The sequence below is a fragment of the Cupriavidus sp. CER-90 genome, assembly GCF_057652055.1.
Genome location: NZ_JBYGYM010000002.1, coordinates 228237 through 284768 on the forward strand (window position 1 = coordinate 228237; position 56532 = coordinate 284768).

Here is a 56532-nt window from a genome sequence, read left to right on the forward strand (position 1 = left end):
GGGCGATGTACTGCTCGGGCCGCGCCTTGACCACCTCGCGGAACTGGTCGATCTCGGCCTTCGTCGCGGCCGGGCCCACCAGCATGCCGTACCCCCCGGCGCCGTGGGTTTCCTTCACGACCAGCTCGGCCATGTGGTCGAGCACGTATTGCAGGTCATCGGGCCGGCGGCACATGTAGGTAGGCACGTTCGACAGGATGGCCTCTTCGCCCAGGTAGAAGCGGATCATGTCCGGCACATACGGATAGATCGACTTGTCGTCGGCCACGCCGGTGCCGATCGCGTTCGAGATCGTCACGTTGCCGGCGCGATAGACCGACAGCAGCCCGGCCGCGCCCAGCGCCGAATCGGGCCGGAACACCAGCGGGTCCAGGAAGTCGTCGTCCACGCGGCGGTAGATCACGTCGATCCGTTGCGGCCCCTGCGTGGTGCGCATGTAGAGGTGGTCGTCCTCGACGAACAGGTCGCTGCCCTCCACCAGTTCCACGCCCATCTGCTGGGCCAGGAACGCGTGCTCGAAATACGCGGAGTTGTACATGCCCGGCGTGAGCACGACCACGGTAGGGTCGGCGATATTCTGCGGCGACACGCTGCGCAGCATGTCCAGCAGCAGGTCGGGATAGTGGGCCACCGGCGCCACGCGGTTGCGGGCGAACAGGTCGGGGAACAACCGCATCATCATCTTGCGGTTTTCCAGCATGTACGACACGCCCGACGGCACGCGCAGGTTGTCTTCCAGCACGTAGAACTCGCCCTGGCCCGCGCGCACCACGTCGATGCCGGCCACATGGGCATAGATGTCGCGCGGCACGTCGATGCCGAGCATCTCGGGCCGGTACTGGGCGTTGTTATAGATCTGGTCGGGCGGAATCACGCCGGCACGGATGATGTCCTGGCCGTGATAGATGTCATGGATGAAGCGGTTCAGCGCCGCCACCCGCTGGCGCAGGCCGCGTTCCAGCGTGGCCCATTCGCTGGCCGGGAACACGCGCGGGATCACGTCAAACGGAATGGTCCGCTCGGTGCCGCTGTTGGACTCGTCCTTGTCGCCATAGACGGCGAAGGTAATGCCCACGCGCCGGAAGATCAGATCCGCCTCCGCGCGCTTGTTGTCCATGGTGGACACGGACTGCCGGCCGAGCCAGTCCGCAAAACTTCGGTAGTGAGTCCGGACCGCCCCTGGCGGCAAAACCTGTCCGGCCTCGACGGCCGTCACCGTGCCGTCCTCTCGCCCTTCCAGCATCTCGTCGAAAAACCGCGCCGCCATGATGGCCGCTCCTTCGTGGAAATGGGCGCCTGCCGCGGTCCGTGCCGCCTGACTGCTCTTCGGCCCTGCTGCACGGCAATACCGCCGGCCACCCGTTTATCGATGCCTCGTCGAGTCGACGCTTCCAGCATATCCGCACCGGTAAATCCCGCAAGGGGTTGCATGCACAAGACATGCGCCGGTACGCAAAACGGTTTAGCAAGATGCTTGCCAGCCACGTCTGGCCGGCCTTGGTGCAGGGATCAGTGCGCGGTCTTTGCCTGGCCAGCGCAGGAGACCGACTCCGGCGGGCATTTGGCCAGGATGTCCTCCACCAGGACTTCGGGCGCCCGGCGGATATCGAGCACCAGCGCGTCCCGGGGCTCTTCCAGGGTGTCGAACTGGCTTTGCAGCAGTGCCGGGTTGAAGAAGTGGTCGGCGCGGGCCGACAGGCGGCCGCCGATCGTCGAGGCGTCGCCTTTCATGAACACGAAGGTCACGCCGCCGTCGGGCGGGGTCAGGCGGTCGCGGTAGGTCTGGCGCAGCGCCGAGCAGGTGAAGACATGGGTGCGGCCCTCGGCGCGGGCGGCGTCGATGGCCGCGCGCATGGCAGCCAGCCAGGGCCAGCGGTCTTCGTCGGTGAGCGGCACGCCGGCGTGCATCTTGGCCTTGTTGGCCTCGCTGTGAAAGGTGTCGGCATCATGGAAGCCACAGTGCAGCCGCTCTGCAAGCAACTGGCCCACGGTGGTCTTGCCGCTGCCGGAAACGCCCATCAGGATATAGATCATGTCTGCTCCATCGAACATGGTGTCGGGTGGTATTGCCACCCTTGTCGGTAGCCGCCGGGCACGCGTCGGCGTGGCCCGGCAGTGCCCCGGGGCGCCAGCGCCGCGGGGATAACGGAATGTCTGAAAGATTGGCTGTAGATTGGCTGTAGCGGGTCGGTGCCTGGCCGGACGTCCGCCTATTGTGCGACGGCGGACGCGGTTTTGACAGCCGCACCGGCCGTGGCCGACGACGGGGCATCGGCCTCGGACAGGTCGAGCGCGCTGCCGCCCTCCTCGGCAATGCGCGCATGGCGCCGGAACAGCCCGAACAGGCCACGGCCCATGCTGAAATTCGCGAAATCGTCGGCCGGCGCCGGCACCGGCGTGCGCGCGGCGAATTCCGCCTGCACGCGGGCGTCGCCCACCAGTTCGAGCGTACCGGCCACGGCGTCCACACGAATGACGTCGCCGTCACGCACACGCGCCAGCGGGCCGCCCACAAGTGCCTCGGGGCCGACATGGATCACGGCCGGCACCTTGCCCGACGCTCCCGACATGCGGCCATCGGTGACCAGCGCCACCTTGTGGCCGGCGTCCTGCAGCGCGCCCAGCGCCGGGGTCAGCCGGTGCAGTTCGGGCATGCCGTTGGCATTCGGGCCCTGGAAGCGCACCACCGCCACCACATCGCGATTGAGTTCGTCGGCCTCGAACGCCGCCTGCAGCGCCTCCTGCGAATCGAACACGCGCGCCGGGGCCTGCACGATGCGATGCGCGTCGGCCACGGCCGAGACCTTGATCACGCCACGCCCCAGGTTGCCCGCCATCAGCCGCAGGCCGCCTTCGGCCGAGAACGGCGCCGATGCCGGCGCCAGCACGGCGGTATCGCCGCTGGTGGCCGGGCCGTCGCGCCAGCGCAGCGCGCCGTCGGTCATGACCGGCTCTTCGGTGTAGCGGGCCAGGCCACGGCCCACCACGGTATTCACATCTTCGTGCAGCAGCCCGGCTTCCAGCAGTTGGCCGATCACGTAGGCCACGCCGCCCGCCGCGTGGAAGTGGTTCACATCGGCCGAGCCGTTCGGATAGACGCGCGCCAGCAGCGGCGTAACGGCCGACAGGCGGTCGAAGTCGTTCCAGTCGATCACGATGCCGGCTGCGCGCGCCATGGCCACCAGGTGGATCGTGTGGTTGGTCGAACCCCCGGTGGCCAGCAGGCCAACCATGGCGTTGACTACGGCCCGCTCGTCGACGATCTGCGCCAGCGGCGTATATTCACGGCCCCGCGCGATCAGCGCCAGCGCACGCTGGGCGGCCGCCGTGGTCAGCGCATCGCGCAGGCCGCTGTCCGGATGCACGAACGCCGCGCCCGGCATGTGCAGGCCCATGATCTCCATCAGGAACTGGTTGCTGTTGGCGGTGCCGTAGAACGTGCAGGTGCCGGCGCCATGGTAGGCCGCACATTCGGCTTCCAGCAGCGCGTCGCGCCCGACCTGTCCGGTGGCATAGAGCTGACGCACGCGCGCCTTTTCCTTGTTCGACAGCCCGGAGGCCATCGGGCCGGCCGGCACGAACACCACCGGCAAATGGCCGAACTGCAGCGCGCCCATCAGCAGGCCGGGCACGATCTTGTCGCAGACGCCCAGCATCAGCGCGGCGTCGAACGTATTGTGCGACAGCGCCACGGCAGTGCTCATGGCGATGGCATCGCGCGAGAACAGCGACAGCTCCATGCCTGCATTGCCCTGCGTGATGCCGTCGCACATGGCCGGCACGCCGCCCGCCACCTGCGCCACGGCGCCCACGGCCCGCGCGGCTTCGCGAATGACGGCCGGATAGCGTTCGTAGGGCTGGTGGGCCGACAGCATGTCGTTGTAAGCGGTGACAATGCCCAGATTCGGCGCATGTTCGACGCGCAGCTTGAGCTTGTCGTCGGCCGGCAGTGCCGCGTAACCATGGGCCAGGTTGGCGCATGACATGCCGCGCAGCGGCCCCAGGTCTCGCTGGGCGCGCTCGCAACGCGCCAGGTAGGCGGCGCGGCTGGCGCGGCTGCGTTCGACGATGCGGTCGGTGACGGCCGAAACTTCGGCGCGGACGTGGCCCTTGGCGGCTTGGGTCATGGCGGAATGGATCCTCGTGGGGCGATCCGGACAACCGCGCGACAGGTCTGACATATCGCCACAGGCCACCGAATCTGTAGATTTTCTACATTATAGCCACGGCCGACACCTCGCCGGAAGCCTTGCCACCGCGTGAAAATGACGTTACGCGCGCAAATCCGGGTAAATCCTAGGATGAAAACCGGGCGCCGGAGCTGCGAATCCGACAGTCGAATGTGTAGAATCTCTACATATCCAAAGACGCGGCCACCGAGGCCCGCCGTCACGACTCCCACGCACCGTTTCCCGCACGACCTTCACCATGCGCGACAGAATCCTTGCCGTCTACGACACGCTACGCCCGTCCGAACGCCGGCTGGCCGACTATGTGGCCCGCCACGGCGCCAGCGTCATCCGGCTGACCATGCCGGAACTGGCCGAACGTGCCGGCGTATCGCAGCCGACCATCGCGCGCTTTTGCGCCGCGCTCGGCTACGACGGCTTCAAGGAGTTCAAGCTCCAGTTCGCCCAGAACGTGGGCGGCGGCACGCCGTTCGTGCATCAGGACGTGGAGGCCAACGACCGGCCCGCCGACATCGCCGGCAAGGTGTTCGACCGCACCATCGCCACGCTGATGTCCGTGCGCAATGCACTGTCCGCCGACCAGATCGAGCACGCCATCCGCCTGCTGGCCAGCGCGCGGCGCATCGAGTTCTACGGCTGCGGCAATTCGGGCATCGTCGCGCTCGACATCCAGCACAAGTTCTTCCGCCTGGGCATCCCCACCACGGCCTATTCCGATTCGCACGTGTTCAGCATGTCCGCCGCGCTGCTGCGGCCGGGCGACGTGGCCGTCCTGGTGTCGAACAGCGGCCGCACCTGGGACATGCTGGCCGCCGCCACGCTGGCACGGGGCAGCGGCGCCGGCGTCCTGGCGCTGACCCACAGCGGGTCTCCGCTGGCCAAGCTGGCCGACGTCTGCGTGTTCTCCGACGTCGAAGAAGACAGCGAGGTCTACACGCCGATGACGTCGCGCATCTGCCATCTGGTGCTGGGCGATGTGCTGGCCGCCGGCGTGGCACTGGAGCGCGCGGAGTCGGTGGCGGGCGGCCTGCAGCGCGCCAAGGCCCACCTTCGCGAGCGCCGCATTGCCGGCGCGGAGCCGGCCGCAGCCAAGCCCGGTGCAAGCGCCAGCGCAAGTGCGAGCGCGGGTGCTAGCGGTAGCGCGAAGGCCGGCACCCAGCCTCGCCGCGCTTCCACGGCCAGATCCGCCAAGGCGCCCGCGCGGGCCAACTGACACGGATCAACGCGGCGCGGGCGGCCCATCGCGCCAGTAGCGGCGGTATCGCTGCCGATACGGCACGACCGCAAGCGCGTCGCCCGACGTCAAGATCGCTACGGCACCAGTCTCGTCCGTGCGATAGCGGGCGACACCGGCCCGCTCGTAGCGCCGCCAGACATCTTCGCGCGGATGGCGGTAGCGGTTTGCAAACCCAAGCTGGAAAATCGCCAATTCCGGCTGGACGGCGCGCAGGAACGCCATATGCGATGACGTGCCACTGCCGTGATGCGGCACCAGCAGCACGTCGGCACGCAAATGGTCCGGCGGCAGGCGCTCGACCAATCCCAGTTCCTCTCGCACACCGATGTCGCCGGTCAGCAGCAGGCTGCGCCGCGCCGTGGCCACACGCAGCACACAACTGCGCGCATTGCTCTGGAGCCTGCCGGCGGCCAGATCCTCCGTCGTGGGATGGACGATGTCGAACCGCACTCCGTCCCATTGCCAGCCGTCGCCGCTCACGCAAGGCTGCCAGTCGGCACCTTCCGCTCCCGCCATCAGCCGGTGCCCGGGCGGTGCCGCGGTCAGGCGAGATCGGACAGGCACCGCCTGCATGACATCGTGCACACCCCCGGCGTGGTCGGCGTCTTCGTGGCTGACCATCAGCGCATCCAGCCGGCGCACCCCCGATGCGCGCAGGAACGGCACGACGACCTGTCCTCCGGCACTGGTGCCCGACACGTAGGCCGGCCCGGCGTCATACAGCAGCGCATGCCGGCGCGTTTCCACCAGCACCGCCGTGCCCTGCCCGACATCGAGCGCCGTCACGCGCATCTCGCCTTCGGCCACGGCCGCGCGCCCGGTCATCAGCATCGGCACCATCAGGCCCGCGCCAGCCCAGCGTGGAATCGGCCGCGCGATCTGCGCGCAGCCCTTGCCAGACCGGACCAGTTGCGGCCACACGGGCCGTCGCGGCACCAGCAACAGCCAGACCCCGCCGACGGCCAGCGCCGTGCGCCACCAGCCCGGATGCGCGGCCTCCCAGACCGCCCATGCCGGCGCGGCCAGCCACCCCAGACCGCTCACCAGCCACGCCAGCGCAGTGTGCGCCACGGCCAGCAACGGCGCGGCGATGGCGCCCGGCAGCACGGCCCCGGCCAGCGCCAGCGGGGTCACGAGCAGGCTTACCACCGGAATCGCCACCGCATTGGCCACACAGGACACCAGAGACACCTGACCAAACAGCAACAGCGTCAGCGGCACGAGCCCGATGGTCACGGCCCACTGCGTACGCGCGGCATTGACGATGCCGGCCCGCAGCCGGGCCATGCGCCCACCGGCGTCCTTCCCCGCCGCCGTGGGCCGGCTGTCTTCCGGACCGTCGCGCGCATGGAGAAAGATCACCGCCACCGCACCGAAGGACAGCCAGAATCCCGGCGACATGACCGCCCAGGGATCCATCGCCACCGCCATGCCGGCGGCCCACGCCAGCACCACCGACAGCGGCGTCGCCCGGCCGCTCCACAAGGCCAGGGCCGCCACGACGAGCATCGCCACGGTGCGCAACGCCGGAATCTGCATGCCGGCAATCAGGCCGTAACCGAGCGCGGCCAGCACGGTCACGGCCAGCGCGGCCTGCTGCGCCGGCCACACCAGCGGCAACGGACGGCGCAGCCGCCGCCCCAGCCCGAACGAATGCCGCCACAGCATGCGCGCCAGGGCGCCCGCCGCGCCAGCAATCATGGTGATATGCAGGCCCGAGATACTGACCAGGTGCGAAATGCCGGTGCGCCGGAAGATGTCCCAGTCCGCCCGCGCAATACCGCGCTGGTCGCCGATCACCAGCGCGATCAGCACGGCACCGTAGCGGGCGTCGGGGGGCAAGGCGGCACGCAGGCGATCGCGCAGGCCGGCGCGCCACATCGCGACGCGCACGGGCCACGGCACCGGGCCGGCGGCGGCCAGCGCGGCGGCGCCGCGCACGTAGCCCGTGGCATGCACGCCTTCCCCCAGCAACCAGTACGCATAATCGAAGCCGTGCGGATTCGCCAGCCCGCGCGGACGGCGCAGGCGTACGGTCAGGCGGTACCGCCGTCCCGGCCGTAGCGCATCGATCGCAGGCGATGCGTCGCGCGCTGCGGCGTCGCCGGACGCCTCGTCGCGCCACGTCAGCAGCAGCCGCGCCGGCAGCGACTGCCGCGCCGGGCCATCGGGCCAGTGCTCGGCGCGGAACAGGAAACGTGTGCCGTGCGGTACGGCATCGGGCAGCCCCGCAACGATGCCTTCCACCACCAGATCCTTGCCCGCCATATCCGATGGCAGCCAGCGTGCGATGCGCACGTCCGCGCGCCACGCGGACCAGCCCACGCCGATCAGCAGCGCCAGCGCGGCGCCCAGTGCCAGACGCCCATGCGGCGCCCATCGGCCCCGCCAGCGCGCCGAGGCCCATGCCGCACCGGCCAGTCCGATGGCAATCCCACCACCGGCCAGCCATTCGGCGCGGCCCGGCAGCATGCCCTGCTGTTGCAGCAGCCAGCACCCCAACACGAACGCCAGCAGCAGCAAGCGCATGAAGCCCCCGGATCGATGTCACGAAGGGGGCTTTGTACCGCGCAAAGGCAGGGAAAAACGTGTCCGAATGATGCGCCGGTGTGTCAAAACGTTAAATCTGCATCGCACCGGGCGGTGTGGCGCCAGAAATGGCGAAACAGCGATGACTATCGCGGCGCCATGAGGTCCGCGAACGCGCCCAGGCGGGGCAATGCGGCGACCGCATTGCGCCACATGATGTGCGCCAGTTCGCGCTCCGGCACACCTCGTAATTCGGCCATGACACGTGCCACGCCGGCCACCTCGCCAGGCGTGTTGCGTGCCTTGTGCTGTTCGCCGAACTGGTCGTCAGACAGCCATGCCGGGGCGATATCGGGCGCATCGGTTTCCAGCACGATGGCCTCGATGGGCAGCTCCGTGGCCAGGCGCCGGATCTGCCTGGCGCGCGAGAACGTCACGTTGCCGCCGAATCCAAGTTTCATGCCGTGCTCGACATAGCGGCGCGCCTGCTCGTGGCTGCCGTTGAAGGCATGCGCGATGCCCTGCCGCACGCCCGCGCGGCGCAGGCCGGCATAGACCTGATCCTGCGACTTGCGCACGTGCAGCAGCACCGGCAAGTCGAACTCGCGGGCAATCTTGAGCTGTTCGGTGTAAAGCCAGGTCTGGTGCCGGGCGTCCAGACCCGGCACGAAGAAATCGAGCCCGATCTCGCCGATGGCAACCAGGCGTGGATCGTCGATCGATGCCGCCACCTGTTGGCGCAGCGCGTCGAGGTCGGCCTGCCCGGCGCCCGGCGTGCACAGCGGATGGATGCCCAGCGCGTAGACGCAGCGCGATCCCTCGCCGGCCAGCGCGCGCACGGCGTCGAAGTTCGACACCGCCACGGCCGGCAGCACGATGCCCGAGATGCCGGCCGCCAGCGCGGCTTCGATCACGTGCTCGCGGTCGGCGTCGAACTCGCGGGCGTCCAGATGACAATGGGTGTCGATCCACATAAGGCGGCGCGGGTCAGCGTTCCTGATGCAGGTGCCCGTCGCGCAGCCTGAACACGCGGTCGCAACGGCCGGCCAGGTCCATGTCGTGCGTCACGATCACGAAGCTCGTGCCCAGCGTGCGCGACAGGTCGAGCATCAGGTCATAGACGCCCCCGGCGGTGTGATCGTCCAGGTTGCCGGTGGGCTCGTCGGCCAGCACGCAGGCCGGCTGCCCCACCAGCGCCCGCGCAATGGCCACGCGCTGGCGCTCGCCGCCCGACAGCTCGCCGGGACGGTGTTTCGAGCGGCCGCCCAGGCCCACGCGCTCCAGCACGGCCTGGGCCGCCTCGCGCGCCAGGCGCTCGGTCTGGCCGCGGATGCGCATCGGCATCGCCACGTTATCCAGTGCCGTGAACTCGGGCAGCAGGTGGTGGAACTGGTAGACAAAGCCCAGCGAGCGGTTGCGCACGATGTTGCGTTCCTTCTCGCGCAGCGACGTGAACGGCTTGCCCAGCAGCGCCACGCGGCCGGCGTCGGGGTTGTCCAGCCCGCCCAGCACATGCAGCAGCGTCGATTTGCCCGACCCCGATGCGCCCACGATGGCCACTTTCTCGCCGGCATTGACGCGCACGTCCACGCCGCGCAGCACCTCCACATCGAGCCCGCCCTGCTGGAACCGCTTCGTCAGCCCCTCGGCCACCAGCACCGGCGAGCCGCCGGTCTGGATCGACGCGGCAGGCACGGCCGCCACGTCCGGAATCAGCGTCGTGTCACTCATAGCGCAGTGCCTCCGCGGGATTCACGCGGGCGGCGCGCCAGCTGGGGTAGAGCGTGGCCAGCGTGGCCAGCACGAAGGAAATGATGCCGATGGTGGCGATGTCGTTCACGCGGGGGTCCGAAGGCAATTCGCTGATGAAATAGATGTCCTTGGGCAGGAACTGCACGTGCAGCACGCGTTCGATGAACGGCACGATCACGTCGATATTGGTCGCGATCAGCGTGCCGCCCAGCACGCCGAGCACCGTGCCGATGAAGCCGATGGCCACGCCCTGCACGATGAAGATCTTCATGATCGAGCGCGGCTGGGCCCCCATCGTTCGCAGGATGGCGATGTCGGCCTGCTTGTCGGTCACGGTCATGACCAGCGTCGACACCAGGTTGAAGGCGGCCACGGCGATGATCAGCGTCAGGATGATGAACATCATGCGCTTTTCGGTCTGCACGGCGGCAAACCAGTTGCGGTTCTGGCGCGACCAGTCGCGCAGATACAGATCGCCGGACATGGTGGTGGACAACGCCTGCGCCACCTGCGGGGCGCGCTGCATGTCCTGCAGCTTGAGCCGCACGCCGGTCGGCCCGTTCTGGCGGAACAGCAGTTCGGCGTCTTCCATGTTGACCAGCGCCAGCGCGCTGTCGAATTCATAGTGACCCGACGAGAACACGCCCACCACGGTGAACTGCTTCAGGCGCGGCAGGATGCCCGCCGGCGTGATGGTGCCCTGCGGCGCCACCAGCGTGACCTTGTCGCCCACGCGCACGCCCAGGGCGTTGGCCAGTTCGCTGCCCAGCGCGATATCGAAGCCGCCCGGCACCAGCGCGTTCATGCTGCCGGCCCGGAACTGGCTGCCGATGTCGGATACCTTCGGTTCCTGGCTCGGGTCCACGCCGCGCAGCAGCACGCCGCGCACGGCGTCGTCGCGCGTGAGCATGGCCTGCGCCGCCACATAGGGCGCGGCGCCGATCACTTCCTGGTTGCGCTCGGCCTCGGCGGCGGTCTTCTGCCAGTCCTGCAGCGGCCCTGCCCCGATCACCTCGATGTGTGACAGCACCGACAGCATGCGGTCGCGCACCTCCTTCTGGAAACCGTTCATGACCGACAGCACGACGATCAGGGCGGCCACGCCCAGCGCGATGCCCAGCATCGAGATCATCGAGATGAACGAAATGAACGTGTTGCGGCTGGCGCGCTTGCTTGCGCGGGTGTACCGCCAGCCGATCTGCCACTCGTAAGGAAAGTTCAAGAGGAATCCTGTTGTTCTGGAAACGCGTCGGCGCCAATTTTGCCACCCCGGGGTGACGGAAGACTCGCGCCGGCCAGCCGGAAGTTTACAATCTCGGCAACCATGATGACGCACCTGACCCTGATTGTGCCTTTTTCCGTCCCGCCTGGCGCCGGCGACGACGCCACGGACGATGTCGTCCCCGGCGCGCTGCTGCGCCAGTTGGAGTTGCCCGCGCTCGGAAAGTTGCTGACGCGCGCCACCCCGGGACCCCGGGAAACCCACGACGACCCCTACCTGCGCACCTTGCCCCAGGAACGCTGGCTGGCCGGGCGCGCCGGCCTGGATACCGTCCAGGTGCCGACTGCGCCCTTTATGCGCCTGGCCGACCGCGCCGCCGCCGGCCTGCCCGCCGATGCCAGCCCTGACGCCGACACGGGCTGGGCCTGCCTGCAGCCGGTGCATATCCATGCCGCGCGCGATCATCTGGTGCTGATGCACCCCGACCAGCTCGACATCCGCCCCGACGAGGCCGACGCGCTGCGCGCCGCCATCGCCGAACTGCTCGATGACACCGGCATCCGGCTGGAGGCGCCGCAGCCTGCCCGCTGGTACGTGCCGGACGGCATCTTCGGCGAACTGACGGCGACCACGCCGGTACGCGCCACCGGCCGCAATATCGATATCTGGATGCAGGCCGGCCCGCGGGCGCGCGAATGGCGCCGGCTGCAGAACGAGATCCAGATGACGTGGCACGGCCATCCGGTCAACGATGCCCGCGAGACCACGGGCCGCCTGCCGGTCAATTCGGTCTGGCTGCATGGCGGCGGCAAGGCGGGCACCGCCCGCAAGCTGGCCGACACGGTACTGACCGGCGACCCGTTCATGGCCGGCCTGGCGCTGGCCGCCGGCAGCCGGGTTGGCCCGCCGCCGGCCCGTTTTGCCGACGTGGCGCACGCGGAAGGCAGCGTCATGTGCCTGCTGGACAGCGCCACCGAAGCCCATATTGCATCCGACTGGGGCCTGTGGCTCGAACGGATGCATGCGCTGGACGCCGAGTGGTTCCAGCCCGTGCTCGATGCGCTGACCGCCGGCCAGATCCAGGCCGTCACGATGGTGCTGGGCGGCGAGAACCACTTTGCCGAATTCACGGTCACGCGGGCCGACCTGCGCAAGTTCTGGCGCGGCCTGGGCGCGCGCGGCGACTGGCGCGCACTGCTGTCGAACCTGGCCATGGCCGCCTAGCCGCCTGGCCGCCCGAACGCCACCGGAACGAAGATCATGACCCGGATTGCCATCCGCTCCTATTCCGACGACCACGCCAGCGTCCTGGCCGCCGCCGGCCTGCACCCCACGCTGGCGCGCATCCTGTCCGCGCGCGGCGTGCTGCACCCGGCCGAACTGGCCACCGAACTGCCCGGCCTGGTGCCCCCTTCCGCCATGAAGGGGATCGACCACGCCGCCGCTTACCTGGCGGACGCCATCGCCGCCCAGCGCAAGCTGCTGATCGTGGCCGACTACGACTGCGACGGCGCGACGGCCTGCGCCGTGGGCGTACGCGGGCTGCGCATGCTGGGCGCGCGCGTGGACTACATCGTGCCGAACCGTTTCGAGTACGGCTATGGCCTGACGCCCGAGATCGTCGAACTGGCCGCGCAGCAGCGGCCAGACGTGATCGTGACGGTCGACAACGGCATCGCCAGCGTCGATGGCGTGGCGGCCGCCAACGCGCGCGGCATCGACGTGGTGGTGACCGATCACCACCTGCCCGGTGCCGTGCTGCCCGACGCCGCCGTGATCGTGAATCCGAACCAGCCCGGCTGCGAATTCCCGAGCAAGAACCTGGCAGGCGTGGGGGTGATGTTCTACGTGCTGCTGGCGCTGCGCGCCGAACTGCGCCAGCGCGGGGTCTATACCAAGGACACCCAGCCGCCGCTGCAGACGCTGCTGGACCTCGTGGCGCTGGGCACCGTGGCCGACGTGGTGAAGCTCGACGCCAACAACCGCATCCTGGTGGCGCAGGGCCTGAAGCGCATGCGCATGGGCCGGATGCATGCCGGCGTGGCCGCCCTGTTCCGCGCCGCCGGCCGCGAAGCCCAGCGCGCCAATACATTCGACCTGGGCTTCGGGCTGGGACCGCGCCTCAATGCGGCGGGCCGCCTGGCCGACATGTCGCTGGGCATCGAGTGCCTGCTGACCGACGACGCCAATCGCGCGTGGGAAATCGCCCAGGAACTGGACGGCATGAACCGCGAGCGCCGCGATATCGAGGCCGGCATGCAGCAGGAGGCGCTGCAGATCCTGGAGCAGCCGCTGGCCGGGCTCGATCCGGCGTCACGCTACACGGTGAGCGTGTTCCACGAGACCTGGCACCAGGGCGTGATCGGCATCGTCGCGTCGCGGCTCAAGGAGAAATTCCATCGTCCGACCATCACCTTCGCGCCGGGCGACGAAGAGCACATCAAGGGGTCTGGCCGGTCGATCCCGGGCTTTCACCTGCGCGATGCGCTGGATCTGGTGTCCAAGCGCCATCCTGGCCTGCTGGTGAAATTCGGCGGCCACGCCATGGCGGCCGGCCTGACCGTGCGCGCGAAGGATTTCGACACCTTCGTGGCGGCCTTCGAGGACGTCGGCCGCGAATGGCTCAACGAAGAGCAGCTGGCCCGGGTGATCGAGACCGACGGCGATATCGACGACGGCTGCTTCAGCCCCGAATTCGTGACCCTGCTCGAAGGCCAGGTGTGGGGCCAGGGCTTTCCGCCGCCCACGTTCTCGGGCGAATTCGAGGTACTGCGCCAGACCGTGCTGAAGGGCAAGCACCTCAAGCTGCAACTGGGGCGCGGCAGCCAGCGTTTCGACGCGATCTGGTTCAACCACGCCGACGCGCTGGACGGCGCCAGCGCACTGGTGGCCTACCGGCTCGACAACAACACCTTCAATGGCGTGACCCGCGTGCAGCTGGTGGTGGAGCACGCCCAGTAGGCCGGGGCGGCAGTCATCCGGCCCGTCCGGGCGCGGCGGGCCCGGGCCGTTATCCGCGCGGCGGCAGGTAGAGGGCCGGATTCACCGGCTTGCCGTTGCCGCGCACCTCGAAGTGCAGTTCGTTGTCGCGGCTCATGCTGCCGATCTCCTGCCCGGCCGAAATCCGGTCGTTTTCCTTGACCAGGGGGCGGTCGAGGTTGCCGTACACGGTCAGCCAGTCGTCGTTGTGCTTGATGATGACCAACTGGCCGTAACCGCGCAGCGTACCCACGTGGATGGCCCAGCCCGGCGCCGCGGCGCGCACCTTGCCGCCAGCTGGCACTTCGATACGCAACCCTTTTTCCGCCGGCGGCGCGAAGCTGCCGGCCACGCGCCCATCGGCCGGCCATTGCAGGCGGATGGCGCTGGCGGGCGGCTTCGACGGCGTGGTGTCGGGGGCGGCGGCGCGCTGGCCGGAAGTGGCGGCGGGCTTGTCGGTGGCCTTGGCGGCCGAGATGCCGGCGCCGGCCGGCGGCTTGACGCGAATCAGCTGGCCCACTTCGATCTGGCTCGAATCGGAAATGTTGCTCCAGCGCGCCAGGTCGGCCACCGAGCGGTTGTGGCGCCGGGCGATCGAGTACAGCGTGTCGCCGCGCTCGACGCGGTAATAGCCCTCGGGCGCGGGCTCGCTGGGCGTGGTGCCGCAGGCGGCAAGCATGGCGGCCAGCGAGATCGCGGCCAGGCGCCCAAGTGTGCGCCGGCGCGCACCCTGCGGGCGCGGCACGTCGTGATGGACTGCGTGGATTCCTGTCATGCGTACGGGGAAACTCCTGATCGTGGCCGCTATTGTCGCCGAAGTTGGAACGGAACCTTGCAGCGATAAGCGGGGAAAGTCACGCAATAGACCGTTCGCCATGCGAACGGTTCAGCCGGGCGCGGGGCAGGCACGCAGCCCGGGCTGCAAATCCGGCTCGCACGCCGGCCGGTTTCGCGGCGCCGATCCGCTATAATTCCACGTTTTGCACGCGCAGAATTACCAGGAATATCAATGGAAGCAGAACGCCTCAACGCCATCTCCGGTGCCATCTCCGATCTCCGTTCGCGAACGGAAGATCTACGGGGGTATCTTTGACTACGATGTCAAGGAAAACCGCCTAGACGAAGTCAACGGACTGCTGGAAGACCCGGACGTCTGGAACAACCCCAAGCGTGCCCAGGACCTGGGCAAGGAAAAGAAGGCGCTCGAAGCCGTCGTGCAGACGCTGGGCAAGCTCACCGCCGACCTTGCCGGCGCGGAGGAGCTGTTCGAGCTCGCGCGCGAGGAAGGTGACGACGAGACGCTGGAATCGATCGACGCCGACGTGCAGGGATTCGAGGCGATCGTCGCCGACATGGAATTCCGCCGCATGTTCTCGGGCGAGATGGACCAGGCCAACGCCTTCATCGACATCCAGGCCGGCGCCGGCGGTACCGAGGCGTGCGACTGGGCATCGATGCTGCTGCGCCAGTACCTGAAGTACTGCGAGCGCAAGGGTTTCAAGGCCGAAGTGCTGGAAGAGTCCGAGGGCGACGTGGCCGGCATCAAGAGCGCCACGATCAAGATCGAGGGCGAATACGCGTTCGGCTACCTGCGCACCGAGACCGGCGTGCACCGCCTGGTGCGCAAGTCGCCGTTCGATTCGTCGGGCGGCCGCCACACGTCGTTCTCGTCGGTGTTCGTCTACCCCGAGGTGGACGATTCGTTCGAGGTGGAAGTCAACCCGGCCGACCTGCGCGTGGATACCTATCGCGCATCGGGCGCCGGCGGCCAGCACATCAACAAGACAGATTCGGCCGTGCGGATCACGCACATCCCGACCGGCATCGTCGTGCAGTGCCAGAACGACCGTTCGCAGCACCGCAACCGCGCCGAAGCCATGTCGATGCTCAAGTCGCGCCTGTACGAGCATGAAATGCGCAAGCGCCAGGCCGAGGCCGACAAGCTCGAAGCCGGCAAGACCGATGTGGGCTGGGGCCACCAGATCCGCTCGTACGTGCTGGACCAGAGCCGCATCAAGGACCTGCGCACCAACGTGGAAATGTCCAACACGCAGAAGGTGCTCGACGGCGACCTCGACCCGTTCATCGAGGCCAGCCTGAAACAGGGCCTGTAACACCGGCAAGATCTGTTGCCCGCAGCCGTGCCGCCATGCCCGCCCCGTGCCGGCATGGCGGCACGGCAAATACCAAGAGTCTCCATCCCGAAGTCGCCGTTTCATCGAACAAGGTCCACGTCATGACCACCGGAACGCCCCGCTCCACCCATCTCTACATCGTCACCGGCGCCTCGCGCGGCCTGGGCGCATCGCTCGTGCGTGCGCTGCTCAAGCCGGGCAACCGCATCATCGGCGTGGCGCGCAGCCGCAACACCGACCTCGAACGCGAAGCCTCGGCCAGCGGCGTGCCGGTGGCATGGCACCTGCAGGACCTGTCGCAGCCCGGCCCGTCGGCTGGCTGGCTGTCCAGCGTGCTGGAAGCGGTGGACGATGCCCCGGCCAGCGTGACGCTGATCCTGAACGCGGGGGTGGTGGCGCCCATCGGCCCGATCACCGAACTGCACGAAAACTCGCTGGTGCCGCATCTGCAGACCAACCTGGTCACGCCGATGACGATGACCGGCGCGTTCATCGATGCCACCGCGCGCTTCGACTGCCCGCGCAAGGTGCTGGCCATCTCGTCGGGCGCCGCGCGCAACCCGGTGCCGGGCTGGAGCGCCTACTGCGCCGGCAAGGCGGGCCTGGACATGTTCATCCGCTCGGTCAATGCCGAGTACGCGGGCCTGGCCGACGATCGCGCGGTACGCGCCGTGGCGCTGGCGCCGGGCGTGGTGGACACGGGCATGCAGGAGACCATCCGCGGCGCCGATTTTGCCCAGGTGCAGCGTTTCCGCGACCTGAAGGCGAATGACCAGCTGGCGTCGCCCGACGATGTCGCGCAACGCATCGCCGCCTATCTGGAGCGCGCCGACTTCGGCAAGACCGAACTCGACGACATCCGCAACTATTGAACTGAACCATCGCGCAAGGCCCCGTGCCCTGCGCGACCGAAGCTGACACCATGACCGAACCGACCCGCACGCCTGCCGCCGCACCCGCCGACGCGCCTGCCGTAGACGAGAACAAGATCATTGCCGAACGGCGCGAGAAGCTGCAGGCCCTGCGCGAGCAAGGCGTGGCCTTCCCGAACGATTTCCGCCCGACGCACCAGGCCGGCGCGCTGCACGCGCAGTATGGCGAGACCGACCAGGCCGCGCTGGAAGCCAGCCCCGTGGAAGTGTCGATCGCCGGCCGCATGATGCTCAAGCGCGTGATGGGCAAGGCCAGCTTTGCCACCGTGCAGGACGGCAGCGGCCAGATCCAGTTCTACATCACGCGCGACAAGGTGGGCGAGGACGTCTATGCGGCGTTCAAGCACTGGGACCTGGGCGACATCATCAGCGCGCGCGGCGAGCTGTTCCGCACCAACAAGGGCGAGCTGTCGGTGCAGGTGCGCGAACTGCGCCTGCTGTCGAAGAGCCTGCGCCCGCTGCCGGACAAGTTCCACGGCCTGGCCGACCAGGAAATGAAGTACCGCCAGCGATATGTGGACCTGATCGTCTCGCCGGAAACGCGCGACACGTTCCGCGCCCGCACCAAGGCGATGTCGTCGCTGCGTCGCCATATGTCCGACGCCGGCTTCATGGAAGTCGAAACGCCGATGCTGCACCCGATTCCGGGCGGCGCGGCAGCCAAGCCGTTCATCACGCACCACAACGCGCTGGACATGCAGATGTTCATGCGCATCGCCCCCGAGCTGTACCTGAAGCGCCTGATCGTGGGCGGCTTCGAGCGCGTGTTCGAGATCAACCGCAACTTCCGTAACGAAGGGGTGAGCCCGCGCCACAACCCCGAGTTCACGATGATGGAGTTCTACGCGGCCTACACGGACTACCGCTGGCTGATGGACTTCACCGAGAACCTGATCCGCCAGGCCGCCATCGACGCCAGCGGCAGCGCCGTGCTGAACTACCAGGGCCGCGAGCTGGACCTGTCGAAGCCGTTCCATCGCCTGACGATCTGCCAGGCGATCCAGAAGTACGCCCCAGAATATACCGATGCGCAACTGGCCGACGCCGACTTCCTGCGTGCCGAGCTGAAGGGCAAATTCAAGATCAACACCAGCGCGCCGCAGTTCCTGAACGCCGGCGTGGGCACGCTGCAACTGGTGCTGTTCGAGGAAACGGCGGAGTCGCAGCTGTGGGAGCCGACCTACATCGTCGACTACCCGGTGGAAGTGTCGCCGCTGGCGCGCGCCTCGGACACGCAGCCGGGCATCACCGAGCGGTTCGAGCTGTTCATCACGGGGCGCGAGATCGCCAACGGCTTCTCGGAACTGAACGATCCGGAAGACCAGGCCGACCGCTTCCGCAAGCAGGTCGAGCAGAAGGACGCCGGCGACGAGGAAGCCATGTACTTCGACGCCGACTACATCCGCGCGCTCGAATACGGCATGCCCCCGACCGGCGGCTGCGGCATCGGCATCGACCGCCTCGTCATGCTGCTGACCGACAGCCCGAACATCCGCGACGTGATCCTGTTCCCGCACCTGCGTCGCGAAGACTGATCGGCAGGCGCAGCCAGCCTGCGCCATGTCTGGTTCCCCCACGCCTGCCAGGGCGTGGGGCGCTCCCACCACCTCCCGACTTGCCGGCTGTTACAGACGCCCGCGCACCTCCGCCCTTCCCTCGCCGTAACCTCCTGATTTCCCTGCAGTTTTTTGGCTACAGATCCTTACAAAATCAAACGGAAACCGAATCGTAATTCGGCCAGACTCTAGGTATCCACCCCTTCAGGGTGACTTGGAGAACAAGAAATGTCTGGTCAGGAAACACTCCCCGCCCTGCCGTCGCAACGCCGCCTGAACCCGCTCGTGGGCGCGGCCGCCGTCGCACTTGTGGTGGCCAGCCTCACGGTGGTCGCAGCCGTAACGGGCGTGCTGCCGATTACCAAGGCCACACAGGCGCCGGCCGAGGCTTCGTACAGTTCGTACAGCAGCGCATCCGGGGGCTCGTACAGCGGCAATCAAACCGGTACCCAGCCTGTCATGAACGAGCCGCCGCCGCTCAGGAGCCAGCCGGCACCGGGATCGACCACGCGGCCGCCCGCCTATGACGCTCGCCAGGCTCAGAACAACATGGCGCCGCCGGCCCAGCCGGTGCAGCAGGCCCAGGCTGAAGAAAAACCGGCCGCCCGGCCCAGCCATACGGCCGGTCATGTGACGGGTGTGCAGGTAGTGGAAGCCGAAAAGCCGACCAGCGGCCTGGGCGCCGTTGGCGGTGCCGTCGTGGGCGGCTTGCTGGGTAACCAGATCGGCTCGGGCAATGGCCGGATTCTGGGCACCGTGGCCGGCGCGGCTGCGGGCGGCTTCGGCGGCAACTACGCCGAGAAGAAGCTGAACACCAACAAGTCGTACCGCGTCAGCGTGAAGATGGACGACGGCTCGCGCCGTACGTTCACGTATCAGAATCCTCCGGGCGTCGAAGTGGGCCAGCGCGTGCATCTGGAGCGCGGCGTGCTCGTGACTGGCTGACGGCCGTCGAATTCGGTCCCGCCCCAGCGAGCCCGATCCCGACACAAACAAAAAAGCACGGCGTGACAGCCGTGCTTTTTTGCTTCATTTGCCTTGGATCAACCGAACTTATTCCGCTTCCTCGATCCACGCTTGCTGGATGGCCTCCAGGATCTTCTCGCCCGAGCGTTCCGGCAGATCGCTGAAACCGTCCAGTTCCAGCACCCACTGGCGCAATTGGGTAAAGCGCACCGTTACCGGGTCGACGTCAGGAAACTTGTCGTACAGCGCGGCGGCGATATCGTAGGTATCTGTCCATTTCATGGGAAAACTCCTCGCGCGGGCCTTAGTGGCCTTCCTTGGCGTGATTGATCGTGTACTTCGGGATTTCGACGGTCAGATCCGTGTCCGCGACGATGGCCTGGCACGACAGGCGCGAATTGGGCTCCAGGCCCCACGCCTTGTCCAGCAGGTCTTCCTCTTTTTCCTCGGCATCTTCGAGCGAGTTGAACCCTTCGCGCACCACCACGTGGCACGTGGTGCAGGCGCACGACTTCTCGCAGGCGTGCTCGATGTTGATACCGTTGTTCAGCAGCGCGTCGCAGATGCTGGTGCCGGTGCCGGCCTCGAAGACGGCGCCTTCCGGACACAATTCGACGTGGGGCAAAACGATGATCTGTGGCATGTGATTCCTGTTTTCTCTCTCTAGGCAGGTGAGCTGCGTGTAACTCAGCCGAGCTCCTGCACCTTCTTTCCGGCCAGCGCGCTCTTGATCGAGCGGTCCATGCGGCGGGCGGCAAATTCGTCGGTGCCGTGCGACAGCTGCTCGACGGCCGCCTTGATCGCGTGGTGGTCGTCACCGCGCGCGATCTCGGTCACGCGGGCCATCAGCGCATCCACGGCCGCGCGTTCGTCGGCCGACAGCAGGTCGCCATCGACTTCCAGCGCACGCGCGGTGGCCTCCACCAGCCTCGCGGCCTCGACGCGTTCCTCGGCCAGCGCGCGGCTCTTCATGTCGTGCTCGGCCTCGCGGAAGCTTTCCTGCAGCATGCGCGCGATATCGTCGTCGGCCAGCCCGTACGACGGCTTGACCGATACCGACGCTTCCACGCCCGAATTGGTCTCGCGTGCCGACACCGACAGCAGCCCGTCCGCATCGACCTGATAGGTCACGCGGATGCGCGCCGCGCCCGCCACCATCGGCGGAATGCCGCGCAGCTCGAAACGCGCCAGCGACCGGCAGTCGCTGGCCAGCTCGCGCTCGCCCTGCAGCACGTGAATGGCCATGGCGGTCTGGCCATCCTTGAAGGTGGTGAATTCCTGCGCACGCGCGACCGGAATCGTGCTGTTGCGCGGGATGATCTTCTCGACCAGGCCGCCCATCGTCTCCACGCCCAGCGACAGCGGGATCACGTCGAGCAGCAGCCAGTCCTCGCCCGGCGCATGGTTGCCGGCCAGCAGGTTGGCCTGCATGGCGGCGCCCAGCGCCACCACCTTGTCCGGGTCCAGGTTGGTCAGCGGCTGCTGGCCAAAATAATCGCCCACGGCCTTGCGGATGGCCGGCATGCGCGTGGCACCGCCCACCAGCACCACGCCCTTGACATCCTCGGGCGTCACACCGGCATCGCGCAACGCCTTGCGCACCGGGGCCAGCGTCTTCTGCACCAGGTTGGCGGTGATGGCGATGAACGTTTGCGCGTCCAGCGGCAGATGCACGATCTCGCCGGTGGTCAGCACGGCATCGATCACGGTGCTGTCGCTGGCGGACAGGGCTTCCTTGGCGGCACGGGCGCGCATCATCAGCAGGCGCGTGTCCTCGGCCGACAGCGGCTGCAGGCCGGCCTGCTCGACCACCCAGCACAGCAGGCGCTGGTCGAAGTCGTCGCCGCCCAGCGCCGAATCGCCGCCGGTGGACATCACCTCGAATACGCCCTTGGTCAGCTTGAGCACCGAGATATCGAACGTGCCGCCGCCCAGGTCATACACGGCGTAGATGCCTTCGGCGGCGTTATCCAGGCCGTAGGCAATGGCGGCAGCGGTCGGCTCGTTGAGCAGGCGCATCACCTCCAGGCCCGCCAGTTGCGCGGCATCCTTGGTGGCCTGGCGTTGCGCGTCGTCAAAGTATGCGGGCACAGTGATCACGGCACCCACCAGTTCGTCGCCCAGCGAATCCTCGGCGCGCTGGCGCAGCGTGGCCAGGATCTCGGCCGACACTTCCACCGGGCTCTTGATGCCGGCCGCGGTCTTCAGCTGCACCATGCCCGGCGCATCGACAAAGTCGTACGGGCTGTGCTCGATATTGGCCACGTCACGCAGGCCACGGCCCATGAACCGCTTCACGGAAACGATCGTGTTCTTGGGGTCGCGCACGGCCTCGTCCTGGGCCTTGAAGCCGATATGCGCGTTGCCGTTGGGCAGGTAGCGCACCACCGACGGCAGCAGCGAGCGGCCATCGTCGTCGGGCAGGACTTCGGGAATGCTGTTGCGCACGGCGGCCACCAGCGAATTGGTGGTGCCAAGGTCGATGCCAACGGCCAGCCGGCGCTGGTGAGGCGCGGGCGACATGCCGGGTTCGGAAATCTGGAGCAGTGCCATGAGAATCTTCTAATCTTCGAGCCGATCGATCGCCTCGCTGGCGTCGTGTTCGATCTTTTCGATAAACATCAGCTGGCGCGCGGCGGCGCCGGCGGCTTCGTTGTCACCGGCATCGAGCAGCGCGCCGAGTGCCGCGTGGCGCTCGCGCTTTTCCTGGCGCAGGTCGCGCAACAGGCTGTCGAGCTGGTCTACGTCGCGCGCCTGCGTCGCGTCCTGCAGCGCCTCGCGCCATTCCATCTGCTGCATCAGGAATGCCGGCGCCATCGCCGTATTGCTTTCGGCCTGAATGTCCACGCCGCGCAGTTGCAGCAGGTAGATGGCCCGCTTGAGCGGCTGGCGCAGCGTGCGGTATGCCTCGTTGGCATGCGCGGCCCACTGCATGGCCACGCGCCGCTCGGCATCGCCGGCATTGGCAAAGCGGTCAGGGTGCGCCTGCGACTGGACGGTGCGATAGGCCGCATCCAGTGCAGCTTCGTCCACTTCGTATTGGGCAGGCAGCCCGAACAGCGAGAAAAAATCGTCTTTCAAAGCGCGTCTTTCCAAAACATTCACAACAAAAAGGAGCGGTCATGCCGCCCCTTGTCGTGTCGCCGCCCTCGCATCGGTTGCCGATCCGGGCGCGGCACGGGCCATCAGACCCGGAACGACTCGCCGCAGCCGCACTCGTCCTTGACGTTCGGGTTGTTGAACTTGAAGCCTTCGTTCAATCCCTCGCGTGCGAAGTCCAGTTCGGTACCGTCGATGTACGGCAGGCTCTTCGGATCGACGATCACCTTGATGCCGCGCGTCTCGAACACCTGGTCTTCCGGCTGCAGTTCGTCCACGTACTCCAGCTTGTACGCCAGGCCCGAGCAGCCGGTGGTCTTCACGCCCACGCGCAGGCCCAGGCCCTTGCCGCGGCGTTCCAGGTAGCGGGAAACGTGTTTCGCCGCCTTTTCGGTCATCGTGATCATCTTTGCCTTGCTGTCGAAACGCCGCGCGCGATACCGCACCGCTCGCGGCCATACCAACCCGTCTGAAGCGGACCGCGCCGCTCAGGCAGCCTTCTGCTCGGCGCCGCCGTGCTTCTTCTTGTAATCCTCGACGGCCGCCTTGATGGCGTCTTCGGCCAGGATCGAGCAGTGGATCTTCACCGGCGGCAGCGCCAGTTCCTCGGCGATCTGGGTGTTCTTGATCTCCAGCGCCTGATCCACGGTCTTGCCCTTGACCCATTCGGTCACCAGCGACGACGACGCGATGGCCGAGCCACAGCCGTAGGTCTTGAACTTGGCGTCTTCGATCACGCCCGCCTCGTTCACCTTGATCTGCAGCTTCATCACGTCGCCGCAGGCAGGGGCGCCGACCATGCCGGTGCCCACCGCGTCGTCGTTCTTGTCGAACGAACCGACGTTGCGCGGATTTTCATAGTGGTCGAGAACCTGGTTGCTGTAAGACATTTTGGTTACCTCTGACGAATCTTTATGGGGTTCTTGTTGTTGCCGTGGACCGCAATCAGTGCGCGGCCCACTGGATCGAATTCAGGTCGACGCCGTCCTTGAACATCTCCCACAGCGGCGACAGGTCGCGCAGCTTGCCGATCTTGTTCCTGAGCAGCTCGACGGTGTAGTCGATCTCCGCTTCGGTCGTAAAACGGCCAACCGTGAAGCGGATCGAGCTATGCGCCAGCTCGTCGTTGCGGCCCAGGGCGCGCAGCACGTACGACGGCTCCAGCGACGCCGACGTGCAGGCCGAACCCGACGACACGGCCACGTCCTTGATGGCCATGATCAGCGATTCGCCTTCGACGAAGTTGAAGCTGACATTCAGGTTGTGCGGCACCCGGTGTTCCATCGAACCGTTCAGGTACACCTCTTCCATCGACGACAGGCCGTTCCACAGGCGGTCACGCAGCATGCGGATGCGCTCGTTCTCGGTGGCCATTTCCTCGCGGGCCAGGCGGAACGCCTCGCCCATGCCGACGATCTGGTGCGTGGCCAGCGTGCCCGAACGCATGCCGCGCTCGTGGCCGCCGCCGTGCATCTGCGCCTCGATCCGCACGCGCGGCTTGCGGCGCACGTACAGCGCGCCGATGCCCTTCGGGCCGTAGGTCTTGTGGGCCGAGAACGACATCAGGTCGCACTTGAGCGTGGACAGGTCGATCGCAACCTTGCCGGTGGCCTGCGCGGCATCGCAGTGGAAAATGATGCCCTTCTCGCGGCAGATCTCGCCGATCTGCTCGACGTCCTGGATCACGCCGATCTCGTTGTTCACGAGCATCACCGACACCACGATCGTGTCCGGGCGGATCGCCTGCTTGAACACGTCCATGTCGATCAGGCCGTCGTCCTTGACGTCGAGGTACGTCACCTCGAAGCCCTGGCGCTCCAGCTCGCGCGTGGTGTCTAGCACGGCCTTGTGCTCGGTCTTCACGGTGATGATGTGGCGGCCCTTGCCCGAGTAGAAATTGGCCGCGCCCTTGATGGCGAGGTTATCCGACTCGGTCGCACCCGACGTCCACACGATCTCGCGCGGATCGGCACCCACCAGCGCCGCCACCTGCTCGCGCGCCTCTTCCACGGCGCGCTCGGCATCCCAGCCGTACGCGTGGCTGCGCGACGCCGGATTGCCGAACTGCTCGCGCAGATACGGAATCATCTTGTCCGCCACGCGCGGGTCCACCGGCGTGGTGGCCGAGTAATCCATGTAGATCGGGAAATGTGGGGTGGTGCTCATCTTATGACTGCCTTATAGGGATCACTAATCGCGTACTGCCTACCGATAGTTTAATGCAGGTGCCGCAACCTTGCTCAGGACTGCGCGAGGCTGAACACCGAGTTGACCACGCGGGCGCGCGCCGGCTTTTCCTGCTTCTCGGCCTTGCCGCGCGACACGGTGACGGGCTGCTGCGCGGCGTCTTCGCGCATGTCGTGCAGCACGGCCGGCTGGCGGGCACGTTGCTGGTCAACGAGATTCTTCAGCGATACGGAGTCCAGGTACTCGACCATCTTCTGGTTCAGCGTGGCCCACAGCTCGTGGGTCATGCAGCGCCCGGAACCGTCATCTCCGTTACAATTGCCCTTCCCCCCGCACTGGGTGGCATCGAGCGGCTCGTCCACGGCAATGATGATGTCTGCCACCGTCACGTCCTCGGCCTTGCGCGCGAGGCTGTAACCACCGCCCGGACCGCGTACGCTCTCGACGATCTCGTGACGGCGCAGCTTGCCAAACAGCTGCTCCAGGTACGACAGCGAGATCTTCTGGCGCTGACTGATGCCTGCCAGCGTGACAGGACCCTGATCCTGGCGCATGGCCAGGTCGATCATGGCGGTTACCGCAAAGCGGCCTTTGGTAGTCAGTCTCATGATGCTCGGGGAGAGGGAATACTTGAGAATTTCGCTCGAGTTTAAGATATCCCGACTAAATCAGTCAAGTACCCCATCCCGCAACGCACTATTCCACGCCCCATAACGATCCCGCTGGCGCAGCTTCGGAAAACGGCCATGCAAAGCCCGCAGGCTTGATTTCCCGCATGGCAAATCGGGCAATTCCGAATAGTCGGGCTCAGGCCAGTTGGCGCCGCAGCATGTCGATCACGCCGTCGCAGGCATCCTCGATGTAGTCCAGCACGCGCTCGAAGCCGTCACCTTCCCCATAGTACGGGTCCGGCACTTCCTCGACCCGATATCGCGTGGCAAAGCTCATCAGCAGGCGCAGCTTGTCGGCGCCGACCCCGGGAAGCAGCCGGCGTAGCCCGGCCATGTTCTCGAGGTCCATGGCCAGCACCAGATCGAAGCGATCGAAGTCGGCCGCGTCCACCTGACGGGCCCGCAGCGCGGAAAGGTCATAGCCGCGCTGCAACGCCGCGCGCTGACTGCGGGCGTCGGGCGCGCGGCCGACGTGGTAGCCGTGCGTACCGGCGGAGTCCAGTTCGACCCTGTCGGACAGGCCGGCGGCCTGAAGCTTGGCGCGCAGCACGCCCTCTGCCGTTGGAGAGCGGCAGATGTTGCCCATGCAGCACATCAGAATGGCGTATTTTTTCATCGACGCGATTTTACCGTCATGCACATCGTCGAAAACCCACGCCAGGCGATAGCGTCGCCAGCCGCTACAGCCGCTCGGCCAGCAGCTTGCCGCGCGCGAACCCGGCTGCCTCGGCGTCGGTGGGCGACTTGTAGTGCTCTGACGCCGGCGAGGTTTCCACCAGCGTGTCGGCCGCGCGAATGTTCGTGCCCTTGCGGCACACGCGAACCGTGTAGTCCCATTCGATGGGCGACCGGGGTTTCACCAGCACCTGAATCTCGTGCGTTTCGAAAACCCTCTTTTTCCATTCACTGCTATAGGACATCAGTGTCTCCTGGCTCTCCTGGCGTGCCGGCCTTCTTCGGGCGTGACTGGGGGCTGATTCGGGTTTCAGCTCACCTCGCCGGCATCTATTGTCCGCATGGCTTCGGCTTCCGCCAGCGCAAGGGCTGCCTCTGGCGTATCGGCCGAGCCGGTCTCGGTTTCAAACGTGGGCCCGCCGGGTTCGCCGAACGCATCGGAAATGGTCAGTACCCCGGCGAAACCGCCGCCCGCATGCGCAACGGCACGGGCAACGACCGTATAACCACCATATTCGAACTGTGTCACCATGGCACACTCCCTGGTTCGTGATCGGGCGTCCCGCGCTGGGCGGATTGCCTAATCACTATAGGATGCCGTGGCGCACCATGCCCATCGGGGCCCGATCAGGTCTTCCCTCAGCTTGACGGCGGCAGCAGATGGTCGCCTTCGGCGCCGGCCCCGAACACCTGCGCACGCAGCTTGGCCAGCTGGTCGCGCACCTGGGCCGCCTTTTCGAACTCCAGGTTCTTGGCGTGGTCGAGCATCTGCTTCTCCAGGCGCTTGATTTCCTTGGCCACCTGCTTTTCGCTCATGTCCTCGTATTTCGCGCGTTCCGCTGCGGCGGTCAGTTCGGCCTTGACCTCGTCGGCGTCGTACACGCCATCGATGATGTCCTTGATCCGCTTGACCACGCCGCGCGGCGTAATGCCGTGGGCCTCGTTGTGCGCGATCTGCTTGGCGCGGCGGCGCTCGGTTTCCTGGATCGCCACCCGCATCGAATCGGTCATGCGGTCGCCGTAGAGAATCGCGGTGCCATTGACGTTACGGGCGGCCCGCCCGATGGTCTGGATCAGCGATCGCTCCGCACGCAGGAAGCCTTCCTTGTCGGCATCGAGGATGGCCACCAGCGACACTTCCGGAATATCCAGGCCCTCGCGCAGCAGGTTGATCCCCACCAGGACGTCGAACGTGCCCAGGCGCAGGTCGCGGATGATTTCCACGCGCTCGACCGTATCGATGTCCGAATGCAGGTAGCGCACCTTGATGCCGTTTTCGGACAGGAACTCGGTCAGCTGCTCGGCCATGCGCTTGGTCAGCGTGGTCACCAGCACACGCTCGCCGGCCTGCAGCCGCAGGTGGATCTCGCTGAGCAGGTCGTCCACCTGCGTGGTGGCGGGCCGCACATGGATGATCGGGTCGACCAGGCCGGTCGGCCGCACCACCTGCTCCACCACCTGCCCGGCGTGCTCCTTCTCGTAGTTCGCGGGGGTGGCGGTCACGAAGACCGCCTGGCGCATCTTGCGCTCGTATTCCTCGAACTTGAGCGGCCGGTTGTCCAGCGCCGACGGCAACCGGAAGCCGTACTCCACCAGCGTGGTCTTGCGCGCTCGGTCGCCGTTGTACATGCCGTTCAGCTGGCCGATCAGCACGTGCGATTCATCCAGGAACATCAGCGCGTCGGGCGGCAGGTAGTCCACCAGCGTCGGCGGCGGCTCGCCCGGCTTGGCGCCCGACAGGTGGCGCGAATAGTTCTCGATGCCCTTGCAGAAGCCCAGTTCCGACAACATTTCCAGGTCGAAACGCGTGCGCTGCTCCAGCCGCTGCGCCTCGACCAGCCGGTTTTCCTTGTAGAAGAAGTCGAGCCGCTCGCGCAGCTCCACCTTGATGTCCTCGATTGCCCGCAGCACGGTCTCGCGGGGCGTCACGTAGTGGCTCGACGGGTAGACGGTGAAGCGCGGAATCTTCTGACGGACGCGGCCCGTCAGCGGGTCGAAGAACTGCAGCGAATCCACCTCGTCGTCGAACAGCTCCACACGCACGGCCATCTCGGCATGCTCGGCCGGGAAGATGTCGAGCGTGTCGCCGCGCACGCGGAACGTGCCGCGCTGGAAATCGGTCTCGTTGCGCGTGTACTGCATGGCGATCAGCCGCGCGATCACGTCGCGCTGGCTCAGCTTGTCGCCGGTACGCAGCGTCAGGATCATCTGGTGGTATTCGCTCGGATTGCCGATACCGTAGATCGCCGACACCGTCGCCACGATGATCGTGTCGCGCCGCTCCAGCAGACTCTTGGTGGCCGACAGCCGCATCTGCTCGATATGCTCGTTGATCGACGAGTCCTTTTCGATGAACAGGTCGCGCTGCGGCACATAGGCCTCAGGCTGGTAGTAGTCGTAGTAGCTGACGAAGTATTCCACCGCGTTGCGCGGGAAAAATTCGCGGAATTCCGAATACAACTGCGCCGCCAGCGTCTTGTTTGGCGCAAATACGATGGCCGGCCGGCCCATCCGGGCGATCACATTGGCCATCGTGAAGGTCTTGCCCGAGCCGGTCACGCCCAGCAGCGTCTGGAACGACAGGCCGTCCTCGATGCCCTCCACCAGTTGCCGGATCGCCTCGGGCTGGTCGCCGGCGGGCGGATACGGCTGGTACAGCTGGAACGGCGAGCCCGGAAACGTGACGAATTTGTCTTCGTCCAGGGGCGGGGCGACTTCAGCGAGATTCGTCATAAACGTAGGGAAAAACCTGAGGGAAACTGGCGGGATACGCTAGAATCTGGGGGTTGCGCGGATCGGTTCAAGCCCGGTTGGCCATAGTTTGCCGAAGGGATACTGTCAGCTTCTGTCAGTAGTGACAGGAAGTCAGTCAGGAGCCCGTCGCCGGTGCCGCCGCAGCCACAGCGCAGTTCGAAGCATTCTACGCCCTCCGTTTTCTTACACAGCTGACCACGAGATCCCAAATGAGTTTGTTTTCTGCCGTCGAGATGGCCCCGCGCGACCCGATCCTGGGCCTGAATGAAGCATTCAATGCCGATACCCGCGCCACCAAGGTGAATCTGGGCGTTGGCGTGTACTTCACCGACGAAGGGAAAATTCCGCTGCTGCGCGCCGTGCAGGAAGCCGAAAAGGCCCGCCTGACCAGCGCCACCCCGCGCGGCTACCTGCCGATCGAAGGCATCGCCGCCTACGACCAGGCCGTGCAGACGCTGCTGTTCGGCAAGGATTCGGCCCTCATTACCGAAGGCCGCGTCGTGACGGCTCAGGCACTTGGCGGCACGGGCGCGCTGAAGATCGGCGCCGACTTCCTGAAGCGCCTGTACCCGGACGCATCGGTCGCCATCAGCGATCCGAGCTGGGAAAACCACCGCGCGCTGTTCGAATCCGCCGGTTTCCCGGTGGTCAACTACGCCTACTACGATGCCCCGTCGCACGGCCTGAACTTCGCCGGCATGGTGGAATCGCTGAAGTCGTACCCGGCCAACACCATCGTCGTGCTGCACGCGTGCTGCCACAACCCGACCGGCGTGGACCTGAACGACGCCCAGTGGAAGCAGGTGGTGGAACTGGTCAAGGAACGCAATCTGATCCCGTTCCTGGACATGGCCTACCAGGGCTTTGCCGAAGGCATCGAGCCGGACGGCGCCGCCGTGCGCCTGTTTGCGGAATCGGGCCTGCCGTTCTTCGTGTCGAGTTCGTTCTCGAAGAGCTTCTCGCTGTACGGCGAGCGCGTGGGCGCGCTGTCGATCGTCACCACGGGCAAGGAAGAAGCCCAGCGCGTGCTGTCGCAGATCAAGCGCGTGATCCGCACGAACTACTCCAACCCGCCGACCCACGGCGGCACCGTGGTGGCCACCGTGCTGAACAGCCCGGAACTGCGCGCCATGTGGGAGCAGGAACTGGCCGAAATGCGAGACCGTATCAAGCTGATGCGCAACGCACTGGTCGACAAGCTGGCGGCCAAGGGCGTGCCGGGCGACTTCTCGTTCGTGAAGGCCCAGCGTGGCATGTTCTCGTACTCGGGCCTGACCTCGGCGCAGGTGGACCGCCTGCGCACCGAGCATGGCATCTACGCCGTCGGCACCGGCCGCATCTGCGTGGCGGCGCTGAACAGCCGCAACATCGACGCCGTGGTCAACGCCATCGCCGCGGTGTACTAAAAAGCAACACCTGACCCTGCGTCAACGGCAAAAGGCGACCTGGAGGCCACTCGGGTCGCCTTTTTTGTCATTGTCAGGCGGTGTCATCCAGATTTAGCGCCAATGTCCTATTGTCTTCCCCGCTTGCCGGCGTAACTTGGAAGCGTATGCTGCAAAGCACGATCGTTCGATTGCGGGCATAATCCGTTGCGCGACAAGCACTCGCGACAAGAAAGGCTAGACAGGTACCGGCATGCTTTACCAATTGCATGAATTCCAGCGCTCGATGCTGAACCCGCTGACCGCGTGGGCCCAGGCGACCGCCAAGACGTTCACAAATCCCCTCAGCCCGCTTTCGCTGATTCCGGGCGCGCCCCGGATGGCGGCCGGATACGAGCTGTTGTACCGGCTCGGCAAGGAATACGAGAAGCCGGAGTTCGGCATCAAGAGCGTGCGCTCGAATGGCCGCGAGATCCCCATCGTCGAACAGACCGTGCTGGAAAAGCCGTTCTGCAAGCTGGTGCGGTTCAAGCGGTATGCCGACGACCCCGAGACCATCAAGCTGCTCAAGGACGAGCCCGTGGTGCTGGTCTGCGCGCCGCTGTCGGGCCACCATGCCACGCTGCTGCGCGACACCGTGCGCACGCTGCTGCAGGACCACAAGGTCTACGTGACCGACTGGGTCGATGCCCGCATGGTGCCGGCCGAGGAAGGCGCGTTCCACCTGGCCGACTACATCTACTACATCCAGGAATTCATCCGCCATATCGGCGCCGACAAGCTGCACGTGATTTCGGTCTGCCAGCCCACCGTCCCGGTGCTGGCCGCGATCTCGCTGATGGCGTCATCCGGCGAAAAGACGCCGCGCACGATGACGATGATGGGCGGCCCGATAGACGCGCGCAAGAGCCCGACGTCGGTCAACTCCCTGGCCACCAACAAGTCGTTCGAATGGTTCGAGAACAACGTCATCTACACGGTGCCGGCGAACTATCCGGGCCATGGCCGCAAGGTCTATCCGGGCTTCCTGCAGCACGCCGGCTTCGTGGCGATGAATCCGGACCGCCATCTGTCGTCGCACTATGACTATTACCTGAGCCTGATCGAGGGCGACGCCGACGACGCCGAAGCGCACGTGCGCTTCTACGACGAATACAACGCGGTGCTGGACATGGCCGCCGAGTACTACCTCGACACGATCCGCGAAGTGTTCCAGGAATTCCGCCTGGCCAACGGCACGTGGGAAATCGACGGCGACCCGGTGCGCCCGCAGGACATCAAGGGCACGGCGCTGCTGACGATCGAAGGCGAGCTCGACGACATCTCGGGCGCGGGCCAGACGGCCGCCGCGCACGACCTGTGCGCCGGCATCCCGAAAACGCGCAAGCAACACATCACCGCGCCGAAGTGCGGCCACTACGGGATTTTCTCGGGCCGCCGCTGGCGCGAGAATATCTACCCGGAACTGCGCGACTTCATTCGCAAGTACTGAGCGTAGCCCGGCCCGCCCGGGCCGGCATGGCAGAACGCCCGCGAGATCCTCGCGGGCGTTCTTGTTTCTGGCCGATTGGCTATGCCGCTGAGCGATGTCTCAGCGATTGGTCAGGTACGACAGCAGCATGTCGGTATGCAGGTCGGCAAAGCGCGCGTGTTCTTCCTCGGTGGCCACGTCGCGGCCGATGACGGCACTGATCGTGTACCGGTTCGACAGCACGTAGTAGCCCAGCGCCGAAATGGTCAGGTAGAACTGCGGCACGTCGATGTTGTCGCGGAACACGCCCTGCTGCTGGCCGCGCCGGATGATGTCGGCCAGCACGTCCACCACCGGATTGATCAGCTGATGGAGCTGGGCCGACTTCTTCAGATGGCGCGCCTCATGCAGGTTCTCGCTGTTCACGAGCCGGATGAACTCCGGATGCGCGTAGTACCAGTCCCAGACAAAGCGGGCCAGCGTGCGCACCCCCGCCACGGGGTCTTCGTCGGTGATATGCAGCTGCTCCTCGGCCGCGCGAAACTCGGCGTACTGTTTTTCGAGCACGGCCAGGAACAGGCCTTCCTTGCTGCCGTAGTAGTAATAGAGCATGCGCTCGTTGGTCTCGGCGCGGCGTGCGATCTGGTCGACACGGGCACCCGCCAGCCCGCCCTTGGCAAATTCCTCCGTGGCGGCGGCCATGATGCGTCGGCGCGTGCCTTCTGGGTCCCGCTTGGTTTTTGGCTCGTTCGACATGAATATCTGATCTGTCAGTTGCGCGGATTATGGCACAGCCCGCCACCTCGTCCGGGCTCCTCTTCCCGTTCGGGTGACGGCGAATCATCGCCTTTTCTGCACCGCGGCGAAATCGGGGATAATCCTTGCCGCACACACGTCCGCAGAGGCGTGCAAGATGCCAGTCGTCCCCCCTGATTCCGTGTTGCCGTCGTGATCCGTTCCCCCTCGTCCGTTGCCGGCGATGCCAGCCTGGCAGACCGCCTTGAAGCCCTGCTGCCGCAAACCCAATGCACCAAATGCGGGTTCGACGGCTGCCGCCCCTATGCCGAAGCCATGGCCGCGGGCGAGGCCGCAAGCAACCGCTGCCCGCCGGGCGGCGCCGAGGGCATCGTGCGGCTGTCGGCCGTGCTGGGCGTCGCGCCCCAGCCGCTGGACCCCGAACGCGGCATCGAACAGGCCCGTGCCGTGGCCCGTATCGACGAATCGCTATGTATCGGCTGCACGCTGTGCATCCAGGCCTGCCCGGTGGACGCCATCGTCGGTGCCGCCAAGCAGATGCATACCGTGCTGCCCGACTGGTGTACCGGCTGCGACCTCTGCGTGGCCCCCTGCCCCGTCGATTGCATTGCGATGATCCCGGTCACGGGCGCGAAGACGGGCTGGGCCGCCTGGTCGCAGGAACAGGCCGATGCCGCATACGCACGCTATCAGTCGCGCAAGGTGCGTCTGGTGCGCGAGCGCGAGGAAAACGACGCCCGCCTGGCCGCCAAGGCCGCGGCCAAGCTCGAAGCCCTGGAGGCCGAAGCCGCGGCCAGCGAGGCGGAACAGGCTGCGCAGGCGCGCAAGAAAGCGATCATCCAGGCCGCCATCGAGCGCGCGCGCCAGAAGGCGGCCGCCGTGCAGCCCCGCAACACCGACAATGTGCCGCCCGCCGTGCAGGCGCAGATCGATGCCGCCGAAGCGCGCCGCGCGAAACGGGGCCTGACCGACCAGGCCGGCCAGGAACGCCAGAGCCCGGACGGCAGCGCCGCGCCGGGCGACCCCAGCAAAAACGACGATTCCCGCTCATGAATCCCGCCAAGCGCCTTGCCATTTTCGAAACCTTGCGTGAGGTCAATCCCACCCCGGAAACGGAGCTCGAATACAGCTCGCCGTTCGAGCTGCTGATCGCGGTGCTGCTGTCCGCCCAGGCCACCGATGTTGGCGTGAACAAGGCCACGCGCAAGCTGTTTCCGGTGGCCCATACCCCGCAACAGATCCTGGATCTGGGCGAGCCCGGCCTGATCGAGTACATCAAGACGATCGGTCTCTACAAGACCAAGGCCAAACACGTGATGGAAACCTGCCGGATCCTCGTCGAGCAGCATGGCGGCAAGGTGCCGCCCGTGCGCGAGGCGCTGGAGGCCTTGCCGGGCGTGGGCCGCAAGACCGCCAACGTGGTCCTGAACGTGGCGTTCGGCCAGCCGACGATTGCCGTCGACACGCATATCTTCCGCGTGGCCAACCGCACCGGGCTGGCGCCGGGCAAGAACCCCGATGCCGTGGAACAGAAACTGTTGAAGGTAACGCCGACCGAGTTCCTGCACGACGCCCACCACTGGCTGATCCTGCACGGCCGCTACGTCTGCAAGGCACGCAAGCCCGAATGCTGGCATTGCGCCATCGAGCCGCTCTGCGAGTTCAGGCCAAAGACCCCGGCACCGAACGTCTAGGCAGGATTCGGCCCCTTCAGGACCAGCGCCAGCTGCAAGGCGGTGCGCGCCACGGTATCCACGTCAGGCGTGTAGCCGTTGCGGATCCAGTACAGCGCCACATGGACGATGCCGCCCGCCACGCCGGCGGCCAGCATCGGATCCACCTTCACCCCGGGCGTCATCAGCGTCCGGGCCACCAGTGCGCCGAAATCGCATAGCGATACCGCCAGCGCCTCGTCCACGAGCCTGCTGACCCCGCGAATCTCCACCAGGAACACCCGCGCCGAGCGCGGCTCGCACTGCAGCGCCCCGAAATAGGCACGCAGCATCGCCAGCACGCGATGCTCGCCGCTGCCGCCCGCCTCTTCCCCTGCCCGTGCCAGCGTTTGAAGCAGGCGATGCGTGACCGTTTCATACGATGCCAGCAGCAATGCCTCGCTGTTGGCAAACGATTCGTAGAAGTAGCGTTCCGTCAGCCCGGCGGCCTCGCACACCGCCTTGACGGTGGCGTTCTGGTAGCCGCGCTCGCCGTAGACCTGCACGGCGGCGGCAATCAGCTGCTCGCGCCGCTGGGCGCGGCGCTCTTCGGCCTCGGCGCCGCGGTAGCGGCGGGCGGGAGATAGCTCTGTGGTCATGGCGGCCATTATGACATTCCCTATTGTCAGATGGCTTCTGACAACCTATGTTGTCAGAATACCCACTCGCCCCCGGTAGCCGTCATGCGCCCTCAAAGTCCTGATGACGATGTTCTGGATGTCCTGATCGTTGGCGCCGGCTTGTCCGGCATCGGCGCCGCCCGGCAACTGCAGCAGCGGTGCCCGGACAAGCGTTTCGCCATCCTGGAAGCACGCGACGCCATCGGCGGCACCTGGGACCTGTTCCGCTATCCGGGCATCCGCTCCGATTCCGACATGTACACGCTGGGCTACCGCTTCAAGCCCTGGCGCGGCGCCAAGGCCATCGCGGACGGACCGTCGATCCTGGCCTACATCCGCGAGACAGCCGAAGAAACGGGCATCACCCGTCACATCCGGTTCGGCCACAAGGTCGTGGGCGCCGCCTGGCGCAGCGACGAAGCCTGCTGGACGATCGACGCCGAGCGCCGCGCCGATGGCAGCCGCCAGCGCCTGCGCGCGCGCCTGCTCTATGTCTGCGCCGGCTACTACAGCTATGCCGAAGGGCACCGCCCGGCGTTTCCGGGCGAGCAGGAATTCCGCGGCCGGATGGTCCATCCGCAGTTCTGGGACCCGTCGATCGACTATGCCGGCAAGCGCGTGGTGGTGATCGGCAGCGGCGCCACGGCCGTCACGCTGGTGCCGGCCATGGCCGAGACCGCCGCCCATGTGACGATGCTGCAGCGTTCGCCCACTTATATCGTGACCCGCCCCGGCGAAGACCCCATCGCGCACAAGCTGCGCCGCATGCTGCCCGAGCGTCTGGCCTACCGCGCCACGCGCTGGAAAAACGTGCTGCTGGGCATGTTCTTCTTCCAGCTGGCGCGCCGCCGGCCCGCCAAGGTAAAGGCGCGCATCGTGGACATGGCCGCGGCGCAGCTGACGCCGGGCTTCGATGTGGGCACCCATTTCACGCCGCGCTACAACCCGTGGGACCAGCGCGTCTGCCTGGTGCCCGATGGCGACCTGTTTCGCGAAATCCGCAATGGCCGCGCGTCGGTGGTAACCGACCAGATCGACCGCTTTACCGCCGACGGCATCGTGCTGAAATCCGGCCAGACGCTGCCTGCCGATGTGGTGGTCGTCGCCACCGGGCTGAAGCTGAACATGCTGGGCGATATCGCGCTGACCGTCGATGGGCAGGCGCGCCGCCCGTCCGAATCGCTGGCCTACAAGGGCATGATGCTGGGCAATGTGCCGAACCTGGTGCTGGCGTTCGGCTACACCAATGCATCATGGACGCTCAAGGCCGATCTGACCGCCGAGTATGTCTGCCGTCTGCTGCGGTTCATGGACCGGCGCGGCTACCGCATGGCGATGCCCGAAGTCGATCCGACCGTGCAGACCGTGCCGTTCCTGGACTTCTCGTCCGGCTACGTGCAGCGCGCGGCGTCGGTGCTGCCCCGGCAGGGCCAACGCAAGCCGTGGCGCGTGTATCAGAATTACCTGATGGACATGCTGACCATCCGGCATGGCCGCATCGACGATGGCGTGCTGCGCTTCGACCGCGTGGCGGCCACGCTGCCGACCAACGATCCGATTGCCGAGGCTCAATCTTGAATATTTTTCTTGCGCTGATCGCCGTGGTGGTGGCCCTGGCCGCCGCCCTGCTCGTCCTGCTGTTCCTGTTCACCCGCCAGACGGTGCGCAAGATCGAAGCCGGACTGCCGCCCACCGGCCGCTTCGTCGATGTACCCGGCGCCCGCCTGCACGTCATCGAGCAGGGCCAGGGCCAGCCGGTGCTGCTGGTTCACGGGCTGTCCGGCCAGCTTGCCAACTTTGCTTACGGGATGGTCGAGCCGCTGGCGCGCGATTTCCGCGTGGTGGCCGTCGACCGGCCCGCCGCGGGCTGGTCCACGCGCACGCCCGGCGCGCCGGCCGACCTGCGCGCCCAGGCCGATACGCTCGCCGCGCTGATCGACCGGCTCGGGCTCGAAAAACCGCTGGTGGTGGGCCATTCGCTGGGCGGCGCCATTGCGCTGGCGCTGGCCACCTACCATCCCGGGCGCGTGGGCGGGCTGGCGTTGATCGCCCCGCTGACCCATCCGCCCGAGGAAATCTCGCCGGTGTTCAAGGCCATGACGATCCCCAGCGCGGCCATGCGCAAGCTGATCGCCTGGACGCTGCTGATCCCCATGTCGATCCGCAATCGCGAGCAGGTCATGGATATCGTCTTCGGCCCCGATGCCGTGCCGGCCGACTTCCCCGTGCGCGGGGGCGGACTGCTGGCACTGCGACCCGGACATTTCCTGGGCGCGTCCGAAGACCTGATCGGTGCCGCACACAGCCTGCCGCCGCTGGTGGCGCAATATGGCGACCTGCGCGTGCCGGTCAGCATCCTGTTCGGCCGCGAAGACCGGATTCTGGACTACCGCAAGAATGGCGAAGCCTTCGTCGCCCGGGTGCCGGCCGCCCGGCTGACGCTGGTGACCGGCGGGCATATGCTGCCGGTCACCGCCATCGATGCCAGCGTCGATTTCGTGCGCAACGCGGCCGCCCGCCTGCACGAGCCGGCAACCGCCTGACCCGCAGCCCCCACCGAAAGGACTCGCCATGGCTTCCTCCACCGGTTACAACCCCTACAGGCGCGACCTGGGCACCGCGTTCCAGGCCATCCGCAAGCTGCTGGCCGACGGCAACGACACCGAACAGGTGTTCAAGATCATGCGCGCGCTGAACGGCCCGTCGATGCCGCGCAACTTCAGCCGCCTGCTTTCCACCCCCGCAGGCCGGCGCATGGCCTATCAGCGCATCGAACTGGCGGAAAAACTATCCGATCCGGACTATGTGGCCCGCTTCGCGCCGGGCACGGTGGGTGCCGCGTATCGGGCCTTCCTGGAAAAAACCGGCTACAGCGCCGATGGCCTGGCCAAGGTGTCGAACCTGAACCAGGAGCCCATCGTCGAGGACGCCTATATGTGGTTTGGCCGGCGCACCCGCGACGTCCATGACATCTGGCACGTGCTGACCGGCTATCGCGCCGACGAGAGCTTGGGCGAAGCGGCGCTGGTGGCGTTCAGCTACGCGCAGACCGGCGGCAAGGGCTGGGCCTTTATCGCCATCGCCGCATCGCTGAAAAGCTGGCGCGTGACGCGCAGCCTGGCCTTCGCCCGCGCGGTGCTCGAAGGCTACCGGCACGGCCGCCGCGCCGCCTGGCTGCTGGGCGAGGACTACGAAACACTGCTGAACGAACCGTTCGACGCGGCACGTGCGCGGCTGGGCATTGCCGAGCCGGTGCGCTACCAGGCGTGCAATCCGGCGCAGGAATGGTCGGCCTGAGCCGGCCCATCGGCAAACAAAAAAGCGACCCGAGGGTCGCTTTTTTGTTTTCGGGCCAACTCGCCGGCAGCCCCGATCAGACGATGCGGCAGGCTTCGTCGAACGACAGGCGCGGCAGGCGCGGATGCAGCTTGTCGGCCTCGCCATAGCCCAGGTTGATCAGGAAGTTGACCGACCACTTGCCGTCGGGGAAGAACGCGGCATTGACCTTGTCGGCATCGAAGCCGCCCATCGGGCCGCAGTCGAGGCCCAGCGCACGGGCGGCCAGGATGAAGTAGCCGCCCTGCAGCGAGCTGTTCATCAGGGCATCGCGGGCGATCTTCTCGTCGTTGCCGGCGTACCAGGCACGCGCGTCGGCGTGCGGGAACAGCTTCGGCAGCTGGTCGTGGAACGCGGTGTCGAAGGCGATGATCGCGGTGACCGGCGCCGAACGCGTCTTTTCCACGTTGCCGGCGGACACGCACTCCACCAGGCGGGCCTTCTGCTCGGCCGACTTCACGAACACGATGCGGGCCGGCGAGCTGTTCGCTGCCGTGGGGCCAAACTTCATCGCTTCGTAGACCTGCTTCAGCAGCGCATCGTCCACATGCTTGTCTTGCCACACGTTATGGGTGCGGGCTTCGGTGAACAATTGTGCGATGGCGGCCTGATCAACGGATTTCATTGCGCGTTTTCCGGATTTTGTGAAGGAAGGAAGCGCGATTGTACCCAAGCGAGGGCCGTCGGCCCACAAGCGGTTTGATGAATCCGTTCAATTCCGTTCGTCGGCGGCATCCAGCGGCGGCGTGCCGCTGGCGCGGCGGGTGAGCCAAAGGACACCCAGCAGGATCAGTCCGCCGCCGACGGCCTGCGTGGCGCCGATATGCTCGCCCAGCAGCGCGGCCGCCAGCGCCACCGTGACAACCGGTTCCAGCGTCGACAGCATCGACGCCTTGGACGCCCCCAGCTTCTGCAGGCCGGCGAAGAACGTCAGGATGGCCAGCACCGTCGACACCAGCGCGATGGCCACCAGCGCCAGCCAGCCGCCGCCCGTGGACGGAAACTGCGGCGGCACGCCGGCACCGGTGCGCAGGATGCCGACCGTCACATAGACCAGCGCCGCCGCCGAACAGATCACCGTGGTCGTGGCGATGGCATGGATGCCCGCCGTCACGCGCGCGCCCACCACGATGTAGACCGAATAGATCACGGCGGCCGCCACGCCCAGCGCGATGCCAAGCGGCTCGCCCTCGCCACCGCCCACGGTCAGGCCCGCGCCGACCGAGCACAGCACCAGCGCGATCACCGCCGCCGTGGTCAGCCGTTCCTTGAGAAAGACCGCCGCCAGGATCGTCACGAACAGCGGATAGAGATAGAGCAGCAGCGCCACCAGACTGGCCTGCGCGTGGTTCAGCGCCGTGAAGAAGCAGTAGGACTGGCCGACGTAGCCGATGCCTCCCATCGCCGCCAACGCCAGCACGCGCCGCCATGGCGGCAGTGCGATGCCGCGCGTGCGCATGACGAACGCCATGGCGATGGCCGCCACCACGAAGCGCACGGCCAGCAGGCCATAGACATCGGCACCTGCGGCATAGGCGAATCGCGCGAAGATGGCCATGGCGCCAAAGGCGCTGGCCGACAGCGCGATCAGCAGCACGCCCGCTAGGGTGTCGCGGGCGTGGCCCAGGGTGCCGGTGGCGGAGGCGGTCATAGGAGCGAACGGAATCCGAAAGCTCGCATTCTACGCACGCGGCGGGCTGGCCCGGCAGCATTCGGACCGCTGCACTACAATAGCGGCCATCATGTTCAATCCCTCACGAGAAGAAGTCCGCCGTTTCTTCTGCGAAGCCTGGCAGAAGCGCGTCGCGGGCAATGTCCTCACGCCGCTCGAGGCCATCGCGGTCGACTGGATCGACCAGCATCCCGAATACCACGACCAGCTCGACGATGCCGAAGGCGCCGTCGCACGCGACTACACGCCCGAGGGCGGCCAGACCAACCCGTTCCTGCACCTGGCGATGCACCTGTCGATCTCCGAACAGGTGTCGATCGACCAGCCGCCCGGTATCCGCGCCGCGTACGAGGCACTGACCCGCCGCCTGGATTCGCCGCACGCCGCCCAGCACGAGATCATGGAAGCGCTGGGCCAGATGCTCTGGAATGCCCAGCGCAACGGCATGCCACCCGACGGACAGGCCTACGTGGACGATATCAAGCGCCGCGCGGCGGGCTGAGCGTCCGACAAACACCGACAAGGGCCTCGGGCGCCGCATGCTACCCTCTTGCGGTCGCAACTCCCGGCCATGCCCGCCCCGCCCGACCCTGTCGGTTGTGCCTTCCGGTGCGGCGTGCCGTTGTCCCATGCCATTTGCCCTTCCCGTGCGCGCCGCCCGGCGGCGTGCCGCCCGGCCTGTGTCCGCCCTGGTATCCGCGCTAGTCATCGCGGGCGCCGTCATGGTGCCGGTGGCCGCCCACGGTGCCGTGGCGCTGCTGCAGCCGCCGCGCCAGATCGACGGCACCCGGCCGCTGACGCTGACGCTGCTGGTCACTGCCGATGCCGATACCCGCCGCTACGCCGTGCCCGATTCGCTGCAGGTGACGGCCTCCGGAGACCTGGCCGCCCCGATCCGCATCGCACTGACGCGCGTGGGCGGGGGGCCGGCTGTGCTGAACCTGCGTCCCGGCGAATCCCGTACGATCAGCTACCGCGCCGAATGGCCGGCCGACCTGCGCGGCCAGGTGCGCCTGGACGTCACCGGCATCGACGCCGCGCCGGTTCTGGTGACGCTCAACCGCGCGCCGGTGCCGGGCCAGACGGCGCCCGCGACGTCGCAAGCACCCCTGGCGGCCACCACGCCTGCGGCTTCCGCCCCGGAGGGCAAGCCGCCTGTCACGCCCATCGTCACCGCGGACAACAACGCCCCGGCGCCCGCCCCGGCCGACCTGCGCGATGCCCAGCGCCTGTCGTTCAACGAGCCGATGTACCTGATGTTCGGCGCGCACGACGGCGCCAACGCCAAGTTCCAGATCAGCTTCAAGTACCGGATCTTCGAAGGCAAGGACCCGAATTCGAAGTCGGTGCTGGACAACCTGTACTTCGCCTACACACAGTTCTCGCTCTGGGACCTGGCCGGCGACTCGCGCCCGTTCAAGGACACCAACTACCGGCCCAGCCTGTATTACTACCTGTCGGATACCGGCGTGAAGAACAGCGTGCTGAGCCGCCTGTCGGTCGCCACCGGGTTCGAGCACGAATCGAATGGCCGCTCCGGCGACGAATCGCGCGGGATCAACACGCTGTTCGTCAAGCCGACGATGTATTTCGGGGACCAGACCGACTGGCACTGGCGCGTGGCGCCCAAGCTCTACGCCTACGTGGGCAAGAGCGACAACGAGGACATCGCCCACTATCGCGGCTACATGGACCTGAACATCGCCTACGGCAAGCCCGATTCCTGGGAGCTGGCCGCCACGCTGCGCAAGGGCACGCGCAAGGGCTATGGCAGCGTCGATACGCAGCTGACCTACCCGCTGGCGCGGCTGCTGCCGGGCACGGCGGGCTTTCTGATGGCCGGGTTCTTCTACGGCTACGGCGAAAGCCTGCTCTATTACAACCAGAAGACGCCGTGGCAGTTCCGCATCGGGTACGCGCTGTCGCGCTGAGCGCGCGGAATCGCCTTCGCGTGACGACGGTCAACCCGCCAGCGGCTTGCCCTCGGCCTTGAGGCGCGCATTGCCGACTGCCGCCGCGAACTGGCCGTAGCCGTGCCAGCCGGTGGCGCGCCCGAGCTTCTTGCCCCTGTGGAAGAACATGAACACGGGAATGCCGTGCAGGCCGAAGCGGCGGCCCAGTTCGGGATGCGCGTAGACGTTGGTGTGCAGCCAGCGCAGGTTCAGCACGCGCAGCTTGTCGGGATCGGCCAGGATGGCCTTCTTGGCCATTTCGCAATTGAAGCAGTCCACGCCCCAGAAGAAGACGCAGACCAGGTCGTCGCCTGCCCCCGCAATGGCGGCATCGATGGTGTCGGGGCCTACCGGCTGCATGCCCAGCGCATCGAAGGCGCGGTGATCGAGATGGGGTGCGTGGTGAGGGTCTTGCGCGTCGGACATCGTTGGGGACCTCCGGAAACAGCAACGCCCGGCAACCTTGCGGCCACCGGGCGTCTTTCAGACGATTACATCGAAACGGCTCAGCGCGGCGCCGAGACGGCCACCAGCGCGGGACGCAACACGCGATCGGCAATCGTATAGCCGCGTTGCAGCACTGCCACCACGGTGTTCGGTTCCTGTTCCGACGGCACCATCGAGATGGCCTGGTGGCGATGCGGATCGAACTTTTCGCCAACGGGGTTCACCTCGACGATCTTGCCGCGCTCGAAGGCCGCGGCCAGCTGACGCGCCGTCAGCTCCACGCCTTCGCGCATCTTGGCCAGGTCGCCGGTGTTGTCGGCCAGCGCAGCCTGGAGGCTGTCCATGACCGGCACCAGATTGTCGGCGAAGTTCTCGATGGCGAACTTGTGTGCCTTGGCGATCTCTTCCTGCGAGCGGCGGCGGATGTTTTCGCCCTCGGCCGTGGCACGCATGAACAGGTCGTAGGTTTCCTTGACCTTGGCTTCCAGCTCGGCCACCTGCTGGGTCAAGCGTGCCACGTCGTCGGGACCGGCGGCCGCAGCCTCGGGCGCCGGCGCTGCCGCGGCGTTGGCCGCCTGCTGCGTGTTCGTATCTGGCGTCTGATTCTGTTCTTCCATGTCGATTCGTATCAAAAATGCAAAACCTCGGCCCGCAACGTCTGCGGACCGCGGGGTGGATCGGATGCCAATCGGCAAGTCTAGCCGCACATGGCGCCACGCTTCCAGTTTTTCAAGTGTGCGGGTTCAGAGACCCCGAAATACGCCGTTACAAAGGCCTGTTTGATGCGATCCCGTGTTCATTGATTTGCTGCAACGCAAACACTAAGATTCAATGCAGGAAAAAATGACAAAAATAACGGGAGCAGAAAGGTGGATCAATTTGGTGCATCTTCGGGACGCTTCGCCATGCACAAGCTACCAGTCGTGACGTTCTGTGTCGTCGCCGTTCTGTCGGCGATGACGGCCTTTATCTGTCTGTCCGAAGCGGTGGCGCCACGCGACACCGAGTATGGCAGCGGCAAGGCCGTCTTCAAGCACTACCTCGTGCAGTACGTCCGTTAACCCCACCCTCACACCGCCCGGCCGCGGCAGCCCTGCCGTGACCGGATCGCTGACATTTCCGATTTCCTACCCTCTGAAATTGTCGATCCTGCGCCGGTCGCGCTTGGTCGGACGCCCCTGCAGTTCCGCGGTCGGCTCCGGCTGCATGCGCCGCCGATCAGACTCCGCCTGGCGCCGGGCCTGGCTTTCCGGGGTTTCCTCATAAGTGCTCTGGGCGATCGGCGCCGCGCCGCGCGACGCCGGCACGCCCTTCACCACCACCTCCCAGCGCTGCTGATGGGCGTCGAGCACCACGGTATCGCCGGGCTTCACTTCCCTTGAATTCTTGACCGGCTGCCCGTTGACCGTCACCCGGCCACGGTCCACCGCCTCGGCCGCCAGCGAGCGGGTCTTGAAGAACCGCGCGCACCACAGCCACTTGTCGATGCGCATCCGCGCACCCGCCTCGAAATCCACTTGCATCGTCAAATCCTTCCCGACGGCTTGCCCGCCGCCATGGCTGCCCTTCAGGCCGCCGCGCCGCGTGCCTGGGCACGCCCGCGCCGCGCTTCCAGTTCGTGCGGGTGGGGTATGGACAGCGGCCAACCCTGCAGATGCTGCAGGGCAATGTCGGCCAGACCGGCGATCCAGGGCTCGGCATCATTCAGGCAGGGAATGAAATGGAAGTCCTGCCCGCCTGCCACCCGGAACTCGCTCTGCCCTTCCATCGCAATTTCCTCAAGCGTCTCGATGCAGTCTGCCGGAAAACCGGGGCAGAACACATCCACACGTTGCGTGCCCACCCGGCCCAACTCCGTCAGCGTCGGCGCGGTATAGGGTTGCAGCCATTCGGCCTTGCCGAAACGGGACTGGAACGTCACCTGGTACTGGCCGGGCTGCAGGCCCAGCGCCTCGCCAAGCAGGCGCCCGGTCTTCAGGCATTCGCAATGATAGGGGTCGCCCAGATCCAGCAGCCGGCGCGGCAGGCCGTGGAAGGACAGGATCAGCTTGTCGCCCCGCGCAAAGTCGGGCACGCCATGGCGCGTCCAGTAGGCCCTGACCTGGGCATCCAGCGCCGCGATATAGGCGGGATGATCGTGAAAGTGCTTGATCAGCCGCACTTCGGGCTGATTGCGCCATCCGGCCAGCACACGGAACAGCTCGTCGAACGCGGTGGCCGTGGTGGTGCCCGAGTACTGCGGATAAAGCGGCAGCACCAGGATCTGTTCGGTGCCCTGCCGGCGCAGCGCCTCCATGACCGAGCCGATGGACGGATTGCCATAGCGCATGGCGCAGGCCACGGTCACGTCATGACCGAGCTTGTGCATCAGCAACTGCAGCGCATGCGCCTGGCGCTCGGTGTGGACCAGCAGCGGCGATCCGGTCATATGCGCTTCGCGCAGCCAGATCGATTCGTATTTCATGGCCGACGCCCGCGAACGGAATGGCAGGATCAGCCCATGCAGGATGGGCAGCCAGGCCAGGCGCGGGATCTCCACCACGCGCGGATCGGACAAAAACGCCTTCAGATAGCGGCCCACCGCCTTGGGCGTGGGGGCGTCGGGGGTGCCGAGGTTGATCAGCAGGATCGCGGTGCGCGGCGGCTGGCCGTGCTGGTATGCCGGTTCAGGCGAAAACGTCATGGGGTTTCCGTTTCGGATGCCGGGGCGCTGGCAATCGGGAATGGGGTCGGGAACATGCAATGGTAGCCGGCCGGCGGTGCCCGGCCCGTAAGGACAGACACCGGCACCGCATCAGGAGTTCTGGCTCAGCGCGCTCGACAGCAGCCTGGCCGTGATGTCGACGATCGGGATCACCCGCTCGTAGGCCATCCGCGTCGGGCCGATCACGCCCAGCGTGCCGACGATCTGGCCATCGACCCCGTAGGGCGCGGTGATGACGGCCATGTCCTCCAGCGGCACCAGCTGGCTTTCGCCGCCGATGAAGATCTGCACGCCCTGCGCGTGGCTGGACACGTCCAGCAGCTGCAACAGGCTGGTCTTGTGCTCGAACACGTCGAAGAGCCGCCGCAGCTTGTCCATGCTCGACGACAGGTCTTCCACCTCCAGCAGCCGCCGCTCGCCCGAGATGACCACCTGCTCGGTATTGTCCTCGGCCATCGCGCTGCTGCCGGCCTCCACGGCGGCCTGCATCAGCGACGACATGTCGCGTCGCAGCGCCTGCAGTTCGCCGCGCAGATGGTCGCGCACGGCATTGAAGCTCATGCCCGCGTAGTGGGTGTTGAAGAAGTTGGCGGCCTCGATCAGCTGGGCCGGGGTGTACGACAGTTCGGTCTGGATGATGCGGTTCTGCACGTCGCCCTCGGGGCTGACGATGATCAGCAGGATGCGCTTGTCCGACAGCCGCATGAATTCCACCTGCCGGAACGCCTGGGCGCGCCGTGGCGTCATCACCACGCCGGCAAAGCGCGACAGGTTCGACAGCGTATGGGCCGCCGCCGTGATCATCCGCTGCGGGCCCAGTTGCTGGCTGGCCATCTGCCCCTGGATCTCGTCCTTCAGGCCGGCCAGTTCGGCGTTCAGGCCGGGCGGGCCTTCCAGCGGGCGCGCCGTCAGCATCGTGTCGACGAACAGCCGGTAGCCGCGGGGCGTGGGCACCCGGCCGGCCGACGTATGCGGGCTGGCAATGAAACCCATTTCCTCGAGGTCCGACATCACATTGCGGATGGTCGCCGGCGACAGGTCCAGACCCGAGTACTTCGACAGGGTCCGCGAGCCCACGGGCTGCCCCTCGGCGATGTATCGCTCGATCAGGGTCTTGAGCAGCGTTTTAGAACGTTCGTCCATGATGCTGGGGATTTTAATCAAAACTGGCCCGTTCGGGCGTCCGCCCGCGCATGGCGGGCGCACGATCGCTGCGGCCGGCAGGTGCCGCCGGCACCCGTTCCGGCGGCGCCGGGCCGAAGCTGGCAATGGGCATCCCGGTATGTTCTAATCCCGCCATGTCTGCCCCCTCAAAGACCAGCGCCCTGCGCGCTCCGTTCAAGACCGTCGCCCTGGTGGGCAGGCATTCGACCGCCGGTATCGAAGGCCCGCTGGAGGAACTGGCGTCCTGCATCTTGCGCAATGGCCAGGATGTGGTGTTCGAGCGCGAGACCGCCATGGCGACCGGACTGACCGGCTATCCGGTGCTGAGTCCCGACGAAATCGGCCGCGAGGCCGACGTCGCCGTGGTGCTCGGGGGCGACGGCACGCTGCTGGGCCTGGCCCGCCAGCTGGCCGGGCACGAGGTGCCGGTGATCGGTGTCAATCATGGCCGGCTGGGCTTCATGACCGACATTCCACTCGAGGACGTCACCCGGACGCTGCCCGAAATGCTGGCCGGCCGCTACGAGGCCGAATGCCGCATGCTGCTGGAATCGCGCGTGATCCGCGACGATGCCGTCATTTTCTCGGCGCTGGCGTTCAATGACGTGGTGGTGAACCGCTCCGGCATCTCGGGCATGGTGGAACTGGCCGTCTCCGTGGACGGTTATTTCATGTACAACCAGCGTTCGGACGGCCTGATCGTGTCCACGCCCACCGGCTCCACCGCCTATGCGCTGGCCGCCGGCGGCCCGATCCTGCATCCCACGCTGTCGGGCCTGGTGCTGGTGCCGATTGCCCCGCACGCCCTGTCGAACCGGCCGATCGTGCTGCCGCACGACGCGGAAGTCACGATCGAGGTGGCCAGCGCGCGCGATGTCAGCGTCAACTTCGACATGCAGTCGCTGGCGTCGCTGCTGCCCGGCGACCGCATCGTCGTGCGCCGCTCGGCCAAGACCGTCAACCTGCTGCACCCGCTGGGCTACAACTACTACGCCACGCTGCGCAAGAAGCTGCACTGGCACGAGTATCCGACCGAAGACAACCGGCTCTGAGCCCGCCCCTTCCCCGTTTCCGCCTGACGCCACCTACCGCTCAAGATGCTGCGCAGCCTGTCCATCCGCGATTTCGTCATCGTCGACACGCTCGACCTCGACTTTTCGGCCGGATTCACCGTATTTACCGGCGAAACCGGCGCCGGCAAGTCGATCCTGATCGATGCGCTGGCCCTGGTGCTGGGCGAACGCGCCGATGCCGGCGTGGTCCGTGAAGGCGCGGCGCGCGCCAGCATCAGCGCCACCTTCCTGACCCATCCCGCGCTGGACGCCTGGCTGGCCGAGCGCGAACTGGCCGGCGACGACGACACCGTGCTGCTGCGCCGCACCGTCGATGCCTCGGGCCGCGGCAAGGCGTTCATCAACGGCGCCGCCGCCACGCTGGCGCAGCTGCGCGAGGTGGGCGACCAGCTCGTGGACATCCACGGCCAGCACGCACACCAGCAACTGCTGCGCCCGGATGCCCAGCGGCACCTGTTCGACGCCCACGCGGGGCTGACCGAGCAGGCCGGCGCGGTGGCCGAGGCCTGGCGCGCCTGGCGTGCCGCGCGTGCGCAGCGCGAAGCCGTGGAACACCAGTCGCGCGAGATGCAGCTCGAACGCGAGCGGCTCGAATGGCAGGTGGGCGAGCTCGACAAGCTGGCGCCGCAAGCCGGCGAATGGGAAGAGATCCAGGCCGAGTACAACCGCCTGTCGCATGCGGCCGGCCTGATCGACGGCAGCCGCGCGGCGCTCGACGCGCTGTCCGAATCCGATGGCGCCGTGGCGTCCGTGCTCAACGGCGTGGTGCACCGGCTGCAGCAGCTTGCCGATGTCGATCCGGGCCTGCGCGACGTGCTGGCCGCCCTGGAACCGGCGCTGGTGCAGGTCGAGGAGGCCGCCCATTCGTTGACCCGCTACGTGGACCGGCTCGAACTCGACCCCGAGCGGCTGCAGGCCGTGGAAGAACGGATGCAGGCGCTGCACACCACGGCGCGCAAGTACCGGCTGCCGCCGGAGCAGTTGCCCGACGAACTGCTGGCCCGCAAGCAGCAACTGGACGACCTGCAGGCCGCCCAGGACATCAACAAGGTGCTGGCGCGCGAAGCCGCCGCCCGCGCCGCCTACCTGACGCTGGCGCAGCATCTGTCGGCCGCCCGCAAGGTGGCCGCCGCCGCCCTGTCGGCCGCCGTCACCGATGCCATGCAGGGACTGTCGATGGCCGGCGGCACCTTCGCCGTGGCCCTGCACCCGCTCGAAGAAGGCCAGAGCCACGGGCTGGAACAGGTGGAATTCCTGGTCGCCGGCCACGCGGGCGTCACAGCCCGGCCGCTGGCACGCGTGGCATCGGGCGGCGAACTGGCCCGTATCAGCCTGGCGATCTCGGTGATCACCAGCGAGGCCGCGCCCACCCCGACCCTGATCTTCGACGAGGTCGACACCGGCATCGGCGGTGCCGTGGCCGAGGTGGTGGGCCGTCGCCTGCAGGAACTGGGCCGTTCGCGCCAGGTGCTGTGCGTGACGCACCTGCCGCAGGTGGCCGCGCAGGCCGGCGCCCATCTGCTGGTCAGCAAGGAAAGCAAGACCGACAAGGCCGGCGCGGTCACGCGTTCGCGCATCCGCCTGCTGGATGCCGAAGGCCGCGTCAGCGAGACCGCGCGCATGCTGGGCGGCGCCACGGTCACGGCCACGACGGTGCAACACGCCGAAGAGATGCTGGCGCAGGGTGCCCGCGCCGCGGCGCAGGCGGCCAATGCGCCGCGCGAAGGCGGCGGCCGGAAGCCGCGCCGCGCGGCGGGCTGAGCCCCATCGCCCGTGCAAACCGGCTCCCACGCAAACAAGGACAGGAGTTTCAAACCGATGACCCATGGCAAGCTGCCATCCACCCGCCGCACCAAGGTTGGCCCGGTGGTTGTACCGACCGCCGGCCGGTTCGCCCGTCACCTGGGTGCCTCCGTACTGGCGGCGCTGAGCCTGACCGCGCTGACCGCCGTGTCGGGCTGCGCTTCGGAATCGAAGTCGTTCGCGCCGCCGCGCGGCAGCATCACTGACGACCGTGCCATCGGCGACATCCTGGTCAAGTTCGCGCCGCCGGAGGTCACGGCATCGGAGGATGCCGGCAAGCTGCTGGCCGAAGTGCAGGGTCCGGTGCGCTACGTCGTCAAGCGGCCGATGTCGGGCGGCGTCTGGCTGGTGACGGCGATCACGGCATCGGCCGATGTCACGCTGGATCAGGCCGTGGCCACGCTGCAGGCCGCGCCGCGCGTGGCATCGGCCACGCCCGACCGGATGCTGCGGCCGCATCGCGGCAAGCCGGTCAGCCGCGACATGCCCAACCCGTAAGCCCAAAGCCCAAGGCATCCGGCGCGCAACGCCAACCATACTGATCTATCAGCAGTTCTGTCAGCAGTCCGCATCAAACGTTCTCCACGGGAGTGCAGATGTCGTACGCAACGCTGAAATTCCGCAAAGGATCGATCGCGCCGGTCTTGCTGGCGATGGCGGCCAGCGCCCTGCTCGGCCTGCCGGGCGTCTCCCGGGCCGACGCCGCCATGCCGGCGGCATCGGCATCGGCGTCGGCATCGGCTGCCGCGCCCGCCTCGGCCGCCTCGGCCGCATTCGCCCGCATCGGACGACCGGCGCCACGCTACACCGGCAACTACATCGTCCGCTGGCGCGACGGCAGCCAGACCATCGACACCAGCGCCGACACCACGCGCATGCGCCGCGTGGAATCCAATACCGGCCTGGCGCTGTCGGTCAGGCGGCCGATGGCCAACGCCATGCAGCTGCTGACGGTCAAGGACAGCCGGGGCGACGATCCGGAGACCGTGGCCAGGCGGCTGCGCCAGGACCCGCGCGTGGCCGATGCCGTGCCCGACCGCTGGCTGCAACTGCACGACACCGTACCGAACGACACCGATTTCGCGACCCAGTCGCTCTATATGGGATCGCCGGTAGTGACGCCCGGCGCCGCCAACCTGTCGCGCGCCTGGGACCGTTCGCGGGGCAGCGCCAGCGTGGTGATCGCCGTGGTGGACACCGGCTATCTCAAGCACCCCGACTTGGCGGACCGGCTGATTGCCGGTTATGACTTCATCAGTGCCACGTCGGTATCGGTCGATGGCGACGGACGCGACACCGACGCGCAAGACCCCGGCGACTACGTGCCGTCCGGCAGCACCTGCCCCGACGGCTCCGGCGCCACGGACAGCAGCTGGCATGGCACGCGCGTGGCCAGCGTGCTGGGCGCGGCCACCAATAACGCCAGCGGTATCGCGGGGGTGGACTGGAATGCGCGCATCCAGCCGGTGCGTGTGTCGGGGCGCTGCGGCGCCCTGCTGTCCGATACGGTCGATGGCATGCGGTGGGCGGGCGGCCTGACGGTGCCCGGGGTGCCGAACAACCCCACGCCGGCCAAGGTGGTCAACGTCAGCCTGGGCGGCGGCACCTGTTCGAGCATCGAGCAGCAGGCCGTGAACGACCTGAACGCCGCGGGGGTGATCGTGGTGGCCGCCGCCGGCAATTCGGCCGGCGCGGTCGAGGCGCCGGCCGACTGCGCGGGCGTGATCGCCGTCACGGCGCATGCCAACGATGGCGAAAACGCCAGCTTTGCCAATGTGGGCCCGCAAGTGACCATCAGCGCGCCCGGAGGCGGCTGCGGCAACTCCAAGGTCATCGTTTCCAACAATGTGGCGACAGGCTGCACGGGGGGCCAGTCGTTTATCCGCACGCTGTCCAACGCGGGCACGGCCGGACCGACCACCTACAACACCATCAGCTCGCAGGGCACCAGTTTCTCGGCGCCGATGGTGTCGGGCGTGGTGGCGCTGATGCTGGCGGTCAACCCGGCGCTGACGCCCGCCCAGGTCACCGCGGTGCTGAAGACCACGGCACGCGCCCATCCGGCGGGGACGTACTGCACGCGCAGCGGCAACACCGGCAAGTGCGGCGCGGGCCTGCTCGACGCCGACGCCGCGCTGGCGACGGCACCGAATCCGCCGGCCACCGGGTCCACATCGACCAGCACGGCCGCCGATAGCGGCGGTGGCGGTGGCGGCGGCGGTGCGTTCTCGCCGTGGAGTGCGGCGGTGCTGCTGGTAATCGGGCTGGTTGGCTTCGGCACGCGGCGGCGGGCGCTGCGGTAGACCCAACCGCGACGCAAGCGCCGGCCCTCTCCCCCGCCCCTCTCCCGCTCGCGGGAGAGGGGAGAACACCCCAGGCACGCCAGCGCCACCGACTTGCTCCTGCGGAAGAGGGAGAACACCCGAGGCATGCCCAGCGCCACTGGCTTGCTCCCCTCTCCCGCACGCGGGAGAGGGGCCGGGGGAGAGGGCCGGCCTGTCAATCAGCGCCGCCGCTGGCCCCACCATTCCTGCAGCAGCCAGCACGCCAGGCCGGCCACCGCGCCGGCCGCGTGCGCACCGCGTACCACGCCGAAGCCCCACGATGGATCGAACACGATGGCCGCCAGCCATGACTGTTCGATCCAGACCTTGCCCAGCACGATCACGCACGTCGCCACTCCGATCCAGCGCGACCACCCGGGGGCCTGCAGCAGCCGCAGTGCCGTCCACAGCGCCAGGCCGTGCGTGGCGCCGGACAATCCGCCGTACCAGCCCACCTCGGGCATGCGCAGCAGCGCCACCTGCACGGCCACGCCGCAGATCAGCAAGACCGGCAGCATCTCGCGGATACGGGCGGCGCGGCCGGCAAGCAGCAGCAGGCCCGCCGTGGCGGCCACGTCGGACAGATAGTGGCGCCAGTCCAGATGCGCCCACATCGCCGTCAGCATGCGCCACCATTGGCCGTCCAGACGCACGGCGTCACGCACATAGAGCCCGTGCGCGTGCCACCACGGCACAAAGGTGAACAGCGCGGACACGGCCGCCACGCCGGCCACGGTGGCCAGCATGGCCGGCCATCCGGGCAGGCGCGGCCGCTGCGTTGGCGATGGCCGCCATGGCGGCGGCGCGGCCGGCGACCGCTGCACGGCGCTCATCCGCGCCTCAGCGTTCGCCGAACACCGATTGCCAGAGCGCGCGCACCGACGCGGTCTGCCCGGCCACGCTGTCGGGCGCCACGCGCGCCTGGTCCTGGCCGTCGAGCCGCAGCTTGTGCTGGCGCGCCCGGAACAGCCGGTAGGCATCGCCCACGGCCAGCGCCAGCCCGGCGTCGATCAGGTTCAGCACGCCGGCCATGCGCAGCAGCGCGATATTGCCCGCGTTGCGCGTCAGTTCCGGATGCGCGCCGCTGTGCAGCAGCACCAGGTACTGCACCGTGAATTCGATATCGACCATGCCGCCGCGATCGTGCTTGAGGTCGAACAGTGGGGTCGGGTTGGGATGGCCCTCGGCCACCTTCGCGCGCATCTGCACGATTTCCTCGCGCAGCGCCACGGCATCGCGCGGCTGGCGCAGGATCTCGTCGCGCAGGTCCTCGAACCGGTTGCCGATGTCGCGGTCGCCGGCGCAGAAGCGGGCCCGCGTCAGCGCCTGGTGCTCCCAGACCCACGCGGTGTTGTCGCCCTCGCGCAGCTGGTAGCGCCGGAACGCGTCGAAGCTCGTCACCAGCAGCCCCGCCGCGCCGTTCGGCCGCAGCCGCGTGTCCACGTCGAACAGCATGCCCGCCGCCGTATGGCTGGTCAGCCAGGTGATCAGCCGGCGCGCGTACGCGGCGTAGACGTCGGGCGCGCGTTCATGGTCGTCGTCGTACAGGAAGATCAGGTCCAGGTCCGACGCGTAGCCCAGTTCCTTGCCGCCGAGCCGGCCGTAGGCGATGACCGCGAAGCGCGGCGACTCGCAATGGCGCGTGGCCAGCTGGCGCCACACCACCTGCATGGTGACCTCCAGCATGGCATCGGCCAGGTCCGACAGGCGGTCGGCCACCTGCTCCACCGTCAGCAGGCCCTGCAGGTCCTGCAGCAGGATGCGGAAGGTCTCGGCATGGTGCTCGCGGCGCAGGATGTCCATCTGCGTTTCGGCCTGCCCGTCGGACGCCTGCAGCCGCTCCGACAGGCGCTGGCGGAAACCGGCCCAGTCCGGCGCGCCGGCCAGCGCATCGCTGTCCAGCAGTTCGTCGAGCAGCTGCGGATGCCGGGTCAGGTAGGTGGCCGCCCAGCGCGACGCGTGCAGCGTCTGTGCCACGCGATCCATCGCCTGCGGGTATTCGGACAGCAGCGACAGGTAAGAGGCCCGGCGGCTGATCGCATCCAGGAAGTCCAGGAAGCGCGCGATGGTGGCGTCGGCATCGTCCTGCTTGACCGCCAGGTCCAGCGCACGGTTGACCAGAAGATCGAAGCGGCCCCGGCTGGTTTCCGACAGCGCGCGATAGCGCATCGACGTGCCGATGGCCCGCAGACGGTCGTAAAGCCCGGTGCAGTCGCTGAAGCCCGCCGCCTGCAGCGCCTGGCACGGCGACGACTGCGGATCGGTCTCGTCGTCATCGTCGCCCGGGTTCGACTGCGTGGCGCGCGACGCCATTTCCTCGCGCACCAGCGCCGGCCACAGCGGCTCGCTCTGCGCCGTCTCGCCGTCGGCGAACGGATCGGCAAAGGTGGCTTCGAACTGCTGCGCCACCGGGTCCATCAGCGTGTTCATCTGCGCGACCAGCGCGTCCCAGCCGGCGCAGCCCATCATCAGCGCCACGGCCTGGCGTTCGTCGTCGGACGTGGGCAGGTGATGCGTCTGGGCGTCGTCGCGGTACTGGAGCCGGTGTTCCAGCTGGCGCAGGAAGCGGTAGGCATCGGCCAGCTGCTCGGCCTGGCCGGCCGGCAGCAGGTTGCGCGCCACGGCCACGTCCAGCACTTCAAGGGTGGGTCGCACCCGCAGGGCCGGGTCTTGCCCGCCACGGATCAGCTGGAACACCTGGGCCATGAACTCGATCTCGCGAATACCGCCCCGGCCGAGCTTGATGTTGAACGATCGCTGGTTCACGCCATGGCCCGCCAGCCCGCCGCTGCGCTTGGCCGCTTCCGAACGGATCTGGGCGTGCAGCGAGCGGATGGCGGCGATCACGCCGTAGTCCAGGTAGCGGCGGAACACGAACGGCGTGGTCATGCGGCCCAGCAGCGCGGCGGCGCGCGCGGCATGCGGGGTATCGACGACCGACACCACGCGGCCCTTGATCCACGCATAGCGTTCCCACTCGCGGCCCTGCACCACCAGGTACTCCTCGAGCATGCCGAAGCTGCAGACCAGCGGGCCGGCGTCGCCGTTCGGGCGCAGGCGCATGTCCACGCGGAACACGTAGCCGTCGCCGGTGACTTCCGACAGCAGCGTGATGAGCCGCCGGCCCAGCCGGATGAAGTATTCGTGGTTCGACAGGCTGCGCGACCCGCCGCGCGTGTCGCCGTCCTCGTCGTAGAGAAAGATCAGGTCGATGTCGGACGACACGTTGAGCTCGCGCCCGCCCAGCTTGCCCATGCCGACCACCACCAGTTCCTGCACCTCGCCGCTCTGGTCGCCGGTGGGCTGGCCGAAGGTGGCCGCCAGGTCGTCGCCAAGCACGCGCAAGCCATACTGGATCGACAGTTCGGCCAGGTCGGTCATGGCGCCGGTGATCTCGGCCAGCGTGGCCAGTCCGCGCAGGTCCCGCTCGATCACCACGCACATGACTTCGGCGCGCAGGCGCCGCAGCGCCTGGCCCGCGGCGGCCTCGGCATCGGCCGATGGCGCGTGCAGGGCCTGCAGGCGAGCCTCCATCCACTCGCGCGTGATCGGGCCGGCCACGGCTTGCGCCACCACGCCGGGCAGCCCCGCGCGCGCGGCCAGCACGCGCCGCGCGTAATGCGAGTACGCCGCCGAGTACAATACGTGACCCTCGCAATCGGCGGGGGTCAGTCCCTGCGCCGTCATCGTGGCAAAGGCCCCCTGGGCCATGTTGCCGATCGGTCCGGCGGCGCCCGGCGATGCCAGGATCGAAGTGGTTCCGGCGCCATCCAGCGGCGGCTGCGGGCCAGTCGATGCCGGGGCGGTGCCCGCGGCGGAACTCGTCGGATCAGGGACAGTCATTCCAGTTACTTTGCTTTATCGGGCAGGCGCCGTAGAGACCGCGGTGGCGCTTGCGCGCACCACTTTGGAGAGCGGCTAGTATTGTCGGATAATCTGCGCATGTCCAGCCGCCCCACCGCCCCGGACGACGGTTCCGCATCCCCCCGCGCGGGCAGTGACGGTACCGCCGCGGTCGCCGCTCCCCCCGCTTCGCAACACGCCGCGCCCGGCCGTGGCCGGCGCGTGCTGGCGCGCGTGCGCAAGGGACCGGGCCTGGTCTGGCAAGGGCTGCGCGCGCTGGCGCGGCACCCGGCCTGGGGCCGGCTCTGGCGCATGCTGGTGCGCATCGTGGCCGCGCTGGCCGCGCTGGCCATCGTCGCCGTCCTGCTGATCCGTTTCGTGCTCTGGCCGCAGGCCCATACCGCGCGCCAGTGGCTGGAGCAGCAGGGGTCCGCCGCGCTGACCGCCCATCTCACGATCGGCCAGCTCGACACCTACTGGGATGGCTGGCATCCGGCGTTCCGCGCCAGCAACGTGCAGGCGGTGGACCGCGACCGCCGCATGCTACTGTCGGCCGGCACGCTCGAAGGCAAGCTGTCCTGGCAATCGGTGCCCGCACTGGCCTTGCAGTTCGCCAGCCTGACGGCAGACCGCACCGACGTGCTGATCCGCCGTACCGACAAGGGCGCGCTACTGGTGGCCGGGGTGCCGATCGAGGCCACCCGATCGTCCAGCGAGGACGATCCGTTCCTGAACTGGCTGCTGTCGCAGGGCCATATCGAGCTGAAAAGCGGCAAGCTGCGCTGGCTCGACGAAAAGGCGAAGCTGCCGCAACTCGATGTGGCCGACATCCACTTCACGTCCGAGCGCCACGGCGTGCAGCACGCGGTACGCCTGGAGGCACGCAGCGCGTCGCTGGCGCCGCAGCCGCTGGTCTTCCAGGCCAGCCTGCGGCACGACTACCTGCATGGCGCCGGCAACTGGCGGCATTGGGCCGGCCAGGCCAGCTGGGCCTTCAACCAGCTGCAACTGCCCGTGGTGCAGCGATACCTGGCGGTCTTCGACAATGTCAACAGCGGCGTCTTCAGCACCGACGGCACCGTGGAAATCCGCGGCGGCCATGTGCTGCGCAGCCAGCTGCGGCTGCGCGCGACGGGCGTGGACCTGCTGCTGACGGGCGCCACCGAGCCGCTCAAGCTGACCAACGCGCAGGCGCTGCTGCTGCACAAGGGCGACCGCACGGGCAACAACTCGCTGACCATCGACACGCTGCTCTGGCAGGGCGAGCCGCAAGCCGGGCCGCCTTCCGCCACCGATGCGTCCTGGCGGGATGGCATGCGCAAGGTCACCATCGACTGGGCCCGCGACAACGCCGGCCAGTTGCGCAAGTTCGCGCTGCGCGCGCCG

General features: G+C 67.4%; 53 protein-coding genes (2 of these 53 running past the window's edge). 22 read left to right on the top strand and 31 right to left on the bottom strand.

Annotated features, from left to right (window positions below; genetic code table 11):
* From AC24R4_RS11545 to edd, 3 genes are all read right to left on the bottom strand, one after another.
* Positions 1–1267, bottom strand: the 5' portion of a protein-coding gene (locus AC24R4_RS11545; protein ID WP_092596291.1) for a circularly permuted type 2 ATP-grasp protein. 209 nt of this gene lie to the left of the window's left edge; only the first 1267 of its 1476 coding nucleotides appear in the window; it begins with the start codon at positions 1265–1267; its stop codon lies beyond the left edge, outside the window.
* 242 nt (positions 1268–1509) lie between these two features.
* A complete protein-coding gene (locus tag AC24R4_RS11550; protein ID WP_153948924.1) occupies positions 1510–2034 on the bottom strand; it encodes a gluconokinase in 525 nt (174 codons plus the stop codon).
* Between the two features lie 176 nt (positions 2035–2210).
* A complete protein-coding gene (gene edd, locus AC24R4_RS11555; RefSeq protein WP_400392725.1) occupies positions 2211–4127 on the bottom strand; it encodes a phosphogluconate dehydratase in 1917 nt (638 codons plus the stop codon).
* Positions 4128–4428: 301 nt separating this feature from the next.
* Between edd and AC24R4_RS11560 the strand changes: the two genes are divergently transcribed.
* Positions 4429–5403: a MurR/RpiR family transcriptional regulator gene (locus tag AC24R4_RS11560; RefSeq protein ID WP_487523160.1), complete on the top strand. Its 975-nt coding sequence runs from the start codon at positions 4429–4431 to the stop codon at positions 5401–5403.
* Between the two features lie 6 nt (positions 5404–5409).
* Here the strand turns inward: AC24R4_RS11560 and AC24R4_RS11565 are convergent, their stop codons facing one another.
* The 4 genes from AC24R4_RS11565 to AC24R4_RS11580 all read right to left on the bottom strand — a co-directional run bounded on the left by AC24R4_RS11565 (position 5410) and on the right by AC24R4_RS11580 (position 10930).
* Complete coding sequence (locus AC24R4_RS11565) at positions 5410–7956, bottom strand: DNA internalization-related competence protein ComEC/Rec2 (RefSeq protein WP_487523161.1); 2547 nt, start codon at positions 7954–7956, stop codon at positions 5410–5412.
* A 146-nt stretch (positions 7957–8102) separates the two neighbouring features.
* The gene (locus tag AC24R4_RS11570; RefSeq protein WP_487523162.1) at positions 8103–8930 is read right to left on the bottom strand and encodes a TatD family hydrolase; all 828 of its coding nucleotides are present in this window, start codon (positions 8928–8930) and stop codon (positions 8103–8105) included.
* A gap of 13 nt (positions 8931–8943) precedes the next feature.
* A complete protein-coding gene (locus AC24R4_RS11575; protein WP_400393401.1) occupies positions 8944–9687 on the bottom strand; it encodes an ABC transporter ATP-binding protein in 744 nt (247 codons plus the stop codon).
* Positions 9680–10930, bottom strand: a complete 1251-nt coding sequence (locus tag AC24R4_RS11580; RefSeq protein ID WP_400393403.1) for a lipoprotein-releasing ABC transporter permease subunit — start codon at positions 10928–10930, stop codon at positions 9680–9682. Before AC24R4_RS11580 ends, AC24R4_RS11575 begins: the two co-directional genes overlap by 8 nt.
* A gap of 102 nt (positions 10931–11032) precedes the next feature.
* Here AC24R4_RS11580 and AC24R4_RS11585 point away from each other — a divergent pair, with 102 nt between their 5' ends.
* Entirely contained in the window at positions 11033–12154 is a 1122-nt protein-coding gene (locus AC24R4_RS11585) for a hypothetical protein (protein WP_400393405.1), read from the top strand.
* Between the two features lie 36 nt (positions 12155–12190).
* Positions 12191–13891 carry a single-stranded-DNA-specific exonuclease RecJ gene (gene recJ / locus AC24R4_RS11590; protein ID WP_400393406.1) on the top strand — a complete coding sequence of 567 codons (1701 nt, stop codon included), beginning with the start codon at positions 12191–12193 and terminating at the stop codon, positions 13889–13891.
* Positions 13892–13940: 49 nt separating this feature from the next.
* On the opposite strand, the gene AC24R4_RS11595 is transcribed toward recJ, so the two are convergent.
* Complete coding sequence (locus tag AC24R4_RS11595; protein WP_400393407.1) at positions 13941–14684, bottom strand: peptidoglycan DD-metalloendopeptidase family protein; 744 nt, start codon at positions 14682–14684, stop codon at positions 13941–13943.
* A gap of 234 nt (positions 14685–14918) precedes the next feature.
* Between AC24R4_RS11595 and prfB the strand changes: the two genes are divergently transcribed.
* The 4 genes from prfB to AC24R4_RS11615 all read left to right on the top strand — a co-directional run bounded on the left by prfB (position 14919) and on the right by AC24R4_RS11615 (position 19477).
* Positions 14919–16023 (top strand): peptide chain release factor 2 gene (gene prfB, locus AC24R4_RS11600; RefSeq protein ID WP_400393409.1). Its coding sequence is split into 2 segments (ribosomal slippage): positions 14919–14999 and positions 15001–16023, totalling 1104 coding nucleotides; the frame shifts between segments, so codons are not numbered across the junction.
* A 122-nt stretch (positions 16024–16145) separates the two neighbouring features.
* Positions 16146–16916 (top strand): SDR family oxidoreductase, encoded by a 771-nt coding sequence (locus AC24R4_RS11605; RefSeq protein WP_400393411.1) that lies wholly within the window; start codon positions 16146–16148, stop codon positions 16914–16916.
* Positions 16917–16966: 50 nt separating this feature from the next.
* A complete protein-coding gene (lysS, locus tag AC24R4_RS11610) occupies positions 16967–18511 on the top strand; it encodes a lysine--tRNA ligase (protein WP_153948935.1) in 1545 nt (514 codons plus the stop codon).
* Between the two features lie 249 nt (positions 18512–18760).
* Positions 18761–19477, top strand: a complete 717-nt coding sequence (locus tag AC24R4_RS11615) for a glycine zipper 2TM domain-containing protein (RefSeq protein WP_487523163.1) — start codon at positions 18761–18763, stop codon at positions 19475–19477.
* Between the two features lie 108 nt (positions 19478–19585).
* On the opposite strand, the gene iscX is transcribed toward AC24R4_RS11615, so the two are convergent.
* The 12 genes from iscX to uvrB form a co-directional block, all read right to left on the bottom strand.
* The gene (iscX, locus tag AC24R4_RS11620) at positions 19586–19780 is read right to left on the bottom strand and encodes a Fe-S cluster assembly protein IscX (RefSeq protein ID WP_066738820.1); all 195 of its coding nucleotides are present in this window, start codon (positions 19778–19780) and stop codon (positions 19586–19588) included.
* Positions 19781–19802: 22 nt separating this feature from the next.
* Entirely contained in the window at positions 19803–20141 is a 339-nt protein-coding gene (fdx, locus tag AC24R4_RS11625; protein ID WP_092596329.1) for an ISC system 2Fe-2S type ferredoxin, read from the bottom strand.
* Between the two features lie 44 nt (positions 20142–20185).
* Positions 20186–22051 (bottom strand): Fe-S protein assembly chaperone HscA, encoded by a 1866-nt coding sequence (gene hscA, locus AC24R4_RS11630; protein ID WP_400392531.1) that lies wholly within the window; start codon positions 22049–22051, stop codon positions 20186–20188.
* Between the two features lie 9 nt (positions 22052–22060).
* Entirely contained in the window at positions 22061–22579 is a 519-nt protein-coding gene (gene hscB / locus AC24R4_RS11635; RefSeq protein ID WP_400392534.1) for a Fe-S protein assembly co-chaperone HscB, read from the bottom strand.
* A gap of 104 nt (positions 22580–22683) precedes the next feature.
* Entirely contained in the window at positions 22684–23004 is a 321-nt protein-coding gene (gene iscA, locus AC24R4_RS11640) for an iron-sulfur cluster assembly protein IscA (protein WP_066738950.1), read from the bottom strand.
* An 81-nt stretch (positions 23005–23085) separates the two neighbouring features.
* On the bottom strand, positions 23086–23487 hold the full coding sequence (iscU, locus tag AC24R4_RS11645; RefSeq protein ID WP_066738828.1) for a Fe-S cluster assembly scaffold IscU: 402 nt from the start codon (positions 23485–23487) through the stop codon (positions 23086–23088).
* Positions 23488–23542: 55 nt separating this feature from the next.
* Complete coding sequence (locus AC24R4_RS11650) at positions 23543–24763, bottom strand: IscS subfamily cysteine desulfurase (protein WP_400392537.1); 1221 nt, start codon at positions 24761–24763, stop codon at positions 23543–23545.
* Positions 24764–24837: 74 nt separating this feature from the next.
* Entirely contained in the window at positions 24838–25392 is a 555-nt protein-coding gene (iscR, locus tag AC24R4_RS11655; protein WP_066738832.1) for a Fe-S cluster assembly transcriptional regulator IscR, read from the bottom strand.
* Positions 25393–25591: 199 nt separating this feature from the next.
* Positions 25592–26071: a low molecular weight protein-tyrosine-phosphatase gene (locus AC24R4_RS11660; RefSeq protein ID WP_400392540.1), complete on the bottom strand. Its 480-nt coding sequence runs from the start codon at positions 26069–26071 to the stop codon at positions 25592–25594.
* Positions 26072–26135: 64 nt separating this feature from the next.
* Positions 26136–26375 (bottom strand): hypothetical protein, encoded by a 240-nt coding sequence (locus tag AC24R4_RS11665; RefSeq protein WP_400392543.1) that lies wholly within the window; start codon positions 26373–26375, stop codon positions 26136–26138.
* Between the two features lie 65 nt (positions 26376–26440).
* The gene (locus tag AC24R4_RS11670) at positions 26441–26662 is read right to left on the bottom strand and encodes a hypothetical protein (protein ID WP_092596350.1); all 222 of its coding nucleotides are present in this window, start codon (positions 26660–26662) and stop codon (positions 26441–26443) included.
* Positions 26663–26769: 107 nt separating this feature from the next.
* On the bottom strand, positions 26770–28863 hold the full coding sequence (uvrB, locus tag AC24R4_RS11675; RefSeq protein WP_092596353.1) for an excinuclease ABC subunit UvrB: 2094 nt from the start codon (positions 28861–28863) through the stop codon (positions 26770–26772).
* A 230-nt stretch (positions 28864–29093) separates the two neighbouring features.
* On the opposite strand from uvrB, the gene AC24R4_RS11680 reads away from it, so the two are divergent.
* Together AC24R4_RS11680 and AC24R4_RS11685 are read left to right on the top strand one after the other, a co-directional pair.
* Positions 29094–30290 carry an amino acid aminotransferase gene (locus AC24R4_RS11680; protein ID WP_400392545.1) on the top strand — a complete coding sequence of 399 codons (1197 nt, stop codon included), beginning with the start codon at positions 29094–29096 and terminating at the stop codon, positions 30288–30290.
* Positions 30291–30522: 232 nt separating this feature from the next.
* Positions 30523–31761, top strand: coding sequence for a polyhydroxyalkanoate depolymerase (locus AC24R4_RS11685; protein ID WP_400392548.1), 1239 nt, complete (start codon positions 30523–30525; stop codon positions 31759–31761).
* 99 nt (positions 31762–31860) lie between these two features.
* Here the strand turns inward: AC24R4_RS11685 and AC24R4_RS11690 are convergent, their stop codons facing one another.
* The gene (locus AC24R4_RS11690; protein ID WP_153948946.1) at positions 31861–32496 is read right to left on the bottom strand and encodes a TetR/AcrR family transcriptional regulator; all 636 of its coding nucleotides are present in this window, start codon (positions 32494–32496) and stop codon (positions 31861–31863) included.
* Positions 32497–32688: 192 nt separating this feature from the next.
* Between AC24R4_RS11690 and rsxB the strand changes: the two genes are divergently transcribed.
* Together rsxB and nth are read left to right on the top strand one after the other, a co-directional pair.
* Positions 32689–33549, top strand: a complete 861-nt coding sequence (gene rsxB / locus AC24R4_RS11695; RefSeq protein WP_400392551.1) for an electron transport complex subunit RsxB — start codon at positions 32689–32691, stop codon at positions 33547–33549.
* On the top strand, positions 33546–34190 hold the full coding sequence (nth, locus tag AC24R4_RS11700; protein ID WP_153948947.1) for an endonuclease III: 645 nt from the start codon (positions 33546–33548) through the stop codon (positions 34188–34190). The genes rsxB and nth overlap by 4 nt, the downstream gene beginning before the upstream one ends.
* Here nth and AC24R4_RS11705 read toward each other — a convergent pair.
* A complete protein-coding gene (locus tag AC24R4_RS11705; RefSeq protein ID WP_487523164.1) occupies positions 34187–34816 on the bottom strand; it encodes a TetR/AcrR family transcriptional regulator in 630 nt (209 codons plus the stop codon). The genes nth and AC24R4_RS11705 overlap by 4 nt on opposite strands.
* Before the next feature lie 75 nt (positions 34817–34891).
* Between AC24R4_RS11705 and AC24R4_RS11710 the strand changes: the two genes are divergently transcribed.
* Genes AC24R4_RS11710 through AC24R4_RS11720 form a run of 3 tightly spaced genes read left to right on the top strand, consistent with a single transcriptional unit; the run spans position 34892 to position 38125 of the window.
* Positions 34892–36406 (top strand): flavin-containing monooxygenase, encoded by a 1515-nt coding sequence (locus AC24R4_RS11710; RefSeq protein ID WP_400396677.1) that lies wholly within the window; start codon positions 34892–34894, stop codon positions 36404–36406.
* Positions 36403–37371, top strand: coding sequence for an alpha/beta fold hydrolase (locus AC24R4_RS11715; RefSeq protein WP_487523165.1), 969 nt, complete (start codon positions 36403–36405; stop codon positions 37369–37371). The genes AC24R4_RS11710 and AC24R4_RS11715 overlap by 4 nt, the downstream gene beginning before the upstream one ends.
* A gap of 28 nt (positions 37372–37399) precedes the next feature.
* Positions 37400–38125, top strand: coding sequence for a Coq4 family protein (locus AC24R4_RS11720; RefSeq protein WP_400395717.1), 726 nt, complete (start codon positions 37400–37402; stop codon positions 38123–38125).
* A 76-nt stretch (positions 38126–38201) separates the two neighbouring features.
* On the opposite strand, the gene AC24R4_RS11725 is transcribed toward AC24R4_RS11720, so the two are convergent.
* A complete protein-coding gene (locus tag AC24R4_RS11725; RefSeq protein WP_400395719.1) occupies positions 38202–38789 on the bottom strand; it encodes a malonic semialdehyde reductase in 588 nt (195 codons plus the stop codon).
* A gap of 87 nt (positions 38790–38876) precedes the next feature.
* A complete protein-coding gene (locus AC24R4_RS11730; protein WP_400395720.1) occupies positions 38877–39815 on the bottom strand; it encodes a DMT family transporter in 939 nt (312 codons plus the stop codon).
* A gap of 91 nt (positions 39816–39906) precedes the next feature.
* On the opposite strand from AC24R4_RS11730, the gene AC24R4_RS11735 reads away from it, so the two are divergent.
* Both AC24R4_RS11735 and AC24R4_RS11740 read left to right on the top strand, forming a co-directional pair.
* Entirely contained in the window at positions 39907–40338 is a 432-nt protein-coding gene (locus AC24R4_RS11735; protein ID WP_153948954.1) for a DUF1841 family protein, read from the top strand.
* 127 nt (positions 40339–40465) lie between these two features.
* The gene (locus tag AC24R4_RS11740; RefSeq protein WP_487523166.1) at positions 40466–41767 is read left to right on the top strand and encodes a phospholipase A; all 1302 of its coding nucleotides are present in this window, start codon (positions 40466–40468) and stop codon (positions 41765–41767) included.
* 30 nt (positions 41768–41797) lie between these two features.
* Here AC24R4_RS11740 and AC24R4_RS11745 read toward each other — a convergent pair whose 3' ends face one another.
* Both AC24R4_RS11745 and grpE read right to left on the bottom strand, forming a co-directional pair.
* The gene (locus tag AC24R4_RS11745; protein WP_400396125.1) at positions 41798–42214 is read right to left on the bottom strand and encodes a thioredoxin family protein; all 417 of its coding nucleotides are present in this window, start codon (positions 42212–42214) and stop codon (positions 41798–41800) included.
* An 80-nt stretch (positions 42215–42294) separates the two neighbouring features.
* Positions 42295–42852, bottom strand: a complete 558-nt coding sequence (gene grpE / locus AC24R4_RS11750) for a nucleotide exchange factor GrpE (RefSeq protein ID WP_400396127.1) — start codon at positions 42850–42852, stop codon at positions 42295–42297.
* Between the two features lie 288 nt (positions 42853–43140).
* Here grpE and AC24R4_RS11755 point away from each other — a divergent pair, with 288 nt between their 5' ends.
* On the top strand, positions 43141–43296 hold the full coding sequence (locus AC24R4_RS11755; RefSeq protein WP_180863143.1) for a hypothetical protein: 156 nt from the start codon (positions 43141–43143) through the stop codon (positions 43294–43296).
* A 66-nt stretch (positions 43297–43362) separates the two neighbouring features.
* Here the strand turns inward: AC24R4_RS11755 and AC24R4_RS11760 are convergent, their stop codons facing one another.
* The 3 genes from AC24R4_RS11760 to hrcA all read right to left on the bottom strand — a co-directional run bounded on the left by AC24R4_RS11760 (position 43363) and on the right by hrcA (position 46082).
* Complete coding sequence (locus tag AC24R4_RS11760; RefSeq protein ID WP_400396129.1) at positions 43363–43758, bottom strand: RNA-binding S4 domain-containing protein; 396 nt, start codon at positions 43756–43758, stop codon at positions 43363–43365.
* 44 nt (positions 43759–43802) lie between these two features.
* Complete coding sequence (hemH, locus tag AC24R4_RS11765; protein ID WP_487523167.1) at positions 43803–44918, bottom strand: ferrochelatase; 1116 nt, start codon at positions 44916–44918, stop codon at positions 43803–43805.
* A gap of 111 nt (positions 44919–45029) precedes the next feature.
* The gene (gene hrcA, locus AC24R4_RS11770; RefSeq protein ID WP_400394952.1) at positions 45030–46082 is read right to left on the bottom strand and encodes a heat-inducible transcriptional repressor HrcA; all 1053 of its coding nucleotides are present in this window, start codon (positions 46080–46082) and stop codon (positions 45030–45032) included.
* Between the two features lie 155 nt (positions 46083–46237).
* Between hrcA and AC24R4_RS11775 the strand changes: the two genes are divergently transcribed.
* From AC24R4_RS11775 to mprA, 4 genes are all read left to right on the top strand, one after another.
* Complete coding sequence (locus tag AC24R4_RS11775) at positions 46238–47155, top strand: NAD kinase (protein ID WP_400394951.1); 918 nt, start codon at positions 46238–46240, stop codon at positions 47153–47155.
* Between the two features lie 45 nt (positions 47156–47200).
* Complete coding sequence (gene recN / locus AC24R4_RS11780; protein ID WP_153948962.1) at positions 47201–48937, top strand: DNA repair protein RecN; 1737 nt, start codon at positions 47201–47203, stop codon at positions 48935–48937.
* A 57-nt stretch (positions 48938–48994) separates the two neighbouring features.
* Positions 48995–49477, top strand: coding sequence for a hypothetical protein (locus AC24R4_RS11785; RefSeq protein WP_400394949.1), 483 nt, complete (start codon positions 48995–48997; stop codon positions 49475–49477).
* 209 nt (positions 49478–49686) lie between these two features.
* Entirely contained in the window at positions 49687–51282 is a 1596-nt protein-coding gene (mprA, locus tag AC24R4_RS11790; protein ID WP_400394055.1) for an MprA protease, GlyGly-CTERM protein-sorting domain-containing form, read from the top strand.
* 200 nt (positions 51283–51482) lie between these two features.
* On the opposite strand, the gene rrtA is transcribed toward mprA, so the two are convergent.
* Positions 51483–52136 (bottom strand): rhombosortase, encoded by a 654-nt coding sequence (gene rrtA / locus AC24R4_RS11795; RefSeq protein WP_487523168.1) that lies wholly within the window; start codon positions 52134–52136, stop codon positions 51483–51485.
* A 7-nt stretch (positions 52137–52143) separates the two neighbouring features.
* Positions 52144–55014 carry a bifunctional [glutamate--ammonia ligase]-adenylyl-L-tyrosine phosphorylase/[glutamate--ammonia-ligase] adenylyltransferase gene (gene glnE / locus AC24R4_RS11800; protein ID WP_400394056.1) on the bottom strand — a complete coding sequence of 957 codons (2871 nt, stop codon included), beginning with the start codon at positions 55012–55014 and terminating at the stop codon, positions 52144–52146.
* Positions 55015–55245: 231 nt separating this feature from the next.
* Here glnE and AC24R4_RS11805 point away from each other — a divergent pair, with 231 nt between their 5' ends.
* Positions 55246–56532: the 5' portion of a YhdP family protein gene (locus AC24R4_RS11805; RefSeq protein WP_487523169.1), read on the top strand. It continues 3018 nt past the right edge of the window; the window shows 1287 of its 4305 coding nt (coding positions 1–1287); its start codon is at positions 55246–55248; the stop codon falls past the right edge of the window.

Bases quoted from the DNA above. Each gene is read 5' to 3' on its own strand.
- AC24R4_RS11710 (WP_400396677.1), top strand. From the start codon at position 34,892: ATGCGCCCTCAAAGTCCTGATGACGATGTTCTGGATGTCCTGATCGTT.
- hrcA (WP_400394952.1), bottom strand. From the start codon at position 46,082: ATGGACGAACGTTCTAAAACGCTGCTCAAGACCCTGATCGAGCGATAC.
- AC24R4_RS11690 (WP_153948946.1), bottom strand. From the start codon at position 32,496: ATGTCGAACGAGCCAAAAACCAAGCGGGACCCAGAAGGCACGCGCCGA.
- lysS (WP_153948935.1), top strand. From the start codon at position 16,967: ATGACCGAACCGACCCGCACGCCTGCCGCCGCACCCGCCGACGCGCCT.
- mprA (WP_400394055.1), top strand. From the start codon at position 49,687: ATGCCGGCGGCATCGGCATCGGCGTCGGCATCGGCTGCCGCGCCCGCC.
- AC24R4_RS11615 (WP_487523163.1), top strand. From the start codon at position 18,761: ATGTCTGGTCAGGAAACACTCCCCGCCCTGCCGTCGCAACGCCGCCTG.
- AC24R4_RS11660 (WP_400392540.1), bottom strand. From the start codon at position 26,071: ATGAAAAAATACGCCATTCTGATGTGCTGCATGGGCAACATCTGCCGC.
- AC24R4_RS11565 (WP_487523161.1), bottom strand. From the start codon at position 7,956: ATGCGCTTGCTGCTGCTGGCGTTCGTGTTGGGGTGCTGGCTGCTGCAA.
- AC24R4_RS11680 (WP_400392545.1), top strand. From the start codon at position 29,094: ATGAGTTTGTTTTCTGCCGTCGAGATGGCCCCGCGCGACCCGATCCTG.
- iscU (WP_066738828.1), bottom strand. From the start codon at position 23,487: ATGTCTTACAGCAACCAGGTTCTCGACCACTATGAAAATCCGCGCAAC.
- AC24R4_RS11650 (WP_400392537.1), bottom strand. From the start codon at position 24,763: ATGAGCACCACCCCACATTTCCCGATCTACATGGATTACTCGGCCACC.
- hemH (WP_487523167.1), bottom strand. From the start codon at position 44,918: ATGACGTTTTCGCCTGAACCGGCATACCAGCACGGCCAGCCGCCGCGC.
- AC24R4_RS11720 (WP_400395717.1), top strand. From the start codon at position 37,400: ATGGCTTCCTCCACCGGTTACAACCCCTACAGGCGCGACCTGGGCACC.
- AC24R4_RS11745 (WP_400396125.1), bottom strand. From the start codon at position 42,214: ATGTCCGACGCGCAAGACCCTCACCACGCACCCCATCTCGATCACCGC.
- AC24R4_RS11575 (WP_400393401.1), bottom strand. From the start codon at position 9,687: ATGAGTGACACGACGCTGATTCCGGACGTGGCGGCCGTGCCTGCCGCG.
- edd (WP_400392725.1), bottom strand. From the start codon at position 4,127: ATGACCCAAGCCGCCAAGGGCCACGTCCGCGCCGAAGTTTCGGCCGTC.
- recJ (WP_400393406.1), top strand. From the start codon at position 12,191: ATGACCCGGATTGCCATCCGCTCCTATTCCGACGACCACGCCAGCGTC.
- AC24R4_RS11670 (WP_092596350.1), bottom strand. From the start codon at position 26,662: ATGGTGACACAGTTCGAATATGGTGGTTATACGGTCGTTGCCCGTGCC.
- uvrB (WP_092596353.1), bottom strand. From the start codon at position 28,863: ATGACGAATCTCGCTGAAGTCGCCCCGCCCCTGGACGAAGACAAATTC.
- AC24R4_RS11705 (WP_487523164.1), bottom strand. From the start codon at position 34,816: ATGGCCGCCATGACCACAGAGCTATCTCCCGCCCGCCGCTACCGCGGC.
- fdx (WP_092596329.1), bottom strand. From the start codon at position 20,141: ATGCCACAGATCATCGTTTTGCCCCACGTCGAATTGTGTCCGGAAGGC.
- AC24R4_RS11605 (WP_400393411.1), top strand. From the start codon at position 16,146: ATGACCACCGGAACGCCCCGCTCCACCCATCTCTACATCGTCACCGGC.
- iscA (WP_066738950.1), bottom strand. From the start codon at position 23,004: ATGATCACGATGACCGAAAAGGCGGCGAAACACGTTTCCCGCTACCTG.
- AC24R4_RS11775 (WP_400394951.1), top strand. From the start codon at position 46,238: ATGTCTGCCCCCTCAAAGACCAGCGCCCTGCGCGCTCCGTTCAAGACC.
- grpE (WP_400396127.1), bottom strand. From the start codon at position 42,852: ATGGAAGAACAGAATCAGACGCCAGATACGAACACGCAGCAGGCGGCC.
- AC24R4_RS11560 (WP_487523160.1), top strand. From the start codon at position 4,429: ATGCGCGACAGAATCCTTGCCGTCTACGACACGCTACGCCCGTCCGAA.
- rrtA (WP_487523168.1), bottom strand. From the start codon at position 52,136: ATGAGCGCCGTGCAGCGGTCGCCGGCCGCGCCGCCGCCATGGCGGCCA.
- nth (WP_153948947.1), top strand. From the start codon at position 33,546: ATGAATCCCGCCAAGCGCCTTGCCATTTTCGAAACCTTGCGTGAGGTC.
- AC24R4_RS11595 (WP_400393407.1), bottom strand. From the start codon at position 14,684: ATGACAGGAATCCACGCAGTCCATCACGACGTGCCGCGCCCGCAGGGT.
- AC24R4_RS11665 (WP_400392543.1), bottom strand. From the start codon at position 26,375: ATGTCCTATAGCAGTGAATGGAAAAAGAGGGTTTTCGAAACGCACGAG.
- hscA (WP_400392531.1), bottom strand. From the start codon at position 22,051: ATGGCACTGCTCCAGATTTCCGAACCCGGCATGTCGCCCGCGCCTCAC.
- AC24R4_RS11760 (WP_400396129.1), bottom strand. From the start codon at position 43,758: ATGCAAGTGGATTTCGAGGCGGGTGCGCGGATGCGCATCGACAAGTGG.
- AC24R4_RS11585 (WP_400393405.1), top strand. From the start codon at position 11,033: ATGATGACGCACCTGACCCTGATTGTGCCTTTTTCCGTCCCGCCTGGC.
- AC24R4_RS11725 (WP_400395719.1), bottom strand. From the start codon at position 38,789: ATGAAATCCGTTGATCAGGCCGCCATCGCACAATTGTTCACCGAAGCC.
- AC24R4_RS11755 (WP_180863143.1), top strand. From the start codon at position 43,141: ATGCACAAGCTACCAGTCGTGACGTTCTGTGTCGTCGCCGTTCTGTCG.
- recN (WP_153948962.1), top strand. From the start codon at position 47,201: ATGCTGCGCAGCCTGTCCATCCGCGATTTCGTCATCGTCGACACGCTC.
- AC24R4_RS11570 (WP_487523162.1), bottom strand. From the start codon at position 8,930: ATGTGGATCGACACCCATTGTCATCTGGACGCCCGCGAGTTCGACGCC.
- iscR (WP_066738832.1), bottom strand. From the start codon at position 25,392: ATGAGACTGACTACCAAAGGCCGCTTTGCGGTAACCGCCATGATCGAC.
- AC24R4_RS11785 (WP_400394949.1), top strand. From the start codon at position 48,995: ATGACCCATGGCAAGCTGCCATCCACCCGCCGCACCAAGGTTGGCCCG.
- AC24R4_RS11685 (WP_400392548.1), top strand. From the start codon at position 30,523: ATGCTTTACCAATTGCATGAATTCCAGCGCTCGATGCTGAACCCGCTG.
- glnE (WP_400394056.1), bottom strand. From the start codon at position 55,014: ATGGCCCAGGGGGCCTTTGCCACGATGACGGCGCAGGGACTGACCCCC.
- AC24R4_RS11730 (WP_400395720.1), bottom strand. From the start codon at position 39,815: ATGACCGCCTCCGCCACCGGCACCCTGGGCCACGCCCGCGACACCCTA.
- iscX (WP_066738820.1), bottom strand. From the start codon at position 19,780: ATGAAATGGACAGATACCTACGATATCGCCGCCGCGCTGTACGACAAG.
- AC24R4_RS11740 (WP_487523166.1), top strand. From the start codon at position 40,466: ATGCCATTTGCCCTTCCCGTGCGCGCCGCCCGGCGGCGTGCCGCCCGG.
- AC24R4_RS11735 (WP_153948954.1), top strand. From the start codon at position 39,907: ATGTTCAATCCCTCACGAGAAGAAGTCCGCCGTTTCTTCTGCGAAGCC.
- AC24R4_RS11550 (WP_153948924.1), bottom strand. From the start codon at position 2,034: ATGATCTATATCCTGATGGGCGTTTCCGGCAGCGGCAAGACCACCGTG.